The sequence below is a fragment of the Sphingomonas parapaucimobilis NBRC 15100 genome (assembly GCF_000787715.1).
In the GTDB taxonomy this organism is placed as follows: Bacteria; Pseudomonadota; Alphaproteobacteria; order Sphingomonadales; family Sphingomonadaceae; genus Sphingomonas; species Sphingomonas parapaucimobilis.
Genome location: NZ_BBPI01000017.1, coordinates 1 through 49,930, shown reverse-complemented (window position 1 = coordinate 49,930; position 49,930 = coordinate 1). Strand labels below are relative to the sequence as shown.

Here is a 49,930-nt window from a genome sequence, read left to right as displayed (position 1 = left end):
CTTCCGCAAGCGAAACGCTCATGGCGACGCCCCACCCCAACCCCTCCCCTAAAGGGGAGGGGCTAAAGCCGTGCAATGCTGATCGCTTTCAATTCAGGACGATCTTCGCGGCCCGCCCCCTCCACCACCGCTTCGCGGCGGTCCCCCTCCCCTTGCAGGGGAGGAATTACAGAGGCCCATAACAAAAGGGGCGAGCACCTCGCGATGCCCGCCTCCCTTCGTTCGTCCCATGCAGCCCGATCAGATGTGGATCGGCTTGCCCTGCACCGCCATGGCGGCTTCCTTGAGCGCCTCGGCATGGGTCGGGTGCGCGTGGCAGGTATAGGCGATGTCTTCCGACGTGGCGCCGAACTCCATCGCCTGCGCGGCCTGCGCGATCATCGTGCCCGCCAGGCTCGAGATGATCCACACGCCCAGCACGCGGTCGGTCTTGGCATCGGCGATGACCTTCACGAAGCCGTCGGTGTCGCGATTGGTCTTGGCGCGGCTGTTGGCCATGAAGGGGAACTTGCCGACCTTCACCTCGCCGCGCTCCTTGGCGGCCTCTTCCGACAGGCCGACACCGGCGATCTCGGGCATGGTGTAGACGACGCTGGGGATGACGTCGTGGTTCACGATGCCGGTCTGGCCAGCGATGTTCTCGGCGACCGCGACGCCTTCGTCCTCGGCCTTGTGCGCGAGCATCAGGCCCGGCGCGACGTCGCCGATCGCCCAGACGCCGTCGACATTGGTCGCGAAGTCATGGTCGATCTCGACCTGGCCACGGCCGTTCAGCTTCACGCCGGCGGCTTCGAGGTTCAGCCCATCGGTGTTGGGCTTGCGGCCGATTGCGACCAGCACGGCGTCGGCCGACAGCGTTTCCGCCGCACCGCCCGCCGCCGGTTCGACCGACACGGTCGCGCGGTCGCCCTCGACGGTGACGCCGGTCACCTTGGTCGAGGTCTTCAGTTCCATGCCCTGCTTCTTGAACAGCTTGGCCGATTCCTTGCGGACCTCGCCATCGAAGCCGGGCAGGATCTGGTCGAGATATTCAACGACCGTGACCTTGGCCCCCAGGCGACGCCAGACCGAACCCAGCTCCAGGCCGATCACGCCGCCGCCGATGACGACGAGGTGCTCGGGCACCTTGGGCAGCGCCAGCGCGCCGGTCGAGTCGACGACGACCTTCTGGTCGATCTCAACACCCGGCAGCGGGGTCACGACCGAGCCGGTCGCGATCACGATGTCGCGCGCGGTGACAATCTGGTCGCCGACCTTGACCGTGCTCGAATCCTGGAACGCGGCCTTGCCCTTCAGCCAGGTGACCTTGTTCTTCTTGAACAGATATTCGATGCCGCCGGTCAGTTCGCCCACCGCCTTGGCCTTTTCGGCGTGCATCTGGTCGAGGTTGAGCTTGGCGCCTTCGATCTCGACACCGAACTTCGCCAGTGCGCCGTGGCTCGCTTCCTCGAACAGCTCGGAGGCGTGCAGCAGCGCCTTGGACGGGATGCAGCCGACATTGAGGCAGGTGCCGCCCAGCGTCTCGCGCGCTTCGGCGCACGCGGTCTTCAGGCCCAGCTGCGCCGCGCGGATCGCCGCGACATAGCCGCCGGGGCCAGCGCCGATCACCAGGACGTCATAGTCATACTCAGCCATTTGTCTCTCCCGTTCCCCGGCTCTCGGGGTCCAGCCTGCGGGCGCACCCGCCTGTCACAGCAAGGACGGACCCTCGTGGTTACGAGAATCCGTATAGATCACAAAGCGATCAAAGGTCGATCAGGATGCGGGTCGGATCCTGGATCGCGTTCTTCAGCGCGACCAGGAAAGTCACCGCCTCGCGGCCGTCGATGATCCGGTGGTCATAGGACAGCGCCAGATACATCATCGGGCGGATGACGATCTGGCCGTCGACGACCACGGGGCGCTCCTCGATACGGTGGAGGCCGAGCACCGCCGACTGGGGCGGGTTGATGATCGGGGTCGACATCAGCGAGCCGAACACGCCGCCGTTCGAGATGGTGAAGGTGCCGCCCTTCATCTCGTCCATCTTCAGCGTGCCGTCCTTGGCGCGCTTGCCGAAGTCGCCGATCGTCTTTTCGATGCCCGCGACCGTCAGGTCCTGCGCATCGCGGATGACCGGCACGACCAGGCCGTTCGGGGCCGAGACGGCGACCGAGATATCGGCATAATCGTGATAGACGATCTCATCGCCCTCGATCGAGGCGTTGACCGAAGGAATGTCCTTCAGCGCCATCGTCGCGGCCTTCACGAAGAAGCCCATGAAGCCCAGGCGGACGCCGTGCTTCTTCTCGAACAGGTCCTTATACTTGGCGCGCGCCTCGATTACCGCGGTCATGTCGACGTCGTTGAACGTCGTCAGCATCGCGGCGGTGTTCTGCGCTTCCTTCAAACGCTTGGCGATCGTCTGACGCAGGCGCGTCATCTTGACCCGCTCTTCCTTGCGCGCCGAACCGGCAGGCGCAGCGGCCGGAGCAGCGGCGGCCGGAGCCGGGGCGCTCGACTTGTTGGCGGCGGCGGCGGCGACATCCTCCTTGGTGATACGGCCGTCCTTGCCGGTGCCCTTGATCGTCGCGGGGTCGAGGCCATGCTCCAGGACCGCACGACGCACCGACGGCGACAGCGCGGCGGGCGAATCGCTCGAATCGTCGGCGGCCGGGGCGGCGGCGGGAGCCGGAGCAGCCGCCGGAGCCGCGGTCACCGCAGGCGTCGCCGCTTCGGTCTTGGCCGGGGCCGAACCACCGGCGTCGACGGTCGCCAGCAGCGCGCCGACCTGCACCGTGTCGCCGACCTTCACCGCATGGTCGCCCATGACACCCGCCACCGGCGAGGGCACTTCGACCGAGACCTTGTCGGTCTCCAGGCTCGCGATCGGCTCGTCGACCGCCACCGCATCACCCGGCTGCTTCAGCCATTCGCCGAGCGTCGCTTCGGAGATCGATTCGCCCAGTACCGGGACCAGAACTTCAGTCGCCATTTCCATTTCCTCCGCCCGGTCCATCGACCGGGGCTCTTACGCGGGCGGGCAAAACGCCCGCGCCAGATTTCATCCCTCCCCGGTCCCGCGAAGGACCGGGGCACTCGTCAGTCGTTCAGTCCGCCGCCGCCGTGGTCGGCTTGGCGGTCGTGTTGCTGCCTTCGGCGCGCGTCCGGCGGATTTCCTCGCGGACATTATGGCCCAGCGCATCGGCGACCAGCGCGCCCTGCTCGGCGGTGTGGCGCTTCATCAGGCCGGTGGCGGGCGAAGCCGCCGCCGCACGACCCGCATAACGGGCACGCTTCACCGAAGCCCCGGCCTCGGCCAGCGACTCCTCGATCAGCGGCTCGACGAAGAACCAGTAACCGTTGTTCTTCGGCTCTTCCTGCGCCCAGACCACATCCTGCAGGTTCGGCATCCGCGCGATCCGCTTGGCGAGCGCGTCGCTCGGGAACGGATAGAGCTGCTCGACGCGCACGATCTGGGTCGTGGTATCGCCTGCCGCGTCGCGTGCCTCGATCAGGTCATAGGCGACCTTGCCGGTGCACAGGACCAGCCGCGTCGTGGCCTCGTCGGCGGCACCGTTGGTGTCCGACAGCAGGCGGCGGAAGTGGCTCTCGCCCTGGAAATCCTCGGCCTTCGACACTGCCAGCTTGTGGCGCAGCAGCGACTTAGGCGTGAAGACGACCAGCGGCTTGCGGAAGTTACGATGCATCTGGCGGCGCAACAGGTGGAAATAGTTGGCCGGGGTGGTGCAGTTCGCAACCTGGATATTGTCGTTGGCGCAGGACTGGAGGAAGCGCTCCGGACGTGCCGACGAGTGCTCCGGCCCCTGCCCTTCATAACCATGCGGCAGCAGCATCACGAGGCCGTTGGCACGCAGCCACTTGGACTCGCCGCTCGTGATGAACTGGTCGATCATGATCTGCGCGCCGTTGACGAAGTCGCCGAACTGCGCCTCCCACAGCACCAGCGTCTTCGGATCGGCCAGCGCATAGCCATATTCGAAGCCCAGCACGCCATATTCGGACAGCGGGCTGTCCAGCACTTCGAAGCTGCCATGCTCGACGGTCTTGAGCGGCACGTACTTGTGCTCGTCGGTCTGGTCGACCCAGACCGCGTGACGCTGCGAGAAGGTGCCGCGACCCGAATCCTGGCCCGACAGACGCACGCCATAGCCTTCCGATAGCAGCGAACCGAAGGCCAGGGCCTCGCCGGTCGCCCAGTCGAAATTGTCGCCGGTGGCGAACATCTGGCGCTTGGCGTCGAGCACGCGGTTCAGCGTCTTGTGGACCTGAAGCCCTTCCGGGATCGTGGTCAGCGTGCGGCCGATCGCGTCGAACAGCTTCTTGTCGAGGCCGGTCTCCACGTTGCGGCGACCCTGATCGGTTTCCTTGGGCGCCGACAGACCCGACCAGCGACCGGCGAACCAGTCGGCCTTGTTGGGCTTGTAGCTCGCGCCCGCCTCGAACTCGCCTTCACAGCGGGTGGTGTACTGCTTGATATTCTCGTCGACCCAGGCCTGATCGACCACGCCCTCGGACACCAGACGCTTCGCATAGGTCTCGGCGACACCGGGGTGCTGGCGGATCTTGTTGTACATCAGCGGCTGGGTGAAGCCCGGCTCGTCGCCCTCGTTGTGACCGAAGCGGCGATAGCACCACATGTCGATCACGATGTCGCGGTGGAACTTCTGGCGGAATTCGATCGCCATCTTGGTGGCGAAGGTCACCGCCTCGGGATCGTCGCCATTGACGTGGAAGACCGGCGCCTGGACGCCCTTGGCCACATCCGACGGATAGGGCGAGGAGCGCGCGAACTGCGGGCTGGTGGTGAAACCCACCTGGTTGTTGATGATGAAGTGGATGCAGCCGCCAGTGTTGTAGCCGCGAATCCCTGAGAAGCCGAGGCATTCCCAGACGATGCCCTGGCCCGCAAACGCCGCGTCGCCATGGATCAGCACCGGCACCGAGGCCGAGTGATCCTCCAGATCGCCCGCGATCGTCTGGATCGCGCGGGTCTTGCCCAGCACGACCGGGTTCACCGCCTCGAGGTGCGAGGGGTTGGCGACCAGCGACATATGGACCTTGTGGCCGTCGAATTCACGGTCGGTCGAGGTGCCGAGGTGATACTTCACGTCGCCCGAACCGCCGATGTCATCGGGGTTGGCCGAACCACCGGCGAATTCGTGGAAGATCACGCGCAGCGGCTTGGCCATCACATTGGCCAGCACGTTCAGACGGCCGCGATGCGCCATGCCGAACACGATCTCGCGCACGCCCATCTGGCCGCCGTACTTGATGACCGATTCCAGCGCGGGGATCATCGACTCGCCGCCGTCCAGACCGAAGCGCTTGGTGCCGACATACTTCTTGCCGAGGAACTTTTCCCACTGCTCGGCCTCGATGACCTTGTTCAGGATGGCCTTCTTGCCATCGACGGTGAACTCGATCGCCTTGTTCTGACCTTCCATCCGGTCCTGGAGGAAACGGCGTTCCTCCACGTCCGCGATGTGCATGTACTCAAGGCCGACATTGCCGCAGTAGTTCTTGCGCAGCGTGTCGACCAGCTCGCGAACGGTCGCCCATTCGAAGCCCATCGTGCCGCCGAGGTAAACCTTGCGGTCGAGATCGGCGTCGGTGAAGCCGTGATATTCGGTCTTCAGATCTTCCGGAAGCTCACGCAGGCCCGACAGGCCCAGCGGGTCGAGGTTCGCCGCGAGGTGACCGCGCACCCGATAGGTGCGGATCAGCATCTGCGCGCGGATCGCGTCGCCCGCCGCCTTGACAATGTCGGCGGTCGAAGGTGCGGCGGCCGCAGCAGCAGGCGCAGGCTTGCCACCCTTGGCGGGCTTGGGGGCCGGTTCCATCTGGGTCGGGTCGAGGCCCGCCGTCAGGTCGTCGGTCGAGGTCAGCGGCCAGCGCTTGTTCTGCCAGCTGGGGGCGCCCACGCCCTGCTCCAAACCCTCGAAGAAGGTCCGCCAGCCCGCATCGACCGACGCCTGGTCGGCCTGATACTTGGCATAGAGCGTTTCGATGAAAGCGGGGCTGACGCCCGCCGCGATGTCGCTGAATTCCTGGCCTTCGTAGCCCATGAGACGCTTCCTCGACCGCCCGTCTTCTTCATGATCGCCACCCCGGCACATCCGCCTGGGGTCCGCAGCCGCGAGCGGCCCGCCTGCCGCCACGGACCCCGGCGGTTGTGCCGGGGTGACGCGATACGCCTTACTTGTTCAGCACCGACAGCAGGGTCGAGCCGAGCTCCGAGGGGCTGGCCGCGACCTTGATCCCGGCTGCTTCCATCGCCGCGATCTTGTCCTCGGCACCGCCCTGGCCGCCCGACACGATCGCACCGGCATGGCCCATGCGACGGCCCGGAGGCGCGGTGCGGCCCGCGATGAAGCCAGCCATCGGCTTCGAACGACCGCGCTTGGCTTCGTCACGCAGGAACTGCGCGGCTTCCTCTTCCGCCGAGCCGCCGATCTCGCCGATCATGATGATCGACTGGGTCTCGTCATCGGCCAGGAACAGCTCGAGTACGTCGATGAAGTTGGTGCCGTTGACGGGGTCGCCGCCGATGCCGACCGCGGTCGTCTGACCCAGGCCAGCGTTCGAGGTCTGGAACACCGCCTCATAGGTCAGCGTGCCCGAGCGCGAAACGACGCCGACCGAACCCTTCTTGAAGATCGAACCCGGCATGATGCCGATCTTGCACTCACCCGGCGTCAGCACGCCCGGGCAGTTCGGACCGATCAGGCGCGACTTCGAACCCGACAAAGCGCGCTTCACCTTGACCATGTCGAGAACCGGAATGCCTTCCGTGATCGCGACGATCAGCGGAATCTCCGCGTCGATCGCTTCCAGGATCGAGTCGGCCGCGAAGGGCGGCGGCACGTAGATGACCGACGCATCGGCGCCCGTCTTTGACTTGGCTTCGGCGACGGTGTTGAAGACCGGCAGGCCGATATGCTCGGTGCCGCCCTTGCCCGGCGTCACGCCGCCGACCATCTGCGTACCGTACGCCAGCGCCTGCTGGGTGTGGAACGTGCCGGTTTCACCCGTCATGCCCTGGGTGATGACCTTGGTGTTCTTGTTGACGAGGATGCTCATCTGCTTTTCGTCCTTACCGCCCCGGCGTACGCCGGGGTCCAGTTGGGAAGACGGTCATGGAAGCGCGATCCGATCGTAAAGATCATCCCAGTCGGGATTGAGTCCTTCGATTTCCTGCAACTTCCAGCCCCGTCTCCATTCTTTCATTTGCAGCTCGCGCTGCCGTGCAAATTCCAGGCTCTCATGCACCTCGTACCAGACGAGCAGATGACAGCCATATCGTTTCGTGAACCCCTCGACGACGCCGTTGCGATGCTCCCAGGCCCGTTTCGGCAGGTTGATCGTCGACCCCAGATAGAGCGTTCCGTTCCGGCGGTTGGCCATAATGTAAACATAGGCCGGACCATCCATGGGGGAGGACACTCCCAACTGGACCCCGGCTTTCGCCGGGGTGGGTGCTCACTCGCTGATTACGCCAGGCTCTCGTCGATCCCCTTGCAGGCGATGAGCAGTTCCTTGACCGCGTCGACCGAGACCTGAAGGTTGGCCTTCGCCTCGTCCGACAGCTTGACCTCGACGACCTTCTCGACACCACCGGCGCCAATCACGACGGGGACGCCGACATAGAGATTGTCGATGCCATACTCACCCGACAGGTGGGCGGCGGCAGGCAGGATGCGCTTCTGGTCGTAGAGATACGCCTCGGCCATCGCGATGCCGCTGGTGGCGGGGGCATAGTAAGCCGAGCCGGTCTTGAGCAGCGCGACGATCTCGCCGCCGCCGCCGCGGGTGCGCTTGATGATCTCGTCGACCTTTTCCTTGGTCGAGAAGCCCATCTCGATCAGGTCGCTGACCGGAATGCCGCTGACGGTCGAATATTCCAGGACCGGGACCATGGTGTCGCCGTGGCCGCCGAGCACGAAGGTGTTCACGTCCTTCACCGACACGCCGAACTCCTCGGCGAGGAAGTGCGAGAAGCGTGCCGAGTCGAGCACGCCCGCCATGCCGACGACCTTGTTCGCGGGCAGACCCGAGAATTCGCGCAGCGCCCAGACCATCGCGTCGAGCGGGTTGGTGATGCAGATCACGAACGCGTCGGGCGCGTTGTCGCGGATGCCCTCGCCGACCGCCTTCATCACCTTCAGGTTGATGCCGAGCAGGTCGTCGCGGCTCATGCCGGGCTTGCGTGCGACACCGGCGGTGACGATGATGACATCGGCGCCCGCGATGTCGGCATAGTCGTTGGAACCCTTGATATTCGCGTCGAAGCCTTCGACCGGGCCGCACTGCGACAGGTCGAGCGCCTTGCCCTGGGGTACGCCCTCGACAACGTCGAACAGGACGATATCGCCCAGCCCCTTGAGCGCGGCGAGGTGCGCCAGCGTGCCGCCGATGTTACCGGCGCCGATCAGCGCGATCTTCTTGCGAGCCATTCCAATCCTACTCCGTAGTGGACGTACGTGATTGGTCACGCGGCCTACGCCTATTGGGGCGTCGGGGCAACCGTTATTCCACAGAGTTTAAGATTTTAAACGATAATAGTTCGCAAATGCATTAAGGCGTCATCAGCCCTTCATCGGGACCATGACCCTGGGCCAGATACTCGTCCGATCGCATCTCTTCCAACCGGCTGATCGTGCGTTCAAACTCGAACCGGCCGTCCCCGGTTTCATAGAGTTCGGCGGGCTGCGCGTCGGCTGCGGCGAGCAGCTTGACCTTGTGTTCGTAGAGCGCGTCGATGAGCTGGACGAAGCGCGCCGCCTCGTTGCGATTCTCCGGCCCCAGCTTGGGAATGCCGACCAGGATGACGGTGTGGAAGCGTCGCGCCACCGCCAGATAGTCCGCCGCGCCCCGCGCCTCGCCGCACAGACGCTTGAACGAGAAGACCGCGACGCCTTTCAGCGCCTTGGGTACATGCAGCACGCGTCCACCGACCTTCAGGTCCTCGGAAGGCACATGCGCGGCATCCTCGACCGGATAGTCGGTCAGGCGGAAGAACGCCGCCGACAGCGTCATCGTCGCCTTCGGCCCATTGGGCACCAGCCAGGTGTCGAGCCGCCCCAGCCGGTCGCGCCGATAATCAGTCGGCCCGTTGAGCGCCAGCACGTCCAGCCGTTCCTCGATCAGCGCGATGAAGGGCAGGAAATGTTCGCGGTTGAGGCCGTTCTTGTAGAGGTCCTTGGGCGGCCGGTTGGAGGTGGTGACGATCGTCACCCCCGCCTCGATCAGCGCGGTGAACAGCCGCGACAGGATCATCGCGTCGGGGCTGTTCGTGACCATCATCTCGTCGAACGCCAGCAGCCTGACCTCCTCGGCCAGCGCAGCGGCGACGGGAGCGATCGGGTCGCCCGCCTGCTTGGCGCGCTCGGTGGCGATGCGGGCGTGGACCTCCAGCATGAACTCGGCGAAGTGGACCCGGCGCTTGGTCTCGACCGCGACGTGATCGAAGAACAGGTCCATCAGCATCGACTTGCCGCGCCCGACGTCACCCCAGAGATAGACCCCCTTGGGGGCAGGCGCACCCTTGCCGGTCAGGCGGGCGAGGAAGCCGGTCTTGCGCGGGGTTTCCAGCTCGGTCGCGAGCTGTTCGAGACGCGCGGCGGCGGCGGCCTGTTCGGGATCGGGGCGAAGCTCTTCGGCGGCGATCAGGCGATGATAGGCGTTGAGGATGTCGGGCATGTTGGGGGCGATGTCTGCCCTGCCCTGTCCGACGTCAACCCCATTCCTCCCCTGCAAGGGGAGGTGGCAGGCCGAAGGCCTGACGGAGGGGTGTCACCGCTTCGTTGGGGATACTGCCCCTCCACCATCCTTCGGATGGCCCCCTCCCCAAGCCAAGTTTGGGGAGGAATAAGAAAAGGGGGCCGTTTCCGACCCCCTTTCCCGTTTCCATCGAAAGCAGCCGGATCAGATGACCCGTTCGGCTTCCATCTTCTTGATCTCGGCGATCGCCTTGGCGGGGTTCAGGCCCTTGGGGCAGACATTCGCGCAGTTCATGATGGTGTGACAGCGGTACAGGCGGAAGGGATCTTCCAGCTCGTCGAGACGCTCGCCGGTCATCTCGTCACGGCTGTCGGCCAGCCAGCGATAGGCCTGGAGCAGGATCGCTGGACCCAGGAACTTGTCGCTGTTCCACCAATAGCTGGGGCAGGAGGTCGAGCAGCAGGCGCACAGGATGCACTCGTACAGACCGTCCAGCTTGGCGCGGTCATCCGGCGACTGCAGCCGCTCCTTGCCCGAGGGGGCGGGCGACACGGTCTGCAGCCACGGCTTGATCGACGCGTACTGCGCATAGAAATGCGTGAAGTCGGGGACCAGGTCCTTGACCACGTCCATGTGCGGCAGGGGCGTGATCTGGACCGTGCCCTTCACATCCTCGATCGCGGTGGTGCAGGCCAGGCCGTTGCGACCGTCGATGTTCATCGCGCATGATCCGCAAATGCCCTCTCGGCACGAACGGCGGAAGGTCAGCGAGCTGTCCTGCTCGGCCTTCATCTTGATGAGCGCATCGAGCACCATCGGGCCGCATTCGTCCAGATCGACCTCGAACGTGTCGTAGCGCGGGTTCTGGCCCGAATCGGGATCGTAGCGGTACACCTTGAACTTCTTCAGGCGGCCACCGGTGGTCGCCTGATGCGTTTCGCCCTTCTTGATGACGCTGTTCTTCGGCAGGGCAAATTCGGCCATGGTCTCTAACCCGCTGGATGGGCCGGTCCCGGGACCGGCAAAGGATTAGCAGAGCCGATACATGACAGGGCCGGTTGTCGCAAATGTCTTCGCGCGATTTAGGCGGTGGCTCAGATCACATCAAGGACCAGCCCCAGGTCGCGTGCTTCCTCGGCGTCGATATACCAGTTGCTCGTTGCTTTTTCGCGCAAGCTCTCGAACGACACCTGCGACCCGTTGACGATGGCGCGGAAGCCCTCCTCCTGGATCAGGACCGACTGCTCGATCTCATGCAGCTTGGCCTTCAGGATCGCGGGCAGGCTGGTGAGCGGGCCGGTCAGGTCGATCGAGCCCGACATCTGCCGCTCATGGAGCATCAGCCGGGTGCCCCGCGTCAGGAACCGCGTCTCGACCGGGAAGGCCGACATGAAGGTCGCCCCCGCCGAATAGACCGCGACCTTGCCCAGGAACAGCGTCTCGCGGCCGGTATAGTCGCGCAGCAAGCGGATCGAGTCGCCCATCGCCCGCGCCATTTCGGGGTCCCCGCCCAAGGTGGTCATCGACACGACCAGCGGACCGTCCGTGGGCGCGGCGGCCAGCTGGTCCTTGAACCCGGCATACATCACCTCGTCCACCGTGCCGTAGAGCTGGATATGGGGCTGGGCGAGCAGCGGGTATTTCACCGCTCTGTTGGGCTGGTCATGCATGACATGGCGAACCGGGGGTGCGGGATAAGGTTCCGTTTCGGGGGTTGGGGGTGAGGTTGGGGCGTGGCCTTCGATGTCGCTCGGGCTGAACGGAGCTGGGGCGTCATACCAAATTCCGTTCAGGCTGAGCGAAGTCGAAGCCCCAGGGAAACCCTATCCCAGCTTCGCCTTCGCATAATCCTGCGTCCCCCGCGTCACCACCTCATCCCCCGGCACGATCTCCGCGACCGGAATGTCCGGCAACGCCTTGATCTCCTCGTAAAGCGGCGCGAAATCGGTCTCCAGCGTGGTGCGCAACAACTCCTCGTAGCTTGGGATCACGAAGTAATTCTGCTGGAAATCGTCGATCCGATACTCCGTCCGCATCACGCGGGCGAGGTCGAAGCCGATCCGGTTGGGGCTCGGGTCCTCCAGCGCGAAGCGGCTTTCCGAATAGCTCGACACGATGCCCGCGCCGTAAATGCGCAGGTCGCCGTCCTCACGCACCAGCCCGAACTCGACCGTGTACCAGTAGAGCCGCCCCAGATATTTCAGCGCATCCATGCCCAGCGCCCGCTGTCCGCCGCGCCCATAGGCGGCGAGATAATCGGCGAAGACCGGATCGGCGAGCATCGGGACATGGCCGAACACGTCGTGAAAGACGTCCGGCTCCTGAAGATAATCGAGCTGGTCGGGCCGCCGGATGAAATTGCCCGCGACGAAGCGGCGATTGGCCATATGGTCGAAGAACACATCGTCGGGCACCAGCCCCGGCACCGCCACCACCTGCCACCCGGTCAGTTTCATCAGCCGGTCGGACAGTTCCTCGAAATCGGGAATGCCGGGTCGTGACAGCTTGAGCACATCGAGGCCGCGCAGATACGCCTCCGACGCGCGACCGGGCAACAACTTGGACTGGCGGGCGAACAGCGTATCCCAGGTCGCATGTTCTTCCGCCGTGTAACGATCCCACCCCTGCGGGATGGTCCAATCGGCTCCAGCCCCTTCGGGCGGGGCGGCGAGAACATGGGTATCCTGTGCCATTCGCGGAGCCTATCATGATGATGGTGACAAATGAAACCATATCGTGGCGACGGCTGGGGCGCGTTGCAAGGGGGGCGTTGGCCGCTATCGGGCTGATCCTGCTGGCCTATCTGGGCGCGGGGCTGGCGCTGGGGGCGATCCCGCGGGCGACGGTGCCGATGCCGGAGGCGGGCGCGGATGCCGTCACGATCTTCGTCGAGTCAAGCCCTGTCCACACCGCGATCATCGTGCCCAAACAGGCGGCAGGCATGGACTGGCGCGATTGGGCGAGGCCACAGGATCTGCGCGACCCGCGCTATGCCGGGTTTCCCTTCCTCGCCATCGGCTGGGGCGAGGCGGGTTTCTTTCGCGAGACGCCGCACTGGCGTGACGTGAAGCCGGGCACGATCCTGCACGCCGCGCTGGGCAGCGACCGGACGCTGATCCATGTCGACCATCTGCCCCTGCCCCGCGCGAATGGCGAGGATGTGCGGGCGATCCGCCTGTCGCGCGAGGCCTATCGCCACCTGATCGCCTTCATTCAGGCGAGCTGGCGGCGCGGAGGGCCGCATTATCCGGGCTATGGCGTGTATGACGCCTTTTATGACGCGAGCGGGCGGTACAGCGCCACGCATACCTGCAACAGCTGGACCGGCGACGCGCTGGCGGCGGCAGGGGTGCGGATGGGATGGTGGACGCCCTTCCCATGGACGGTGACATGGTGGCTGTGATCCCGCCGTCCTCGCCCCCTCGGCCGCGGTCTGGAACCGGACCGACGGGCTGGTCGCGGGCACGATCTGCCGCGACGATATGAGCCCGGCGGTCGAGGTCCGATCCAGCCCTTTATGGGTCCAGCACCGACCCGAGGTCCAGGCTGCCGTGGCGGCCATCCTCGCCGGATGGCCGCCGCCCGTCAGCGATCAGTAACCGGCGCGATAGCCGTCATAGCCCTGCTGGCTGGGCTGGCCCTGCCGACCCTGCTGACATTGCTCCGGGTGCTTGCGGCACTGCTTCTCATAGTCGCGGCGCTCGCGGCCTTCCTTGGCCTCCTGCTTGCGCATCTTGCGGCCGTAATTGCGGTCGGCCTCGGACTGGCTGGTCGTCGTCCAGTCGACCACCTGCCCCGCCGCCTGGAACGGCGCCTTCACCACGCTGGCCACCGTCTTGACGCAGCCCCCGGTCGCCAGCGGGAGAGTCAGGACGGCGAGTTTCAGGACGAGGTTACGCATGGATACGGGGTCTTTCAGCGGGCGCGCAAAAAAGCATTGCGCGTTTCTACCCCGATTTGCGGGAAATCGGTGAAGAAACCGTCGATGCCCTGGCCCAGTGCGGCGCGAATCTCGCCCGCGACATCGCCATGCGCCCTGGGATCGGCGCCCTTGCGAAAGGCCGCCCGCACGAACTGGTTTTCCGCGCGATAGGTCCAGGGGTGGACACGCAGGCCCGCCGCATGGGCGTCGGCGACCAAGGACGAAGGCGCATCGCCGTTCCACAGCATCGCCTTGTCCGGCCCGACCCCCCAGGCATAGGTCGCGACCTGCTTCATACCTTCGGGCGTCATCATCGCGGCATAGCTGGCCGCGGCCCTGTCGGCCGGGCCACCCTCGCCTGCGACCAGCTGGATCAGGCGGATGCCGGTCATGGTCTTCAGATGCTGGAGGTTCTTCACCTCGAACGACTGGATGAAGACCGGCGCGTCCGCTGTCTTCCAGCCCGCCTTGTCGAGCGCGGCGACCAGCGGCGCATCGGTGCCCTTGCCGATCGATGCGAAATAGGTCGGATGCTTGGTTTCGGGATAGATGGAGATGGTACGCCCGGTCTCCCTCGACCGGGTCTTTGCCAGCGCGATGATCTCCTCCAGCGTCGGGATCTGGAATTGCCCGTCATAGGCGGTCGAGCGCAGCTGGGGCAGGCGTTCGCGGGCGCGCAATGTCTTCAGCTCGGCCAGCGTGAAGTCCTCGGTGAACCAGCCGGTCTCGGTCTGGCCGTCGATCGTCTTGGTCGCCTTGCGATCGGCGAACTCCGGATGGGCGGCAACATCGGTGGTGCCCGAAATCTCGTTCTCGTGCCGCGCGACCAGATGGCCGTCCCTGGTCGGCACCAGGTCGGGCTCGATCACGTCCGCACCCTCGCGGATCGCGAGATCATAGGCGGCCAGCGTGTGTTCGGGACGCTCCCCGCTGGCCCCGCGATGCGCGATGACGATGGGCGAGGAGAGCGGCGTCTGGGGTTCGGCGGACATGGCCTCACCCTGCCCCAAGACCAGCGCGGCGGCAATGAGAGTGGTTCGCAACGGGAAACGCGGGGAATTCATGGCGTTTGTTCATCCAATCCTGTTCCCAAAGGGGATGCCGCATGCATTTCACAATCAATGGTCAATCGCATGACATCGAGGTCGATGTCCGAACCTCCCTTCTCGATCTGTGTCGCGAGCATCTGGGCCTGACCGGCTCCAAGAAGGGCTGCGACCATGGTCAGTGCGGTGCTTGCACGATGCTGGTCAACGGCCGCCGCGTGAACAGCTGCCTGACGCTGGCGGTGATGCATCAGAATGACGAGATCACCACCATCGAGGGGCTGGGCCAGCCGGGCAACCTCCACCCCTTGCAGGACGCCTTCGTCCGCCATGACGGCTTCCAGTGCGGATATTGCACGCCGGGGCAGATCTGCTCGGCGGTCGGCATGATGGACGAAGTGAAGAAGGGCTGGCCCAGCCATGTCACCGGGGATCTGGGCGCGGCCGAGCTGACGGTCGAGGAAATCTCCGAGCGGATGAGCGGCAATCTGTGTCGCTGCGCCGCCTATCCCAATATCGTCGATGCGATCCGCGATGCGGCGGGTCTGGGCGACCGCAATCCCAATGAGGATGTCGGCAAGGAGGTCGCGGCATGAAGCTGTTCGACTATGCGCGCGCCGATTCGGTCGCGACGGCAACCCGCGACGGGGCGGTCCCTGGCGCGCGCTTCATCGCAGGCGGCACGAACCTGCTCGACCTGATGAAATTGCAGGTCGAGGCGCCCGAGACTCTGATCGACATCAGCCGCCTGCCCCTGACCGACATCGAGGAGCGCGAGGATGGCGGGCTGACCATCGGTGCGCTGGTGCCCAATAGCGACCTTGCCGCCGACAAGCGCGTGATCGAGCGCTATCCGGTGCTGTCGCGCGCCTTGCTGGCGGGCGCCTCGGGGCAGCTGCGCAACAAGGCGTCGACCGGCGGCAACCTGCTCCAGCGGACGCGCTGCTATTATTTCTACGACCCCGCCACCCCCTGCAACAAGCGCGAGCCGGGCAGCGGATGTTCGGCGATCGGCGGCGAGAACCGCATCCTCGCGATCCTCGGCACCTCGGACCAGTGCATCGCGACTCACCCCAGCGACATGGCGGTCGCCATGCGCGCACTGGAGGCGGTGATCGTCACGCAAAAGCCCGATGGCGATCGCCGCCGGATCGCGATCGGCGAGTTCTATCGCCTGCCGGGTAATATGCCCGAGATCGAGAATGTGCTGGAGCCGGGCGAGCTGATCACCCATGTCGAGCTGCCCCCCGCCCCGGCGGGTCGCCAGACCTATCGCAAGGTTCGCGACCGGGCATCCTATGCCTTTGCGCTGGTTTCGGTCGCCGGGATCGTCGCCGTCGAGGGCGGCCGGATCACCTCGGCACGCCTCGCCTTTGGCGGGCTTGGCCCGATGCCATGGCGCAACGAGGCGGTGGAGGCCGCGCTGGTCGGACAGGAGCCGACCGATGCCAGCTTCCACGCCGCCGCCGATGCGCTGCTGGCGGACGCCAGGGGCTATGGCTCGAACGACTTCAAGATTCCGCTGACGCGCCGCATTCTGGTCGCGACGCTCCGTGAACTGACGCAGGAGGGCTGATCCCATGTTCGGATTCGGCAAGGACGACAAAAACGCGCTGACCATGAATCAGCCGCATCCCGACAGTCTGCTCGACACGGGCGTGCAGGGCGTGATTTCCAAACCGCTCGACCGGGTGGACGGCCCGAAAAAGGTGACGGGGACCGCCACCTACGCCGCCGAGTACGCCATCGAGAATGTGGCGCATGGCGTGCTGGTCAGTGCGACCAGGGGCCATGCGAAGATCAAGACGATCGACGCCGATGCGGTTAAGGCCATTCCCGGCGTCATCGACGTCATCACCGACTATGACACCTTCATCCGCAACTCGCAGCAGGGCGGTGAGACGAGCGCGCCGACGCAAGGCGTGCGCACGGTCGACTATTTCGGCGAGATCATCGCCATCGTCGTCGCCGAGAGCTTCGAGGTGGCACGCGACGCCGCCAAGCAGCTGAAGGTCGATTACGAACCGCTCGACGGCACCTTCGACTATGAGGCGAACAAGGGCGAGGCCGAGCCCGCGCCCGACGGCCTGATCAAGGGCCATTACGACCAGGGCGATTTCGACAAGGCGTTCGAGAATGCCGCCGTCAAGGTCGACGTCACCTACACCACCCCCAGCCAGAACTCGGCGGCGATGGAGCCCCACGCCTCGATCGCGGTGTGGGAAGACGGTGCGCTGACGCTGTACGGTGCCTACCAGATGCCGACCTCCGACGCGCAGCAGCTGGCCAAGGCGCTGGGCGTGTCGGCGTCCAAGGTGCGGATCATCTCGCGCTATATCGGTGGCGGGTTCGGGTCGAAGCTGGGCATCGCCCCCGAGAGCGTCGCCGCCGCCATCGCCGCCAAGCAGCTGGGTCGCCCGGTCAAGGCCGTGATGCTGCGCCAGCAGGTGTTCGAGGCGACCGTGCGCCGTTCCAACACCGAACAGCGGATGCGGCTGGGTGCCGAGGCGGGCGGCAGGATCGTCGCGCTGGGCCATGAATCGATCACCTCCAACCTGCCCGACGAAGACTTCTTCGAACCCGTCGGGATCGGTACGCACTTCCTCTATGGCGGTGAGAATCGGCGGATCAACCATGACGTGGTGCGGCTGAACTGGACGCTGTCGGGCTCGATGCGCGCGCCGGGCGAGGCGGTCGGCATGGTCGGCATGGAATGCGCCATGGACGAGCTGGCCGAGGCGATCGGCATGGACCCGATCGCCCTGCGCAAGGTCAACGATCCCGAGCAGGACCCGGAACTCAAGGTCCCCTATTCCACCCGCCAGCTGACCCGCTCGCTGGAGGAAGGCGCCAGGCATTTCGGCTGGGACCAGCGCCGGAAGCCGGGCCAGCGGCGCGAGGGCGACTGGCTGATCGGCATGGGCGTTGCCGCCGCCTGCCGCTCCAACCAGTTGCAGCAGTCGGCCGCCAAGGTCGAACTCCACCCCGATGGCAGCGCGACCGTTTCCTCGGCGATGACCGATATCGGCACGGGCAGCTACACGATCATGGCGCAGATCGCCGCCGAGATCCTGGGCCTGCCGGTCGAGCGCGTGACGATGGCGCTGGGCGACACCAACGATCCCCCCGCCGCCGGTTCGGGCGGGTCCTGGGGCGCCGCCTCGGCGGGCTCGGCGGTCTATCTGGCGGCCGAACGCGTGCGCGAGAAGCTCGCCAAGGCGATGGGTGTCGAACCCGATGCACTGACGCTCAAGGACGGCATGGCGATCGGCGACAACCGCTCGGTCCCGATCGGCGAGCTGGTCGGCGAAAAGGGCCTGTCCGCGATCGGCGAGATCAAGCCGGGCGCGCAGGAGAAGCAGTATAGCCAGGCCGGTTACGGCGCACATTTCGCCGAGGTCGGTGTGAACGTCATCACCGGCGAAGTACGGGTCCGGCGGATGCTGGGCGTGTTCGCGGCCGGGCGCGTGCTCAACGCCAAGACGGCGCGCTCGCAGTGCCTGGGCGGCATGACCTTCGGCATCGGCACCGCGCTGACCGAGGATCTGATCCACGATCCGCGCACGGGCAAGGTGGTGAACCACGACCTCGCCGAATATCATGTGCCGGTGAATGCCGACGTGCCCCAGCTGGAAGTCCATTTCCTCGACGAGCGTGACATCCACGCCAATCCGATCCATGCCAAGGGGATCGGCGAGCTGGGCATTTCCGGCGCGGCCCCGGCGGTGGTCAACGCCATCTACAATGCCACGGGTGTCCGGGTGCGCGAGATGCCGGTGACGCTCGACAAGCTGCTCGATCACCTCCCGGCGCTTTGATGAGCGACCATGACAGCGTCCTCGCCGCCGCCTGCGAATGGCGGGGCGAGCCGATGGCGATCGCGACCGTGGTGTCGACCTGGGGGTCGGCACCGCGTCCGCGCGGCAGCCATATGCTGGTCCATGCCGATGGCCGGTTCGAGGGGTCGGTGTCGGGCGGCTGTGTCGAGAACGACATCCTCCACACCGCCGCCGAAGTCATCGCGGGCGCGCCCTTCCAGGTGAAGCGCTATGGTGTCGCCGATGCCTCCGCCTGGGAAGTCGGCCTGCCCTGCGGCGGCGAGATCGCGGTGATGGTCCAGCCCGTATCGGCGGACGGCTTCGATCCCGAAATCTTCGACCGGATCGCCGAGGCCCGCGAGGCCGGCCGCGCCCTGACCGTCACGACCGACCTGGCCACCGGCCATTCGGACCTGCGGCCCGTGGAGACCGGCGAGGTCTTCGCCAATCGCTACGACCCGCCGCGCCGGTTGCTGATCGTCGGCGCGGTGCAGATCGCGCAGAGCCTGGCGCAACTGGCGCAGACGCTCGGCATCGCGACGGTCGTCATCGATCCGCGCGCGCGCTTCCTGACCGAGGAGCGCTTTCCGGGCGTCACGCTCGACGATCGCTGGCCGGACGAGGCGGTGGCGGCCTATGCGCCCGGCCCCGCCACCGCCGTCGTGACGCTGAGCCACGACACCAAGATCGACGACCCCGCGCTGGTCGCCGCGCTGGCGAGCGACACCGCCTATGTCGGCGCGCTGGGCAGTCGGCGCAGCCATGCCGCGCGGCGGGAGCGTCTGGCGGCGATGGGCGTTTCTCCGTCAGCGATCGACCGGATCGATGGCCCTGTCGGCCTCGACATCGGTGCGATCGGCCCCTCCGAGATCGCGCTGTCGATCGCGGCGGCGATGATAGGAGCCTTTCATGATCGACCCTAAGGATGTGGTGCTCGTCCTGCTCGCGGCGGGACAGTCGAGCCGCTTTGGGATGGCAAACAAGCTGGAGGCCGAATTTCTCGGCAAGCCGGTCGGTTTTCACGTCACCACCGCATTGGAGAGCATTCCCTTTGCCGACCGGATCGTGGTGACGGACGGTTGCCAGCTCGACTTCGGGGCACGCGGATACCGGGTGATCCATAATGACGATGTCGGACAGGGCATGTCCCACTCCATGCATCTGGGCGTGCGCGAGGCCATGGCGACCTCACCCCAGGCGATCCTGATCGCGCTGGCCGATATGCCGCGCGTGACGGCGGCGCATATCTATCGCCTGTTCGATGCCTTTGACGGGCCGGACTCGGTCGTGGTGTCGAGCAATGGCGAACACCCCACCCCGCCGGGCGTCTTCGGCTCAGGCCAGTTCGAGGCGCTGCTCAAGCTGGAAGGCGACGAAGGCGGCCGCAGGCTGGTGGCGGGCGGGCGGCATGTCGTGACCGCCCCGGCGGAGCTGATCGATATCGATACGCCCGAGGATCTGGAAAAGCTCCGGCAGCTCGTCCACGCGCCCGAGCGGACGATCACTCGTGCCGTAGCGCGTCAATCGGATTGAGCGCCGCGGCCCGCCGCGCCGGGAAATAGCCGAAGACGACCCCGATCACCGCCGAGATCGCAAAGGCGATGATGTTGATCTGGGGGTCGAAGGTCCAGGGCACCTGCATCAGCGGAACCAGCAGGGCGATGATCGCCTGCGCCAGGATCAGGCCGATGATCCCGCCCAGGCAGGACAGCACCACCGCCTCGACCAGGAACTGCATCAGCACCTCGCGCGCGACCGCGCCGATCGCCAGGCGGATGCCGATTTCGCGCGTGCGCTCGGTCACCGACACCAGCATGATGTTCATGATGCCGATGCCGCCGACCACCAGGCTGATCGCCGCCACCGCCGCGACGATCCGGGTCAGCATCGTCGTCGTGCTGGTCAGCGTGTCGCTGATCTGCTTGGTGTCGAAGATGTTGAAGTCATCGTCCTTGCCGCCGGTGATGCTACGCCGCTCGCGCAGCAGGTCGGTCAGGGACGATTGCACCGCCGAGGTCGAATAGGCCTGATCGACGCCGACCAGCATCAGGCGGATATCGCGGCTGCCGGTGAAGCGCCGCTGCACTGCCTTGATCGGCATCAGCACCACGTCATCCTGATCGCCGAAGCCCCCCTGCCCGCGCGTCGTCAGCACGCCCACCACGTCGCAGCTGATCGCCCCGATACGGAAGCGCTTGCCCACCGCATCGGTGCTGCGGAACAGATTCTGGCGCACGGTATTGCCGATGACGCACACCGCCTTGCCCGCCGCCTGCTCCGCGCCCGTCCAGTATCGCCCGGAGGCCAGCGGCCAGGGCTGTACGGTGAAATAGGCCAACGTCGTGCCGGTCACGGTCGTCGACCAGTTCGCGCCCTCATAGATGGCGGTCGCGGTCGTCTGCGCCTGCGGTGCCACCGCCGTGACGCCCGCGATCTGGTCGGCGATCGCCTCGACATCCTCGGGCTTGAAGTCGGGCGGACGCGGGCCGCCGCCGCCGCGGCCGAAGCCCTGACCGGGGCGGACCTGAAGGATGTTGGTGCCCAGCGACGAGATGGACTGCTGCACGGCGGCCGTCGTCGCCTTGCCCAGCGTCACCATGGTCACGACCGCGCCGACGCCGATGATGATGCCCAAAGTCGTCAGGAACGATCGCAGCACATGCCGCCGGATCGAGCGGATGGCGAGGATGAGCGTGGTGCCGAACATCAATACATATCCATGGCGGGCACGACACCCGGCCGGTGCTGCGCCTCGACCCGATCGACCAGCCCGTCCTTGAAGTGGATCACGGTGCGCGCGAAGGCCGCCATGTCCGGCTCGTGCGTGACCATCAGCACGGTGATGTTGCTGTCGCGGTTGAGGCCGGTCAGCAATTCCATGATCTCGACCGAGCGTTCGGAATCGAGATTGCCGGTCGGTTCGTCGGCCAGAAGGACGTCGGGGCTGGTGACGATGGCGCGGGCGATCGCCACACGCTGCTGCTGCCCGCCCGACAGCTCGGCGGGGGTATGGTCCCACCATTTGTCGAGGCCGACCTTCTCCAGCGCCGCCATGCCCAGGTCGCGCCGGGTCCTTTTGTCCTCGCCGCGATAGAGCAGCGGCAGCTCGACATTCTCCAGCGCGGTGGTGCGCGACAACAGGTTGAAGCCCTGGAACACGAAGCCCAGATAACGCCGCCGCAGCATCGCCCGCTGGTCGCGGTCCAGCGTCTCGACATGATGGCTGCGAAACAGGAAATTGCCGCCGCTCGGCACGTCGAGGCAGCCCAATATGTTCATCGTGGTCGATTTGCCCGACCCAGACGGCCCCATCACCGCGACGAAATCCCCCGCCGCAATGTCAAGGTCGACACCCTTCAGCGCCTGGAACTGGGTCGCGCCCATCCCATAGGTCTTGGTGACGCCGCGAAGCTGGATGAGCGGGGCGTCAGCGGCCACCGCCGCCCCCGCCCTGCTGGCCGCCGCCCTGACGCCGCTGGCCACCGCCACGGGGCGCTGCGCTGTCGCCGCCCGCCAGCTGGCCGGTGATGACCTGCATGTCGGGTTTCAGGCCACCCGACAGAACCTCGGTCATCGATCCGTTGGTGTCGCCGGTGACGATCTGGATCGGCTGCGGCTTGCCGTCCTGTCCACGGACATAGACGGTCTGGGTCGCGCCGCGCTGGACGGTCGCGGTGCGCGCGGCCCGGTCGCGGCGTGGTCTGAAGGTCAGCGATCCGGCGATGCCGCCGCCGCCCTGTCCCGCGCCGTCCGACGGCTTGAAGCGCAATGCGGCATTGGGGATCAGCAGCACGTTCTTCTTGTCCGACGTCACGATATCGGCGGTCGCGGTCATGCCGGGGCGCAGTTGCAGGTCCGGGTTCGCCACCGTCAGATCGGCGGCATAGCTGACCACCTGCCCCGTCGTCGAGGTGGCGCTGGCCGAGGACGAGGTGGACGAGGTCGCCGCGCTGACCGTCAGGTTCGACCCCAGATCGACGCGGGTGATCGTCGCCGGGAAGGTCCGCCCCGGAAAGGCGTCGACGGTGAAACTGGCCTTTTGCCCGACCTTGACCTCGCCTACGTCCGCTTCGTCGATCGCGACCTCCAGCTTCATCTTGGTCAGGTCTTCGGCGATCACGAACAGGGTCGGCGTGTTGAACGAGGCGGCGACCGTCTGGCCCGGATCGACCTGCCGCGCCAGCACCACGCCGGAGACGGGCGAGCGGATGATCGCACGCTGGCGCTGGGTCTGCGACTGCGCCAGCTGCGCGCGGGCGGCCGTCACATTGGCCTCCGCCACGCGCAGCGCCGCGACCGCACGCTGGGCATCGGCACGCCCCGCCTGGAGTTCGGTGGCCGAGGGCACGCGGCCGTTCGACAGCTTGTAGACCTGTTCCAGCCGCGCGAGCTGTGCCTGCGATTCCGACACGGTCGCGCGCGCCTGCGCCACCTGCGCGACATTGGCGGCCAGCGTCGCCTGCGCAGCGCGGATCTGGTCATCGATCTGTTCGGGATCGATCAGCGCCAGCGCCTCGCCCGCCTTCACCCGGTCGTTCACATCGACCACCACCTTGGTGACCAGACCCGACAGCTGCGAGCCGACCGTCACCTGGTTGGTCGGCGCGAGCTTGCCGGTGGCCGAGACGGTCACGGTCAGGTCGCCGCGCGTCACGGGCGCGGTGGAGAAGCCCGCCTCCTTCGATCCGCCGAAACAGCTTTTGAGCAGCAGCGCCAGCAGGACGACGCCGACGATCACCACGCCCCACTGCACCCATTTGCGCCAGCGCGGCTGTGGCTTCACGCCCAGGAAATCGTCGAGAGTCTGGTCGGCCATCAGCGGTTGTCCGGGGTTGTGGCGAGGCGCGGCGGCGCTTCGGGGGTGGTCGTGTCGTCCCATCCGCCGCCCAGCGCGGCGAACAGCGCGACTTGCGCGGTCGCGGCGTCGGAGCGAGCCTGAACCAGCCCGTTCTGCGCGTTCAGGAACGCCGCCTCCTGTTGCGACAGGGTGGTGAAGTCGGTGAGGCCCGAGCGGTACTGGCTACGCGCCAGGATCGCCGAGTTGCGCGCGGCATCGAGTTGGATGGAGAATTGCCGCTCCCGCTCGCGCGCCGTGTTGAGCGCGACGATGGCGTTCTCGACATCCTCCAGCGCCAGCAGCACGGTGCCCTGATAGGCGGCATAGCTCTGATCGGCGAGCGCCTGCGCGTTACGCACCTGGCTGCGCAGCCGCCCGCCGTTGAAAATCGCCTGGGTCAGCCCCGCAAACAGGCTGCCGGTGATCGCATCGCCCAACGAGCCGATGCTGGTCGCCGCCGTGTTGATGTTCCCGGAAATGGCGAGCGCCGGATAGAGCGCCGCCTGCGCCACGCCGATCCGCGCGGTGGCGGCGGCCAGATTGCGCTCGGCGGCGCGGACATCGGGGCGGCGGCGCAGGATATCGGCGGGGATGCCGGTGCCGATCACGGCCGGGCCGGTGGGGATCGGCCTGACCGCCGCGAGCCGCGCCTTGACCGCGCCGGGCGCCTGGCCGGTCAGCACGCCCAGCCGCGAGACGGCGGCATTATATTGCTGCTCGATCGAGGGGATGGTGGCGGCGGTCTGTGCCCGCTGGCCCCGCGCCTGTTCGGCATCGAGCGAGGAGACGAGGCCCGCCTGTACGCGGAAGCCCGCAATCTCCAGATTGTCGTCCTGCAGCGACAGGCTGGCCCGCGCATTGGCAAGCTGCGCCTGATAGGCACGCGCCAGCATATAGTTGCGCGCCAGCTCGCTCTCGACGGTCAGCAGCGTCGCGGCATAGTTGAACCCCGCGCCCTCATAGGTCGCCCGCGTGGCCTCGACCGTGCGGCGTACCTCGCCGAACAGGCCGACTTGGTAACTGGCCGACAGTCCCACGGTGAAGCTGTTGCTGCCGCCCCCGCCGGTGTCGACCACGGTGCCGTCGGGCAACGTGAAGCTGCGCCCCCCGCCGCGCAGATTCTCGTTGCGCTGATAGCCGGTCGAGCCGGAGACATTGGGCAGCAGCGAGGCGCGGCTCTGGATCAGGCTTTCGCGCGCCTGTCGCAGCCGGGCGATCGCCTGGACGACATCGGTATTGGCGACCACCGCCTGCTCGACCAGTTCGGCGAGCAGCGGATCGTCAAACGACCGCCACCAATGGCCGAGGTCCTGCGCCTGCGCCGTGGCGGCGGGCACCGACCAGGCATCGGGCACCCCCAGCGCTTGCGGCGCGGCGGGGCGGTAATCGGGGCCGACCGTACAGCCGGACAAGGCGGCGGTGACGAGAAGAAGGACGCGGGTGCGAGGCCTCATGGGGCGGGAACGTGCCGTGCCGTTACGGCCCCGTCCAGTGTGTTTCTGTCGCAAATTGTGACGGCTGCGGCATATTTCCGTCATCCGGCAGCACACGTTTCGGGAGGGCGAAGGTTCCCCGTCGATCCAAAAATCCTCCCCGGCACGGGGAGGTGGCAGGGCGCAAGCCCTGACGGAGGGGGGCTTCCACAAAGGTCATGCCTTGCGGCGATCCCCCCTCCACCAGCTTCGCTGGTCCCCCTCCCCGCGAGCGGGGAGGATTGACGCTTACCGCCCCACCCAGTCGGCAACCTGCTGGGCGACCTGGTTCGCCGCCTGGTTCAGCGCCGGGCCGACGCTCTCATTGTCGATCTTGCCGACCGGCACGCGCGCCTCGAAACGACGCTTTTCGATGGTCGTCTGGCCGTCGCGTTGCAGCGTGGCGTCGAACACCACCGCCGCATCGCGACGGGTGGCGTCCATGCCGAACTGGCGCAGCTCGCCGCCCAGACGGGCGCCCGGATCGCCGATCGAATCCCGCGACGACAGCACGATACGCCCCGCCCGCGCGGTCAGCGTGTCGGCCATCAGCCGGGCGAACAGCCGCGTCGGCGGCTCGGCCCATTGCGCATCCTTCACATAGGCGATGCTGGTAGCATTCTCCTGCACCGGCACGCGCGCGGTCGCCAGCTCCTGCGGCGAGGATGGCACCTGGATGGTGATCGACTTGCCCGGCCCGGAATCCTGCGTCTGCCCCACGCTCGGTGCCGACTGCGCCTGAAGCGTCAGCAGCGAGGGCGGCGGCTTGGCGCCGAAGCTGATGCAGCCAGCCAGCGGAAGCGATGCGAGCATCACGATCAGCGGAGTCTTCATGACGGTCCTCATCGGCATCCTCACTTGCCCTTATAGTCCGGCAGCTTCTGCTGCCCGATCAGCGACCCTGCACCCTGCTGGTCGACCTTTTCGGCGACCGCCGAAAGCGACTGGGTCATCACCCGCAGATCCTTCACCAGACGATCGACCTCGGGCACGGTCTGCTTCGAGAAGGTCTGCAGGCCCGGCCGTGCATCGCCGATCGCGGCGTTCAGCGTGTCCGCGCTCTTCTGCGCCGAGGCGATGGTGCGGTTCAGATTGGCGATGGTCGGCTTTACATCCTCGGCCAGGATGCCGTTGGTGGTCGCCGCCAGCTGGCCGATCGACTGCGCCGCGTCACCCGCCTGCTGGATCGCCACGCGGGTCTGGGCTAGCGTCGCGGCGATCTCCGGCCCGCGATCGGCGAGCGCGTCGGTCAGGCGGTTGGTATTGTCCAATATGCCCGCGATCGACGCCTGGTTGCGATCCGACAGCAAGCCGGTCAGCCGCTCGGTCAGCGTCGACAGTCGCTCCAGCAGCTGCGGCGCGGAGTTCAGGATCGCGCCGATACCGCCCTGCTTGGTCGGGATGACCGGCACGCCGTACGGACACACGGTCTTGTTCTCCGGCACCGGACAGGCGATCGGCGGCGCGCCTTTGCGCGCGCCATCCAGCGAGATGGTGCTGGTGCCGGTGAAGCTGGCCGAGATCGACGCGGTGGTCCCTTGCAGGATCGGCGTCTGTTCGTTGACCGCCACGCGGACCCGCACGAACTGCGGATCGGGACGCCACAGCGCGATTTCCTTCACTTGGCCCGAGGGCACGCCCGAATAGGTGACCGCCGAGCCCTTGGCCAGGCCGTCCACCGACTGGCGGAAGAAGATGTCATATTCCTTCTCCGACGTGCCGCCCAACCGGGCGATCCAGACGGTGAAGATGGCCAGCACTGCGAGCAGGATCAGCACGACAGAGCCGACAAGGACGTGGTTCGAACGGGTTTCCATCAGCGTGTCCCTGCTTCGCCTCTCGCATGGGCATCGGCCGCATTGCCCTGGGAATGCTGTCCCATGGCATCGGCATCGACTTCGGTGGGGTGGCGCGCGGCGTCCGCGTCCGCCGAACGGGGGCGGATGTCCGCCACCTCGTCCTTGGCGGCGACGGCGGCACGGCCGCGCGGCCCCTTGAAATATTCCTCGATCCACGGATGGTCGAGCGCGATCAGCTCGTCGATCGTGCCGACGGCGATCACCTTCTTGTCCGCCAGCACCGCCACCCGGTCGCAGATCGCATAGAGCGTATCGAGGTCGTGGGTGATCAGGAAAACCGTCAGCCCCAGCGTCTTCTGGAGCGACGCGATCAGCTGGTCGAACGCCGCCGCGCCGATCGGGTCGAGACCCGCGGTCGGTTCGTCGAGGAACAGGAGTTCGGGGTCGAGCGCCAGCGCCCGCGCCAGCCCGGCCCGCTTCTTCATGCCGCCCGACAGCTCGGCCGGATATTTCGGCCCGGCATCCGCGGGCAGGCCGGTCATCACGACCTTGCAGGACGCGATCTCGTCCATCAGCGCCGGGGGCAGGTCGCGATAGAATTCGCGCAACGGCACCGCGACATTCTCCGCGACGGTCAGCGTCGAGAACAGCGCGCCGCCCTGGAACAACACGCCCCAGCGCTTGCGCACGTCGATCGCCTCGGTCGCCTCACGGCCGATGGTCGGCTCGCCGAACACGGTGATCTCGCCCGCATCGGGGGTCTGGAGGCCGATGATCGTGCGCATCAGCACCGACTTGCCGGTGCCCGACCCGCCGACCACGCCCAGGATCTCGCCCTTGCGCACGTCGAGGTCTAGCCCGTCATGAATGACCTGCTCGCCGAAGCTGTTGCGTAGGCCCCGGACCTGGATGAGATGTTCGTCCTGCTCGGCCATCAATCCCATCCGATCCAGGTGAAGAAGACCGCGAAAAAGGCGTCGAGCACGATCACCAGGAAGATCGCCTGCACCACCGCCGCCGTGGTGCGCAGGCCGACCTGCTCGGCGTCCGACTTGACCTGCATCCCCTGGAAACAGCCCGCGATCGCGATGATCGCGCCAAAGACGGGGGCCTTGATCAGGCCGACATACAGGTCGGTGATCGGCACCACTTCGCGGATGCGCGCGATGAAGGTGACGGGCGGGATGCCCAGCGACACCGCCGCCAGGAAACACCCGCCGATCATCGCGATCAGCGAGGAATAGAAACCGAGCAGCGGCATCAGCGTGACCGCCGCGATGGTGCGCGGCACGACCAGCGCCTCCATCGGCGAGACGCCGATGACGCGCATCGCGTCGATTTCTTCCGTAAGCTTCATCGTGCCGAGTTGCGCGGCAAAGGCCGAGCCGGAACGCCCGGCGACCATGATCGCAGTCATCAGCACGCCCAGTTCGCGCAGCGTCAGGCGGCCGACCAGGTTGATCGTGAACACCTCCGCACCGAACTGGCGAAGCTGCACCGCGCCCTGCTGGGCGATGACGATGCCGATCAGGAAGCTCATCAGGCCGATGATCGCGAGTGCGGAAACGCCGACCGTCTCGAACTCGTGGACCACCGCGTTAAAGCGGAAGCGGCGCGGATGACGGATCACCGCCAGCCCGGCCAGAACCGTCGCGCCCATGAAGCCGAGCAGGCCGTACAGCGTCTGGAGCGTCGCGACGACCGCATCGCCGACCTCGCCCGCCACGCGCGCGAAGGGGCTGACGGGCTTGGGACGCATCGCGACCGGCTGATCCGCTTCGGTGACCTTGGCGAACAGGTGGCGCTGGTCTTCGTCCAGGCCATCGATGGCGGCATCGTTGCGCGCGGCGAAACGGTGGATCAGCCAGGCGCCGACCGTGTCGATCCGGTCGACCTGCGACAGGTCGATCCGTCGGACGCCTCCATCCTCACGGTCCAGCCGCTCGGGCAGGTCGCCCAGGGTCGCCAGCGAAAGGCTGCCGGTGAAGCGCAGGGCTCCCCCGTCGGCCGGGTCATGTTGATAATCGGCCTTGGCGTTCATCAACTGCCTCTTTGCGGGAAAGCGGGTGTATCGACAAGGCGCTTCGTTCCCACGACGAATCGACCGGCGGCAGTAATTATACGAGCGCGTGACGTTTTCATAGCAGGCGATCCAGCAGATGCAGGATCAGGCCGACACTGCCGCCCACCAGGGTCCCGTTGATGCGGATATATTGCAGGTCGCGGCCCACCGCATTCTCGAGCCGCGAGGTGACGGTATCCGCATCCCAGCCGCGTACCGTCTCCGACACCAGCCGGACGATGCCGTCGCCATAATCGGCGGCGATGCCCGCGACCGCGCGGCGGACGAAGCGGTTGATCGTCGCCGCCAGCCGGGGATTGTCCTGCAGCGTCTGGCCCAGTTGCCGCATCGCATCGCCCAGCCGCCCGGCGGTCACCGCCTGCGGATCGCGCGCCATGCGCAGCAAGGCCTCGCGCGCCTGTTCCCACAGGCCGTCCAGCCAGCGCTGCATCGCCGGATTGGCGATCAGCTCGGCCTTCATCGCCTCCACCCTGGCGCGCATGTCGGGATCATATTGCAGGTCCCAGGCGAGGCGATCCAGCCCTTCCTCGATCTTCTGGCGCAGCGGATGCTCGCGATCCTCGGCGACGTCGTGGAGCAGCTTGTGCAGCCCGTCGATCAGCTTGTCGGCCAGCGTCTCGTCCAGCCCGGTCCAGCGCAGGATCGCCCCCGCCCGTTCATGCACCATCGCCCGGACGATCGCTTCGTTGGCGTCGAGCGCGGAGGCCGCCCAGCGCAGCACCGAATCGAGCAACGGCAGATGCCGCCCCTCGGCGATGCTGGCCTTCAGCAACTGGCCCAGGATCGGTGCGACCTCGGTGGCGCGCAACCGTGCGCCGATGCCCGCCTTCACCATGCCGCCCAGCCGCTGCGGGTCGAAGGCGGTCAGCATCTCGGCGAACAGCCGCGATGCCCCGCGCCGGATGCGCCCGCCTTCCTGCGGCGGTTGCGCCAGCCAGCGCCCGGCCGCGCCCGCGACGTCGAGCCGGACCATGCGCCGCGCGACGACGCGCGGGATCAGGAAATTGGTGCGCAGGAAATTGGCGAGCGTGTCGCCGATCCGGTCCTTGTTGCGCGGCACGATCGCGGTGTGCGGGATCGGCAGGCCCAGCGGATGGCGGAACAGCGCGGTGACGGCGAACCAGTCGGCCAGTCCGCCGACCATCGCGGCCTCGGCAAAGGCGCGGACATAGCCCCAGGCGGGATGCATGGGCTGCATCGCCCGCGACACCAGATACAGCGCCGCCATGCCGACCAGCAGCCCCGTGGCCACGACCCGCATCTTCCGCAGGGCGGCTGGAACGGTCTGGCTACCCCCCGATCGCATTGCGAGTTCCATCAATCAGGACAATTCGCGAAGGACGGCTTTGTTCAAGAGGAATCTTTCCCCAGCGTAACGAAACGGGGCGGATACGATCCTCCCCGGCTCGGGGAGGTGGCAGGGCGTCAGCCCTGACGGAGGGGGGCTGCCACACTGGTTGCCCTTCGTGGCGCTCCCCCTCCACCATCCTTCGGATGGTCCCCCTCCCCGTGCCGGGGAGGATTCACTCCGCCGGATCGTAGCCCAGCTTGCCCGTCGCGGGCGGCAGCGCGGGACCACCGGCAGGCCCCTCGATCACCGGCCCGCTGCCCAGCTCGTCGCCGGGCCTGTAGGTCAGCAGGCGTCGGCCCAGGCGCGATCCGATCCAGCGCTCGACGCCGACCGACAGGCTGAAGGCGGCAGGGACGATCAGCAGGGTCAGGACGGTCGACAGGGCAAGCCCGCCGATCACCGTCACGCCCATCGGGCTGCGCCACGATCCGTCACCGCCCAGCGACAGCGCGGTCGGGATCATGCCCGCGACCATGGCGACCGTCGTCATCACGATCGGCTGGGCGCGCTTGTGCCCGGCATCCAGCACCGCCTCGCGGATCGGCACGCCCTTGGCGATCTCCTCCAGCGCGAAGTCGATCAGCAGGATCGAGTTCTTCGCGACGATGCCCAGCAGCATCAGCAACCCGATATAGACCGGCAGCGACAGCGGATTGCCGCTGAAATACAGCGCCAGCAGGCCGCCCAGCGGGGCCAGCAGCAGCGACGCCATGTTGACGAAGGGCGGCAGGAAGCGGCGATAGAGCAGCACCAGCACCGCGAAGACCAGGAACACCGCCGAGATGATGGCGGTGAAGAAGTTGGCCATCATCTCCGCCTGCATCTTGGCCTGGCCCAGCACCATCTCGCTGACCCCCATGGGCAGGTTCTTCATGATGGGCAGATCGTGGACCCTCTTCATCGCGTCGCCGCTGATGACGCCCTTGGCCAGGTCGGCGCCGACCGTCACCTGACGCCGCTGGTTCACGCGGTCGATCTGGGTAGGCCCTGCGCCCAGGCCGATCTCGGCGACGACGCTCAGGGGCACCGAGCCGCCGGTCTGGGTCTGCACCGGCAGGTTCTGGATGGTGGACAGGCGCGCGCGGGCATTCTGGTCCAGCGCGACGCGGATCGGCACCTGACGATCGGACAGCGAGAAGCGGGCCGAGTTCTGGTCGATATCGCCCAGCGTCGCGATGCGGATCGCGCTCGACAGCGCCTGCGTCGTCACGCCCAGATTGGCCGCCAGGTCGAGGCGCGGGCGGATGATGATTTCCGGCCGGTCGAGATTGCCGACGATGCGCGGCGCGACGAGGCCGGGCAGCGTGCCCATCTGCGCCACGATCTTGTTGGCGGTGTCGCGCAGCACGGCGGGATCGTCGCCGCCCAGCGTGATGGTCAGGTCGCGCCCGCTCGAACCCCAGCCGAATTGCGACTGGAACGATACGCGCGCATCGGGGATCGCCGCCAGTTCGGGGGCCAGCGATCGTTCGAAGTCGGTGCTCTTCATCGAACGATCCTCCTTCAGCGTCGCGACGACGCGGCCATTGCCGACGCCGGTGCGCGAATAGACGGACTCGACGTCCGGCTGCTTCTTGAGGAAGGACGCGACCTGCTTCACGACCCTGTCGGTCTGGGCCAGCGTCGTGCCGGGCACCATCTCGATCTTGGCGACCGCCTGGTCGTTATCCTGGGGCGGCTGGAAGGTCTTGGGGATGATCGCGAACATCGCGATGGTCAGCGCGAAGGCGCCGAAGCCGATGCCGATCACCCACAGGCGGTGATCGCGGAACCGCCCGAAGAAGCGCCGCACGACACCGCGCCGTACGCCATCGGTCGGCCGGTCATAACGCAGCGACCAGCGCAGCGTCGCCATATAGGCGTCCATCAACCTGCCCTCGCCATGGCTGGCATGCCCGGCGGACTTCAGGAAATAGGCCGCGATCATCGGCGTGATCAGGCGCGCGACGGCCAGGCTCATCAGCACCGAGACGACGACGGTCAGGCCGAAATTCTTGAAATACTGGCCCGGAACGCCGGGCATCAGCGCGACGGGCAGGAACACCGCGACGATCGCCATGGTGGTCGCCAGCACGGCGAGGCCGATCTCGTCCGCCGCGTCGATCGACGCCTGATAGGCGGATTTGCCCATGCGCATATGGCGCACGATATTCTCGATCTCCACGATCGCATCGTCGACCAGCACGCCCGCCACCAGGCTGAGCGCCAGCAGCGTCATCTGGTTCAGCGTGAAGCCCAGCAGGTCCATGAACCAGAAGGCCGGGATCGCCGACAGCGGGATGGCCAGCGCCGAGATCACCGTCGCGCGCCAGTCGCGCAGGAAGATGAAGACGACGATGACGGCCAGCACGGCGCCCTCGATCATCGCGTGGATGGCGCTTTCATATTGCGCCTCGGTATATTTCACGCTGTTCGAGCGGAGGACGAACTTCACCTCAGGGTTGCGCTTTTCCAGCGCCTTCAGCTTCTCGACCGCGCCGTTGAAGACGCTGACGTCCGACGCGCCCTTGGCGCGCTGGAAGTCGAAGCTGATGACCTGCCGCCCGTCGACCGCCGCCTGCGAACGCTGTTCGGCATAAAGATCGCGCACGGTGGCGATGTCGGCCAGCCGGACGGTGCGGCCGCCGCGCACGTTGATCTGGGTCTGGCCCAGGTCATAGGCGTTGCGCGCATTGCCGAGCACGCGGACCGCCTGTTCGGTGCCCGCGATCTCCGCGCGGCCGCCCGCCGCGTTCAAATTGGTCATGCGCAGCTGCGCATTGACCTCGCTGGCGGTCAGGCCCTGCGCCTGGAGCTTCAGCGGATCGAGGATCACGCGGATCTCGCGCGTCACGCCGCCGTTGCGGATGACCTTGGAGAGACCCGGAACCGACAACAGCTCCTTGGTGACGTTGTTGTCGATATACCAGCTGAGCTGCTCGGGCGTCATGTTGGACGCGACTGCCGAATAGCTGGCGAGATCATTGTCGGTCGAATCGACGCGGATGACCTGCGGCTCAAGGATGCCGTCGGGCAGCATCGAGCGGATCTGGGTGATCGCATCGCGCGCGTCGCTCACCGCGCGGTCGATCGGCGTGCCGATGTCGAGCTGGACCAGCGTCTGCGACGTGCCCTCGGTCACGGTCGAGGTGATCTGGTCGACACCCTGCAAGTTCCGCAACGCCGCCTCGACCCGCTGGGTGACCTGCGTCTCCAGTTCGGTCGGGGCCGCACCCGGCTGGTTCACGACGACCACGACGATCGGGAAATCGATATCGGGGTCGTTGTTCACGTCCATCCGCATGAAGCTGACTATGCCAGCCAGGGTCAGCGCGACGAACAGGACGATCGGCGGAACGGGGTTCCGGATCGCCCAGGCCGAGATGTTGCGGAAACTCATCTTACTTGGCCTCCTGGCCGCCAAGGATCGGGCGGACCAGCTGCCCGGCCGCCAGGAAGCCACCCGCCGACCGCACCACCCGCTCGTCGCCCTTCAGGCCCGAGGCGATGGTCACGCCGTCGTCGGACACCTGACCGATCTTCACGTCACGGCGCGCGACCTTGTTGTCGGCCCCGACGATATACACGAAGCTGCCCTTGTCGTCGCTCTGGATCGCCGAGTCCGGCAGGACCGGGGCATGGCCCGCGCCGCCACGGATCGTCGCCGCGGCGAAACCGCCGGGGCGCAGCGCCGGGTCATAGGACAGGGCGATGCGGGCGATACCCTGACGCGTCTGCGGGTCGATGACGGGCGACACCTGCCACACCTCACCCTTGAAGCTCTTGTCGCCGCCGACCGGGGTGACGGTCGCGGGCGCACCGACCGACAGGCCGACCAGGTCCGCCTCGGCCAGCTGCGCGCGCAGCTCCATCTGGCCGCCCATCGCCATGCGGAACAGCACGCCCGAGCCCGAGCTGACGATCTGGCCCGGCTCGGCGGCGCGGGTCAGGATCAGCCCTTCGGCGGGCGCGCGGATGTCGAGGCGGCCGTTGCGCGCCAGGGCTTCCTTGTAAGAGGCCTGCGCCTGCCGGACGCGCGCGGCGGCGGCATCGCGGGTCGCGGCGCGGCGCTGGAGGTCCGCCTTGGAGATGAAACCGCGATCGACCAACTGCTGGGCGCGGTCGAGTTCGGCCTGCGCGATCTTCTGATCCGACTGGGCCACCGCGATCTGCGCATTCAAGGCCGAGGCGGTCTGGGTCTGCACCGAGCGGTCGACGGTCGCCAGAACCTGCCCCGCGCGGACCCACTGGCCGGGTTCGACCAGGACACGGGTGATCATGCCCCCCTCGCCCGCGACGCCGACCGGCATTTCGCGGCGCGCAGCCAGCGTGCCGGTGGCCGAGATCACGCGGCTGACCGCCTGCTGGCCGGGAACGACGACGGTGATGTTGGGCACCTGCGTGCCTGCACCGGCACCTTGCGCCGCCTCATGCTTCTTGGGCGCGAACAGCAGCCAGCTCGCCAGCGCCAGCACGACCACCACCGCGACGATCCAGATCCAGCGCCGGCGTGGCGTGGATACCGGCCCCTCCAGCTCCAGATGCCGGCCGCCACCGATCGCCCCCGTCTCGTAATTCATGCTCGTCATCGATCCCCGAACCGCATCCATCGTGCGCCCATTGCCATGCAGGATGCGCCCATGGCCGCTGTGTTATAGAAATATAGCACACCACTCAAGTGTCTTTTGGTACGCGGCAATTACGGCGGCTCCAAGGTCGGCGCGGTGCGTTCATCATGTGTTTTGCCATCAGGCGTCAAAGCCATGGGCAATCATCATACGGGAGATGTCGATGACCAAATATCTGCTTCTGGCCGCTCTGGCCCCCGCGGCGCTGGCGCCGATGACGGCGACCGCCCAGACCGCGCCCACCACGGTCGAGCCGCTGGTGCCCGCCGCCGGGACCGTGCTGGACGTGTCGGCCGAGGGGCGCACGACGCGCGTGCCTGACCTAGCGACGATTCGGGCGGGCGTGGTCAGCCAGGGTGCGACCGCCGCCGCCGCGCTGTCCGACAATGCGCAGCGCATGGCGCGGGTGCTCGCCGCCGTGAAACGCGCCGGGATCGCCGACCGCGATATCCAGACCGCGACGGTGCAGCTCCAGCCGCAATATCGCTATGGCGAGAATGTCCCGCCCGCCATCACCGGCTATCAGGCGACCAACACGATCAGCGTCCGTTTCCGCGATGTCGCCAAGTCGGGCAGCGTCCTCGACGCACTGGTCGCGCAGGGGGCGAACCAGATCGACGGCCCCAATCTGTCGATCGACAAGCCCGACGCCGCGCTGGACGAAGCGCGGGCCGATGCCATCCAGCGCGCCCGCGCCCGGGCCGAGCTTTACGCCAGGGCGGCGGGTATGCGCGTGGCGCGGATCGTGTCGATCACCGAAAATGGCGCGGATGCGGGCGGCCCCCAGCCGCCGATGATGCTCCGCGCCTCGGCGATGCGTTCGGACACCATGGAAAAGACCAGCATCGCGCCGGGTGAGCGCGACGTGACCGTCAATGTCTCGGTCCGCTTCCTGCTGAACTGAACGTCACCGCCCCCAATGCCTTTACCGGCATGGGGGCGGCCCTTCCGGCGGGCGGATCGAGAACCACGCCATACCGGACCCACGAAAAAGGGCCGCCCGGTTTCCCGGACGGCCCTTTTCGGCTCAACGAGCGAGTGCGTTTATTAACGCACCCGACCGCGACGAACCAGGTTCACGATCGCCAGCAGGACGACGGCGCCCAGCAGCGAAACGAGGAACGAGGTCAGCGTCAGACCGGCATTGTTGATCGAACCGCCTGCGAAGATCAGGCCGCCGATGAACGCGCCGACGACACCGACGACGATATTCAGAAAGATGCCCTGCTGAGCATCGGTACGCATGATGATGCTGGCCAGCCAGCCAATGACACCACCGACGATAAGCCACAGGATAATACCCATTGTCTTTCCCTCCGTTGGGCCCGCGAGCGGGACACGGGGAAAAGACGTGCGAATGTGGCTATTGTTCCGTGGCCGTACCGGCAATTCGACGAAGCGTTTTCGGGAATGTCAACGATGCGATCGTTTTTATTCGGGCCTTTGCGTGGGGCTCAGTATTTCTGCTGGCGCTCGTAGAGCGAGCGATAATGCTGGATGCGGGTGACGCGCAGGCCCGGCATTCCCGAACGGTCGATGGCACGCTGCCACCCGGCGAATTCCTCGACGGTCAGGCCATAACGGTCGCAGACCTCGTCGACCGAAAGCAGCCCGCCATTGACGGCCGCGACCACCTCCGCCTTGCGACGGACGACCCAGCGCGTCGTGCTGGGCGGCGGCAGGGTATCGAGCGTCAGCGGTTCGCCGAGCGGCCCGATTACCTTGGCAGGGCGGATCTTCTGGTTCTCGATCATCATCAAACCTCGTCGGGGCTCCCTACCCCATGTCGTCTATCGGGCCGCTCTACCATGTGCCCTTGAACATCGCCTAAAATCGAAAGGTTAACGGATCATTCATTCCTGGTCCATCCGACGATGGCCCGCGCCATCGGCCCGTTGAACGCCCCGTCGAGCGGCGCGAACAGCATCGGATCGGGGGACACGCGGGCGAAACCGGCCTGCACCGCGGCGGTCGGGCTGGCCGCCTGCCGCGCCGTCGCACCGACCATCAGCACGGCCAGGTCCGGCGGCAGCACCGTCAGTTCGGTATCCCGATCGAAACGGTTGAAACTCAGGTCCAAAAGCGCGGTCCAATCCCGGTGGGTGAGTGCCCTTGTTATCGACGGGATATGAAAGTCGGGTAAAGGCCGAAAACTATTTTCACTTTTTCAAAAGGCCCGGCCCTTCTTCGTTCGAAAGGGCGCTTCGCTATTTTGCATGACGCGCGCGAAAGGCGTATGGGGGCGACCATGGAGCAGATGGTGGACTTTCAGCTTGGGGGCGATCCCCGGGCCAAGCGGATCGTGGTCGCGATGTCGGGCGGTGTCGACAGCTCGGTCGTGGCCGCGCTCGCCCATGCCACGGGGGCCGAGACGATCGGCGTCACCCTGCAACTCTACGACCATGGCGAGGCGGTGGGCCGCGCGGGTGCCTGCTGCGCGGGCCGCGACATCCGCGACGCCCGCGCCGTGTGCGACCGGCTGGGCATCGCGCATTATGTCTTCGACCATGAAGACAGTTTCCGCACCCAGGTGGTCGATCGCTTCGCCGACGAATATCTGGCCGGGCGCACGCCGATCCCCTGCGTCCAGTGCAATATGGGGCCGAAATTCACCGACCTGCTGAAACTGGCCCGCGACCTGGGCGCGGACTGTCTGGCGACCGGTCATTATGTCCAGCGGGTCGAAGGCGCGAACGGCGCGGAACTGCATCGCGGCGCCGATCCGGCGCGCGACCAGAGCTATTTCCTGTTCGCGACGACGCAGGAGCAGCTGGACTTCCTGCGCTTCCCGCTCGGCGCTCTCCCTAAGTCGCGGGTGCGCGAGATCGCCGCCGAACTGGGTCTGGGCGTCGCCGCCAAGCCGGACAGCCAGGATATCTGTTTCGTGCCCGATGGCGACTATGCGGGGCTGGTCAAGAAATTGCGTCCGGAAGCGGATACGCGCGGCGATATCGTCGACCTGACGGGCGCCAAGCTGGGCGAGCATCGCGGCCTGATCCACTATACGGTCGGCCAGCGGCGCGGGCTGGAGATCGGCGGCAGCCCCGAGCCGCTCTATGTCGTCCGGCTGGAGCCCGATACCAAGCGCGTCGTCGTCGGCCCGCGCGTCGCGCTGGCGGTGGAGGCGGCGCGGCTGACGGCCATGAACATCCTCGGCCCGCTCGACGGCCCGGTGTTCGCCAAGGTCCGCTCCATGGCCAAGCCGGTGCCCGCGCGCATGGTCGGCGACCGGCTGGTCTTCGATACGCCCGAATATGGCGTGTCGCCGGGCCAGGCGGCGGTGCTCTATGACGGCGACCGGGTGCTGGGCGGCGGCTGGATCGCCGAGACCGAGGCGGCACGCATCGCCGCCTGAGGCGTTGATCCGGGCATGACCGCCCCGACCCTCGAAGACCTGCGCCGCCAGATGGAGGCCGCCGCCGAACGCCTCGACTTCGAGGAGGCGCGAGCCTTGCGCGACCGCATCAACCTGCTTCGCGGCGGCGCGGAGGATGTCGCCGTCGACACCAGCGGCCTGACCCGCCAGCAGCCCGGCGCCATGGGCCTCGGCACCAGCCAGTCGCGCCCGGAACGCCCCGAAGGCTGGGTGCCGCCGAAAAAGCCCGATCCGATGACCAAGGGACGCGGGCGGCGTCAGGGTTAGGGCGCAGGCCCTATGCCGTCAGATCGAGACGAAAGAATTGATTATGCGGACTTGGGGCATAGTTTCCAAACGCCTCGCAAGGCGTAAAACCCGCGCTGCGATATAGGCGGACGGCAGGCGCGTGCAGCGATGCCGTGCCAGTTTCCAGGCTCAGGCGCTGATACCCCCTGTTTCGTGCTTCCATGATGATATGGTCGAGCAATCCCCGCCCCACACCCTGCCCGCGAGCCTCGGGAGCCGCGCGCATCGACTTCACCTCGCCATGATCGGGTGCAAGTTGCTTCAGGGCCGCGAAGCCGAGCAGCTTTTCGCCGTCCCATGCTGTCCAGAAGCTGATGTCCGAGGAGGACAAACCCGACGCGTCGAGCGCGAAGGAATATTCCGCCATTTCACCCCGAAGCTCCCGCAAATGCAGCTCGAGCAGATCTGCGATATACGCCGCACCGGGATCGTCGCGCCTGATCTCCACCATGCCCCCCTTCTTGCCGTTGGATCGATCCTAATCCACCCGGCCTAGGGGACCAAGGCCCTCTCATCCCCCCACGGCAAACGCCCCGCGATATTCCGGCTTCACCGTACCGATGATCGCCCGCGTCACCGGCAGCGTGACCTCATACGCCCCCTCGGCATAGGAACCCGCGACATAGGGGTCGGCGATCAGCCCGATCCGGTCGATCGCGCGGCCGTTGGTCGAACCCAGCAGCACGGTCAGGTCCTTGAGCGACGGGCAGGCATTCATCGACGACAATTCGCCCTGGATGCGCCGCCGCTGCTCAACCTTCAGCCTGGCGCAATAGTCGGTGCGGATCGCGGTCTGGAGCGCGGGCAGCGACACGAAAACGGCCTTGGGGTCCAGCCGCCGCCCCGCCGCCTTGTCCCAGACCAACCCATAGGAAGCGGGCGAGCCATGCGCGCCGCCCGTGAAATTATAGCTGTCGCCCGACAGGCTCAGGAAGCGCGGCGTGTCGGTCACGACCTTCCATGTCTTGTCGAAGGAATAGGCGTGGTAGGGATAGCCCGATGCCTTGGCCTCGCGGCGTGCGACGGCACCGTCACGCGCGGTCTTCGCCTGGATACGCGCACGCTCGGCGTCGAGCCACGCCTTCAACCCCGCGATCCGCGTCGCAGCGGCCGGATAGGCGTAGCTGAACTCATAATCGGCGGTCTTGGCGTTGCGCTCCACGATCTGCGCCATCGCCGGACCAGCCGCACCGATCAAAGCCAGCGCGATCATCATCTTACGCATCATCCATCTCCCCTCGACACCGCCAATCTGGACCAGACGGGCTGTACGGCCGATGACTGGCGGAGTTCCGCTTGCCCCGCCGCCCACGCGAACATATATCGAACAGATGGCGCAACTCGACACCCGTGAGAAGCTGGCGATCCTGGCGGATGCCGCCAAATATGACGCGTCCTGCGCGTCGTCGGGCACGTCCAAGCGTAACAGCCGCGACGGCAAGGGGATCGGGTCGACCGAGGGCATGGGCATCTGCCACGCCTATGCGCCCGATGGCCGCTGTATCTCGCTGTTGAAGATCCTGCTGACGAACAGCTGCATCTTCGACTGCCACTATTGCATCAACCGCAAATCCTCGAACGTCCGCCGCGCGCGCTTCACCGCGCAGGAGGTGGTGAACCTCACCCTCGCCTTCTATCGACGCAATTATATCGAGGGGCTGTTCCTGTCCTCGGGCATCATCAAGTCGTCCAACTATACGATGGAGCAGATTGTCGAGGTCGCGCGCAGCCTGCGCGAGGATCATGGCTTTCGCGGCTATATCCACCTCAAGACCATTCCCGATGCCGATCCCGGGCTGGTGCGGCTGGCGGGGGTCCATGCCGACCGCGTGTCGATCAATGTCGAGCTGCCCACGGTGGGTGGCCTGCGCCGCCTCGCGCCCGAAAAGGATGCGGGCCGGATCGAAGGCGCGATGGCCGATGTGAAGACCGCCATCGAGGACCGGACGGACGCCGCCAAGAAGTATAAGTCGGCCCCCGGCTTCGCGCCCGCGGGCCAGTCGACCCAGATGATCGTCGGTGCCGACGCCGCGACCGATCGCGACATCGTGGGGCGCGCGGCGACGCTCTATGACCGTTTCCGCCTGCGCCGTGTCTATTATTCGGCGTTCAGCCCGATCCCGGACGCATCCGCCGTGCTGCCGCTGCAACGGCCGCCCCTGATGCGCGAGCATAGGCTCTACCAGTCCGACTGGCTGATGCGCTTCTATGACTATCAGCCGGGCGAGGTGGCGGCGGCGGCGGACGAGGCGACGGGGATGCTGCCGCTCGATATCGATCCCAAACTCGCCTGGGCACTGAAATTCCGCCAGAATTTTCCCGTCGACGTCAATCGTGCCCCGCGCGAGATGCTGCTGCGGGTGCCCGGCCTGGGCGTGAAGGCGGTGGACCGGATCATCGCCACCCGCAAATGGCGCAAGCTGCGGCTGGAGGATGTCGGGCGGCTGACCGTGTCGATCACCAAGCTGCGCCCCTTCCTGATCGCGGAGGACTGGCGCCCCGTCGCGCTGGCCGAGCGGGCGGACCTGAAACCGCTGATAAGGCCCAAGGGCAAGCAGTTGGAACTGTTTGGCTGAGTGAGAGTGATTCGCGGGTGAAACGGGCGTCATCCTGCGCCGTTTGATGCGCGAAGGAGACACGCCATGGCCACGGCCGACATCTATGCCGATCTGAAGCGCGACCACGACAAGCAGCGCGACATGCTGAAGGAACTTGCCGGGCTGAAGGGCGACGGGGCGAAGCGCAAGAAGCTGTTCGAGGCGTTCCGTATCGAGGTGCAGAGCCACGCCGCTGCCGAGGAAGAGTCGCTTTATGCCACCATGCTGGGCGAACCCGAGCTGCGCGACGATGCGCGCCATTCGGTCTCCGAGCATAAGGAGATCGACGATCTGCTGGGCGAGATGATGGACCTCGACTTCGCATCGGACGAGTGGGAATCCAAATTCTTCCACATGCGCCATCGCTATGAGCATCATATCGACGAGGAAGAGGAAGAGATGTTCCCCGCCGCTGAGAAGGAACTCGACGACGCGACCGAGCAGAAGCTCGCGGACATCTATGAGGAGCGCAAGCCGATCGAGGCAAAGGAAGCCAAGGCCAACCCGCCCGGCGGAGACGAGCGGGATTGATTTCTGGGAGCCCTAATCCTCCCCTGCAAGGGGAGGGGGACCATGCGAAGCATGGGGGAGGGGGAGCGCCACAAGGGATGACCTGTACGGCACGCCCCCTCCGTCAGGCCTGCGACCTGCCACCTCCCCGTACCGGGGAGGATTGAGTAGCCATGCGCATCATCACCCTCCCCGCCCCCGACGACTTCGACGCCTGGCGCGACGCCGCGCGCGGGTTGATCGCCGACAATGTGCCGCCCGATCAGGTGGTGTGGCAGGTTGGCGACCAACCCGCCGACCTGTTCGGTGCGGTCGCCGCCGACACGCCGACCACCGCCACCCCCCGCTTCAACGTATCCCGCGCATTCATCGACCTCGCGCGCAGCGTCATCCTGTCCAATGATCCGGAACGTTTCGCGCTGCTCCACACCGCGCTCGACAGATTGCGGCACCAGCCCCGGCTGATCGAGGATCAGGCCGATCCGCTGATCCGCCGTCTCGACCGGCTGGCCAAGGCGGTGCGGCGCGACATCCACAAGATGCGGGCCTTCCTGCGCTTCCGCGAGACCGAGGACGCCGAAGGCCCGCGCTATGTCGCATGGTTCGAGCCCGAGCATCACATCGTGCGCGCCAATGCGGCGTTCTTCGTCAACCGCTTCACCACGATGCGCTGGTCGATCCTGACGCCCGAGGTCTCCCTCCACTGGGACGGCAAGACGCTCAGCGAAGGTCCGGGCGCCAGCAAGGCGGACGCGCCGGAGGGCGATCCGACCGAGGCGGTGTGGAAGACCTATTATGCCAGCATCTTCAATCCCGCCCGCGTGAAGATCGGCGCGATGCTGAAGGAGATGCCGCGCAAATACTGGAAAAACATGCCGGAAACCGCGTTGGTGTCCGAATTGATCGCGGGCGCGCAGGCGCGGGAGAGCGGTATGATCGACACGGCCAAGGTGGATGTGCGTTCCGGGCGCGGCGGCAATGCGCAAGCGGCCTGGGCGGCGCTAAGGGAGGAAGCGATGGGCTGCACCCGCTGCCCGCTCCACGCGCCTGCGACGCAGACGGTGTTCGGCGAGGGGCCGGTCGATGCCGCGCTGATGTTCGTCGGCGAACAGCCGGGCGACCAGGAGGATCTGGCGGGTCATCCCTTTGTCGGCCCCGCAGGCCAGGTCTTCGACCGCGCGGTGGCGGAAGCCGGAATCGACCGGGCGACGGCCTATGTCACGAATGCGGTCAAGCATTTCAAATTCGAGCCGCGCGGCAAGCGCCGTATCCACAGCTCGCCCAATGCCGGGGAAATTCAGGCGTGCCGCTGGTGGGTCGAACAGGAACGCCTGCTGATCCAGCCGCAGGTGACGGTGGCGCTGGGCGCGACGGCGGCGCGCTCGCTGTTCGGCAGGGTCATGACCATCGGGCGCGAACGCGGCAAGGCGCTGACCCTGCCCGATGGCGGCATGGCCTTCATCACCGTCCATCCGAGCTATCTGCTCCGCCTGCCCGATCCGGCGGCGAAGGAGGCGGAATATGCGCGGTTCGTGGCGGATTTGAAGCTGGCGGCGGGAGCCTTGGGTTAGCGATCTTTCCCGTCGCTTGACTTTCGAACCCGCTCCCCCGACCCATGCCTGAGGGGTACGGATCGGGGGGAGCGGGCATGAAGGGGGCTGATTTCTTTGCCGTGGCATGGGCTGCGATGGGCGGATTTGCCTTGGCGGGGGCGGCCCCCGCACCTGTGACCGTCGCGCCGCCCCTCGCGCCGCCCCTCGTGCCGACGTCGGTGGTCGATAGTGACATCGCCCGCTTCTGGGTCGCTGTCGACGCGATCAACGCAGAGGGCGATCCTGCCGCGCGACTGCGCCTGATCCGCAGCCTCTATATCGAGCCGGGCACGCCGGGCCTGCACGCGCTCATGGCCGCGCGGCGCTATACCGACCAGCAATATGTCGATGCCATCGTTCGCTGGCCCAAATTCTGGGCCTCGGTCCGTCCGCTGACCCGGCGGTCCCCGGCGGCGGTGGCGACGTTGAATGACGATGTCGCGCATTTTCGCCGACTCTACCCCGAACTGCGCCCCGCCTCGATCACCTACGCCATCGGGGTCCTGCGGACAGGCGGAACGACCGTGGCCGACAAGGTCCTGATCGGGGCCGAACTCGCCCTGGGCGATGAGACGGTCGACGTGTCCGAACTGCCCGAACCGATGCGATCGCGGCTGGCCACCTTTTTCCGGTCGCGGCCCTTCGCCAACAACGCGCAGAACAATATTCACGAATATGTCCATACCCAGCAGCAGGAAACGCAGGGCAATCTGCTGCAACAATCGCTGCGCGAGGGCGTCGCCGAGCTGGTGGCGGAGCTGATTACCGGCCGCAAGCCCGCCCTGCCGCTCTATGCCTATGGCCCCGCCCATGAGGCGGACATCAAGGCACGGTTCGTCACCGAGATGACGGGCGACAATTACGACAACTGGCTGTGGAACAGCGCCGCCAATCCCTTCGGCGTCAGCGATCTGGGCTATTTCGTCGGCTATCGGATCGCCCGGCGCCATTACGATGCCGCACATGACAAACGAGCGGCGATCAAGCGACTGATCGAACTCCCCTATGACGACGCGACGGCCATCCGCGGCTTCGTGGATCAGACAGGGTATTTTCAGGCGACCTGACCGCCCCTCACATTTCGCGAGGGTCCGGCCCGATTCGCCCGTCCGCATCGTCCAGTGCGTCGATCGCCGCCATGTCCTCGTCGTCCAGCACCAGCTCGGCGGCGGCGAAATTATCGGCCATATGCGCCGCATCCGCCGCCTTGGGGACCACCGACAGGCCATGCGCCAGGTGCCAGGCGAGCACGACCTGCGCGGTCGAGCGACCATGTTTGTCCGCGATGCCCGCGATCTCGGGCATTTTCAGGAGTTCGCCACCCTGACCCAGCGGGCTCCAGCTCTGGGTCACGATGCCCTTGGCCTCATGATAGGCCCGCGCCTCACGCTGCTGGAAACGGGGGTGGAGTTCGATCTGGTTGACCGCCGGCACGACGCCGGTGGCCTCGATGATCCGGTCGAGATGCTCGGGCAGGAAGTTGGACACGCCGATCGACCTCGCCTTGCCCGCGTCGCGCAGCGCGATCAGGCTCTGCCATGCCTCGACATAGGCATCCTCGGCGGGAACCGGCCAGTGGATCAGGTATAGGTCGACCGCCTCGACACCCAACAGCGCCAGGCTTTCATCCAGCGCCGCCTCGGCATCGCGGTGGCGGTCGTTCCACAGCTTGGTGGTCAGGAAGGCATCGGCGTCACGGAATCCGTCGCCCACGCCCCGCTCATTGCCATAGATGGCGGCGGTGTCGATCAGGCCGTATCCGGTATCGAGGCCACGCCGCACGACGAGCGCCGCCTGCGAATCCGGGATCTGATAGGTGCCGAGCCCCAGCTGGGGCATGGAGCGGCCGTCGTTCAGGGTCAGTGTCTTCATGCCGTCCCAAACCGGCCGCCACCTCATGCGGTTCCGATTGACCCCCGCCCCCCCGATCGCGCAAGTCGCTGCCCCCATGGTCGAGCATATTCTTTCCGCGCTGGCGAGCTTCGCCATCTGGGTCATTTCCACCGGTGGCTATCTGGGCATCATGCTGCTGATGGCGATCGAGAGCGCTTGCATCCCGCTGCCTTCCGAGATCATCATGCCGTTCGCGGGCTATCTGGTGTCGACCGGCCAGTTCAACCTGTATCTCGCCGCGACCGCAGGAGCACTGGGCTGCAATCTGGGCTCGATCGTCGCCTATGAGATCGGCAAGCGCGGCGGGCGGCCAGTCGCCGAGCGCTGGGGCAAATACCTCCTGATCGGGCCGGGCGAACTGGACGCCGCCGACCGCTTCTTCGCCCGCTATGGCTCGATCGCGGTGCTGATCGGGCGGCTTCTGCCGGTGATCCGCACCTTCATCGCCTTTCCGGCGGGGGTGGCCCGGATGAAGCTTGTTCCCTTCCACCTCTACACGTTTCTGGGCAGCTGGCCCTTCTGCCTCGTCCTCGCCATCGTCGGGCGCGAGCTGGGCGAGAAGTGGGACTCCGATCCCCGCGTAAAGGCGTTCTTCCACCGTGCCGACCTGGCGATCGGGATCGTGCTGGTCGTGCTGATCGGCCTTTATGTCTGGCACCGGGTACGCGGGCTGAAGCGCGCGCAGGACTGAACCAGCCACAAAGCGAGCGGGACCGCCACCGCCGCCCACAGGTACAGGCCGTTCCATGTCGTCCATCCCCACCAGTCGGAGGGGATGGTGCGCAGGTCGCCCACCAGGAAGCGCTGCTGCATCACCGCCTGCCACCAGGCCCGGCGGAAGGTCGGCGGCGCGAAGATCTCGGCCGCGGCGATGGTCAGGTTGATAGCGATGGAACCCGCCAGCACCAGCGCGAGCAAGCCGCGCATCCAGAAGGGCCGCGCCATGACCCAGAGCGGCGCCAGCCCCAGCGCCATCACCCCCGCCAGCGGCATGGCATGACGCGGGCCGGTGGCGTTGCCGCCATCCCAATAGACATAGGCCGCGTTGACCAGCAACGCGACGATCGCGACCCCGGCGGCGGTCAGCGCCAGCCCGCGCGTCGCCCGCTCCTCGCCCAGCCGCCACAGCCCGATCGGGGCCAGCACCAGCACCGGCGCGACCCAGACGATCCCACGCGTCGGACCGATCAGGATTTCGCGAAGCACCGCGATCCGGGGAAAGGTCAGTCCGAACAGCCCCTGGTTCATCCCCTCGAACCCGACCACCCCCGAATAGCCGATGCGGAACGGCGTCCCGAAGGCAAAGAGATTATAGGCGACCAACGGGATCAGGCCGACCAGCCCCGCCGCCAGGAACGGCACCAGCGTCTTCGGGTTCGCGCGATTTCGCCACAGCGCCCAGAGCCCGATGACCGACCCCGCCAGAACCGCCTGATATTCGACCACCACCGCCCAGCCGAGCGCCAGCCCCGCCACCGCCAGCCAGCGTCCACCGCCCCGCGCCACGCCGACCAGCGCGATGACGAACAGCGCCGCCACGCTCGCATGGCCCAGCAGGGTCGTGGAATAGCCCCAGATCGGCGTCCCCAGCGCATAGCCGAGCGCGGCGAACAGCGCCGCCCCAGCGCGCCCGCTCAGGCCCAGCGCCAGGTCGAACAGCATCACCGCCGCGATCGCGGTCAGCAGCGCCGAGCCCGTGGCGGCGGCGACGCGGGTGCGCAGCTTCAGATAATCGACGAAACCGGGATCGACCGTCGACAGGACATGGCGCTCGGCCCGGTCGCCGGTGACCAGGTCGGCCAGCGCCACGGCGGGCAGCGCCATCAGCGTCATGCCAGGCGCCTTGTCGAGATAGGCGTGCGCGCCGAACTGCGCCTTGTCGATGGTCAGCAGCGCGAACGGGTCGATGGTCGCGGTGCCGTTCTCGACCATGCGGATCGCGGCGAACAGGCGGGTCGCGTTGTTGGGATTGAACTCCCACGAACCGAACCAGGCGCAGGAGAACCAGACCAGCAGGAACAGCCCCGCCCGAATGCCGCCCAAGCCCTGCCACCGCGTCATCGGATCGTCTCCCGCTTCACGGGTTCCGGCGCTACCCGCACCGCCGGTCACGGACAAGCGCACCTTGGCAAGGATTGAGTCGGCCCCCTCTCCTTTTGTTCATCACCAGCCCCTATGAAGGCCGGATGCACAGCCGTTTCGAATCCCTGCCCAACCGCCGCGCCATCGTCGATCGCCGCGCGCTCGCCGAACAGGTCGCGGCGCTGGGCATCACAGGGCCGGAAGGCCGCACGCTCGTCACCCCCGTCCTGCGCGCCGCGCTCGATGCCGGACGGCAGGAAGTGGCGCGACGGCTGTCGCTCCATCCTTCGCGCGGGCTGGAGGCGGCGGCGGCGCAGGCGTATCTGACCGATCAGGTGCTGAAGGTGCTGTTCGATTTCACCACCGACACGCTCTACCCCTTGAGCAACCCCACGGCGGGCGAGCGGCTGACCCTGATCGCGGTCGGCGGCTATGGCCGGGGCGAGATGGCGCCCTATTCGGACGTCGATATCGGGTTCCTCACCCCCTTCAAGCAGACGCCCCATGCCGAGCAGGTCATCGAATCGATGCTCTATTCGCTCTGGGACCTGGGGCTGAAGGTCGGCCATTCCAGCCGCTCGGTCGACGAGATGATTCGGCAGGCCAAGGGCGATGTCACCGTGCGCACCGCCCTTTTGGAAGGGCGGTTCCTGTGCGGCGACCAGGCGCTGTATGACGAGGCGGCGCGGCGCTTCAAGATAGAGATCCAGACCGATTCGCACCGCCAGTTCATCGCCGACAAGCTGGCCGAGCGCGACCTGCGCCATCGCAAGATGGGCGACACCCGCTATGTCGTCGAACCCAATGTCAAGGAGGGCAAGGGCGGCCTGCGCGACCTGCACGCGCTCTTCTGGATCGGCAAGTACGTCTATGACGTCGACCGCGCCGCCGACCTGATCGACCGTGGCCTGTTCACCCGCGAGGAATATCGCCAGTTCCACCGCGCCGACAATTTCCTGTGGGCGGTCCGCTGTCACCTGCACACCATCACCGGCCGCGCCGAGGATCGCCTCACCTTCGACGTGCAGCGCCAGATCGCCGAGCGGATGCGCTTCTCCGACCGGCCCGGCAAGGCCAAGGTCGAGCGGTTCATGCAGCTCTATTTCCTGCAGGTGAAGACGGTCGGCGCGCTGACCGGCGCGTTCCTGGCGCATCTGGACGAGCGGTTCGCGGCGCGCGGCCATCGCTTCGGCCTGCCCACCATCCGCCGGCGCCCGCGCCGGTTGAACGGCTTCGTGCTGGATCGCGGACGGCTCGCCTTGCCGCGCGACGACTTTTTCCAAGAAGACCCGGTCCGCCTGATCGAGATCTTCCAGCTCGCCGACCGTTATGAGTTGGAGGTCCATCCGCTGGCGGTGCGCGCCGCCTCACGCGATGCCAAGCTGGCCGACGACATCCGTAACGATCCGCGCGCCAATGCGCTGTTCCTCGACGTGCTGACCAGCCACCATGACCCCGAACTGGTGCTACGCTGGATGAACGAGGCGGGCGTCTTCGGCCGCTTCATGCCCGATTTCGGGCGCGTCGTGGCACAGATGCAGTTCGACATGTACCATCATTACACCGTCGACGAGCACACCATCCGCGCGCTCGGCCTGCTCGCCCGGATCGAGCGGCAGGAACTGGTCGAGGAGCATCCGGTCGCCTCGGCGATCATCGGCCAGATCGTGTCGCGGCGCGTCCTCTATGTCGCCGTCCTTCTCCACGACATCGCCAAGGGGCGCGGCGGCGACCATTCGATCCTGGGTGCCGAAGTGGCCGAGCGGCTTTGCCCGCGCCTGGGCCTGAGCGAGGCCGAGACCGAGACGGTCGCGTGGCTGGTCCGCTGGCACCTGTTGATGTCCGCCACCGCGTTCAAGCGCGACCTGTCGGACTTCAAGACCATCCTCGACTTCTGCGAGACGGTGCAGAGCCCCGAGCGGCTTCGCCTGCTCCTGCTGCTGACCATCGTCGATATCCGCGCGGTCGGGCCGGGGACGTGGAACGGCTGGAAGCGCCAGCTGCTCGCCGACCTGTACGACGCCGCCGAGGAGGTGCTGCGCCTGGGTCACAAGCAGCGCGGCCGCACCGAACGCATCGCCGCCAAGCAGGCGCGGCTGGCGGAGATACTGGGCTGGCCGGAGGCGCAGTTCGCCGCGCTGGTCCGTCGGCTGCCCGAAGCCTATTGGATCGCCGAGCCCGAGGATGTGCTGGCCCATAATGCCCGCCAGATGGCGGCGGCGGGCGATGCGCAGCTGTCGATCGACGCGCAGGTTTACGGCGAGCGCGGCGCGACTTTGGTGTCCATCTATGCCGCCGACCATCCGGGCCTGTTCTATCGCATCGCGGGCGCGATCCATGTCGCGGGCGGCAACATCATCGATGCGCGCATCCACACCACGCGCGACGGCATGGCGATCGACAATTTCCTGGTGCAGGACCCGCTGGGCCGCCCCTTTGACGATCCCGGCCAGCTGTCCCGCCTGCGCCGCGCGATCGAGGATGCGCTCGCCAATCGCAGCAAGCTGGCCGACCGGCTGGTCGCCAAGCCCAATGCGCGACCGCGCGCCGATGCCTTCCACATCGCGCCCAATGTCCTGATCGACAACCGCGCCTCGAACCGATTCACGGTGGTCGAGGTCCATGCCCGCGACCGACCCGCGCTGTTGAATCAGCTGGCCCATGCGCTGTTCCAGTCGAAGGTGACGATCCACTCCGCGCATGTCGCGACCTATGGCGAGCGCGCGGTCGACGTCTTCTACCTGACCGACCTGACCGGGGATCAGATCACCAATAGCGGCCGGTTGAAGACGCTGGAGAAAAGGCTGCTGGGCGCGGCGGCGGGCGAAGCGCTGGAGATCGCGGCGTAGATTGGGATGGGATCGGCTTGCCCACCTCCCCTTCAGGGGAGGGGCCAGGGGTGGGGCGCCTCCGCAAGCGTGAGGTATGTGGCGA

At 66.8% G+C, this 49,930-nt stretch carries 45 protein-coding genes; 15 read left to right on the top strand and 30 right to left on the bottom strand.

All coding sequences use genetic code 11. The annotated features are described in order from the left end of the window. Positions 1-240: 240 nt before the first annotated feature. The 10 genes from lpdA to phhA all read right to left on the bottom strand — a co-directional run bounded on the left by lpdA (position 241) and on the right by phhA (position 12,416). The gene (lpdA, locus tag SP5_RS03325) at positions 241-1,635 is read right to left on the bottom strand and encodes a dihydrolipoyl dehydrogenase (protein ID WP_042484038.1); all 1,395 of its coding nucleotides are present in this window, start codon (positions 1,633-1,635) and stop codon (positions 241-243) included. Positions 1,636-1,744: 109 nt separating this feature from the next. Next, entirely contained in the window at positions 1,745-2,974 is a 1,230-nt protein-coding gene (odhB, locus tag SP5_RS03320) for a 2-oxoglutarate dehydrogenase complex dihydrolipoyllysine-residue succinyltransferase (RefSeq protein ID WP_042484068.1), read from the bottom strand. 115 nt (positions 2,975-3,089) lie between these two features. Continuing rightward, on the bottom strand, positions 3,090-6,068 hold the full coding sequence (locus tag SP5_RS03315) for a 2-oxoglutarate dehydrogenase E1 component (protein WP_042484036.1): 2,979 nt from the start codon (positions 6,066-6,068) through the stop codon (positions 3,090-3,092). Between the two features lie 130 nt (positions 6,069-6,198). Then, the gene (gene sucD / locus SP5_RS03310) at positions 6,199-7,083 is read right to left on the bottom strand and encodes a succinate--CoA ligase subunit alpha (RefSeq protein ID WP_042484035.1); all 885 of its coding nucleotides are present in this window, start codon (positions 7,081-7,083) and stop codon (positions 6,199-6,201) included. A gap of 54 nt (positions 7,084-7,137) precedes the next feature. Then, complete coding sequence (locus SP5_RS03305; RefSeq protein WP_042484031.1) at positions 7,138-7,434, bottom strand: GIY-YIG nuclease family protein; 297 nt, start codon at positions 7,432-7,434, stop codon at positions 7,138-7,140. A 59-nt stretch (positions 7,435-7,493) separates the two neighbouring features. Next, positions 7,494-8,456, bottom strand: a complete 963-nt coding sequence (gene mdh / locus SP5_RS03300) for a malate dehydrogenase (RefSeq protein ID WP_042484028.1) — start codon at positions 8,454-8,456, stop codon at positions 7,494-7,496. A gap of 121 nt (positions 8,457-8,577) precedes the next feature. Further along, the gene (gene zapE / locus SP5_RS03295) at positions 8,578-9,702 is read right to left on the bottom strand and encodes a cell division protein ZapE (protein WP_042484027.1); all 1,125 of its coding nucleotides are present in this window, start codon (positions 9,700-9,702) and stop codon (positions 8,578-8,580) included. 225 nt (positions 9,703-9,927) lie between these two features. Next, positions 9,928-10,707 carry a succinate dehydrogenase iron-sulfur subunit gene (locus tag SP5_RS03290; RefSeq protein WP_042484025.1) on the bottom strand — a complete coding sequence of 260 codons (780 nt, stop codon included), beginning with the start codon at positions 10,705-10,707 and terminating at the stop codon, positions 9,928-9,930. A 110-nt stretch (positions 10,708-10,817) separates the two neighbouring features. Next, positions 10,818-11,393: an ATP-dependent Clp protease proteolytic subunit gene (locus SP5_RS03285; protein ID WP_042484024.1), complete on the bottom strand. Its 576-nt coding sequence runs from the start codon at positions 11,391-11,393 to the stop codon at positions 10,818-10,820. Positions 11,394-11,546: 153 nt separating this feature from the next. Next, positions 11,547-12,416 (bottom strand): phenylalanine 4-monooxygenase, encoded by an 870-nt coding sequence (gene phhA / locus SP5_RS03280; RefSeq protein ID WP_042484022.1) that lies wholly within the window; start codon positions 12,414-12,416, stop codon positions 11,547-11,549. A gap of 14 nt (positions 12,417-12,430) precedes the next feature. On the opposite strand from phhA, the gene SP5_RS03275 reads away from it, so the two are divergent. Continuing rightward, positions 12,431-13,126 (top strand): TIGR02117 family protein, encoded by a 696-nt coding sequence (locus SP5_RS03275; RefSeq protein ID WP_083748145.1) that lies wholly within the window; start codon positions 12,431-12,433, stop codon positions 13,124-13,126. Between the two features lie 189 nt (positions 13,127-13,315). On the opposite strand, the gene SP5_RS03270 is transcribed toward SP5_RS03275, so the two are convergent. Further along, entirely contained in the window at positions 13,316-13,624 is a 309-nt protein-coding gene (locus SP5_RS03270; protein ID WP_042484021.1) for a hypothetical protein, read from the bottom strand. A 14-nt stretch (positions 13,625-13,638) separates the two neighbouring features. Further along, positions 13,639-14,637, bottom strand: coding sequence for a glycerophosphodiester phosphodiesterase (locus SP5_RS03265; protein ID WP_042484019.1), 999 nt, complete (start codon positions 14,635-14,637; stop codon positions 13,639-13,641). Positions 14,638-14,750: 113 nt separating this feature from the next. Between SP5_RS03265 and SP5_RS03260 the strand changes: the two genes are divergently transcribed. The 5 genes from SP5_RS03260 to SP5_RS03240 are packed head-to-tail and all read left to right on the top strand — an operon-like array spanning position 14,751 to position 20,042. Beyond that, positions 14,751-15,287, top strand: coding sequence for a 2Fe-2S iron-sulfur cluster-binding protein (locus SP5_RS03260; protein ID WP_084220546.1), 537 nt, complete (start codon positions 14,751-14,753; stop codon positions 15,285-15,287). Further along, positions 15,284-16,267: an FAD binding domain-containing protein gene (locus tag SP5_RS03255; RefSeq protein WP_042484015.1), complete on the top strand. Its 984-nt coding sequence runs from the start codon at positions 15,284-15,286 to the stop codon at positions 16,265-16,267. Before SP5_RS03260 ends, SP5_RS03255 begins: the two co-directional genes overlap by 4 nt. Before the next feature lie 4 nt (positions 16,268-16,271). Continuing rightward, positions 16,272-18,509, top strand: coding sequence for a xanthine dehydrogenase family protein molybdopterin-binding subunit (locus tag SP5_RS03250; RefSeq protein WP_042484013.1), 2,238 nt, complete (start codon positions 16,272-16,274; stop codon positions 18,507-18,509). Continuing rightward, entirely contained in the window at positions 18,509-19,432 is a 924-nt protein-coding gene (locus SP5_RS03245; protein ID WP_042484011.1) for an XdhC family protein, read from the top strand. The genes SP5_RS03250 and SP5_RS03245 overlap by 1 nt, the downstream gene beginning before the upstream one ends. Then, entirely contained in the window at positions 19,419-20,042 is a 624-nt protein-coding gene (locus SP5_RS03240) for a nucleotidyltransferase family protein (RefSeq protein WP_042484009.1), read from the top strand. The genes SP5_RS03245 and SP5_RS03240 overlap by 14 nt, the downstream gene beginning before the upstream one ends. Here SP5_RS03240 and SP5_RS03235 read toward each other — a convergent pair. From SP5_RS03235 to SP5_RS03185, 11 genes are all read right to left on the bottom strand, one after another. Continuing rightward, on the bottom strand, positions 20,011-21,216 hold the full coding sequence (locus SP5_RS03235; RefSeq protein ID WP_042484007.1) for an ABC transporter permease: 1,206 nt from the start codon (positions 21,214-21,216) through the stop codon (positions 20,011-20,013). The genes SP5_RS03240 and SP5_RS03235 overlap by 32 nt on opposite strands. Beyond that, the gene (locus SP5_RS03230) at positions 21,216-21,947 is read right to left on the bottom strand and encodes an ABC transporter ATP-binding protein (protein WP_042484064.1); all 732 of its coding nucleotides are present in this window, start codon (positions 21,945-21,947) and stop codon (positions 21,216-21,218) included. Before SP5_RS03230 ends, SP5_RS03235 begins: the two co-directional genes overlap by 1 nt. Then, entirely contained in the window at positions 21,937-23,325 is a 1,389-nt protein-coding gene (locus SP5_RS03225) for an efflux RND transporter periplasmic adaptor subunit (protein ID WP_042484005.1), read from the bottom strand. Before SP5_RS03225 ends, SP5_RS03230 begins: the two co-directional genes overlap by 11 nt. Continuing rightward, complete coding sequence (locus tag SP5_RS03220; RefSeq protein WP_042484002.1) at positions 23,325-24,800, bottom strand: efflux transporter outer membrane subunit; 1,476 nt, start codon at positions 24,798-24,800, stop codon at positions 23,325-23,327. Before SP5_RS03220 ends, SP5_RS03225 begins: the two co-directional genes overlap by 1 nt. Positions 24,801-25,067: 267 nt before the next feature. Then, entirely contained in the window at positions 25,068-25,652 is a 585-nt protein-coding gene (locus SP5_RS03215; protein ID WP_083748150.1) for an ABC-type transport auxiliary lipoprotein family protein, read from the bottom strand. A gap of 20 nt (positions 25,653-25,672) precedes the next feature. Then, on the bottom strand, positions 25,673-26,635 hold the full coding sequence (locus tag SP5_RS03210; protein WP_042484001.1) for an MlaD family protein: 963 nt from the start codon (positions 26,633-26,635) through the stop codon (positions 25,673-25,675). After that, positions 26,635-27,552, bottom strand: coding sequence for an ABC transporter ATP-binding protein (locus SP5_RS03205; protein ID WP_042483999.1), 918 nt, complete (start codon positions 27,550-27,552; stop codon positions 26,635-26,637). Before SP5_RS03205 ends, SP5_RS03210 begins: the two co-directional genes overlap by 1 nt. Next, complete coding sequence (locus tag SP5_RS03200) at positions 27,552-28,658, bottom strand: ABC transporter permease (protein WP_042483997.1); 1,107 nt, start codon at positions 28,656-28,658, stop codon at positions 27,552-27,554. Before SP5_RS03200 ends, SP5_RS03205 begins: the two co-directional genes overlap by 1 nt. 97 nt (positions 28,659-28,755) lie before the next feature. Beyond that, complete coding sequence (locus SP5_RS03195; protein ID WP_042483996.1) at positions 28,756-29,961, bottom strand: DUF445 domain-containing protein; 1,206 nt, start codon at positions 29,959-29,961, stop codon at positions 28,756-28,758. Between the two features lie 262 nt (positions 29,962-30,223). Further along, on the bottom strand, positions 30,224-33,430 hold the full coding sequence (locus SP5_RS03190) for an efflux RND transporter permease subunit (RefSeq protein ID WP_042483994.1): 3,207 nt from the start codon (positions 33,428-33,430) through the stop codon (positions 30,224-30,226). 1 nt (position 33,431) lies between these two features. Then, complete coding sequence (locus SP5_RS03185; protein ID WP_042484059.1) at positions 33,432-34,610, bottom strand: efflux RND transporter periplasmic adaptor subunit; 1,179 nt, start codon at positions 34,608-34,610, stop codon at positions 33,432-33,434. A 205-nt stretch (positions 34,611-34,815) separates the two neighbouring features. Between SP5_RS03185 and SP5_RS03180 the strand changes: the two genes are divergently transcribed. Beyond that, entirely contained in the window at positions 34,816-35,562 is a 747-nt protein-coding gene (locus SP5_RS03180; RefSeq protein WP_042483993.1) for an SIMPL domain-containing protein, read from the top strand. A 143-nt stretch (positions 35,563-35,705) separates the two neighbouring features. Here SP5_RS03180 and SP5_RS03175 read toward each other — a convergent pair whose 3' ends face one another. The 3 genes from SP5_RS03175 to SP5_RS03165 all read right to left on the bottom strand — a co-directional run bounded on the left by SP5_RS03175 (position 35,706) and on the right by SP5_RS03165 (position 36,738). Continuing rightward, entirely contained in the window at positions 35,706-35,963 is a 258-nt protein-coding gene (locus SP5_RS03175; protein ID WP_042483991.1) for a GlsB/YeaQ/YmgE family stress response membrane protein, read from the bottom strand. A 149-nt stretch (positions 35,964-36,112) separates the two neighbouring features. After that, positions 36,113-36,412, bottom strand: coding sequence for a CtrA inhibitor SciP (sciP, locus tag SP5_RS03170; protein WP_042484057.1), 300 nt, complete (start codon positions 36,410-36,412; stop codon positions 36,113-36,115). Positions 36,413-36,507: 95 nt separating this feature from the next. After that, positions 36,508-36,738 (bottom strand): hypothetical protein, encoded by a 231-nt coding sequence (locus tag SP5_RS03165; protein ID WP_042483990.1) that lies wholly within the window; start codon positions 36,736-36,738, stop codon positions 36,508-36,510. 168 nt (positions 36,739-36,906) lie between these two features. Between SP5_RS03165 and mnmA the strand changes: the two genes are divergently transcribed. After that, the gene (mnmA, locus tag SP5_RS03160; RefSeq protein ID WP_042484054.1) at positions 36,907-38,013 is read left to right on the top strand and encodes a tRNA 2-thiouridine(34) synthase MnmA; all 1,107 of its coding nucleotides are present in this window, start codon (positions 36,907-36,909) and stop codon (positions 38,011-38,013) included. A gap of 15 nt (positions 38,014-38,028) precedes the next feature. Then, a complete protein-coding gene (locus SP5_RS03155; protein WP_042483987.1) occupies positions 38,029-38,301 on the top strand; it encodes a UvrB/UvrC motif-containing protein in 273 nt (90 codons plus the stop codon). Positions 38,302-38,311: 10 nt separating this feature from the next. On the opposite strand, the gene SP5_RS03150 is transcribed toward SP5_RS03155, so the two are convergent. Beyond that, positions 38,312-38,773 carry a GNAT family N-acetyltransferase gene (locus SP5_RS03150; RefSeq protein ID WP_245613385.1) on the bottom strand — a complete coding sequence of 154 codons (462 nt, stop codon included), beginning with the start codon at positions 38,771-38,773 and terminating at the stop codon, positions 38,312-38,314. Between the two features lie 60 nt (positions 38,774-38,833). Then, positions 38,834-39,550, bottom strand: coding sequence for a DUF4163 domain-containing protein (locus SP5_RS03145; protein WP_245613384.1), 717 nt, complete (start codon positions 39,548-39,550; stop codon positions 38,834-38,836). A 103-nt stretch (positions 39,551-39,653) separates the two neighbouring features. Here SP5_RS03145 and SP5_RS03140 point away from each other — a divergent pair, with 103 nt between their 5' ends. From SP5_RS03140 to SP5_RS03125, 4 genes are all read left to right on the top strand, one after another. Continuing rightward, positions 39,654-40,898 carry a putative DNA modification/repair radical SAM protein gene (locus SP5_RS03140; RefSeq protein WP_042483985.1) on the top strand — a complete coding sequence of 415 codons (1,245 nt, stop codon included), beginning with the start codon at positions 39,654-39,656 and terminating at the stop codon, positions 40,896-40,898. Positions 40,899-40,964: 66 nt separating this feature from the next. Then, positions 40,965-41,450 (top strand): hemerythrin domain-containing protein, encoded by a 486-nt coding sequence (locus SP5_RS03135; protein WP_042483982.1) that lies wholly within the window; start codon positions 40,965-40,967, stop codon positions 41,448-41,450. 152 nt (positions 41,451-41,602) lie between these two features. Next, a complete protein-coding gene (locus tag SP5_RS03130) occupies positions 41,603-43,000 on the top strand; it encodes a UdgX family uracil-DNA binding protein (protein WP_042483979.1) in 1,398 nt (465 codons plus the stop codon). A gap of 77 nt (positions 43,001-43,077) precedes the next feature. After that, a complete protein-coding gene (locus tag SP5_RS03125) occupies positions 43,078-44,088 on the top strand; it encodes a DUF2268 domain-containing putative Zn-dependent protease (protein WP_245613383.1) in 1,011 nt (336 codons plus the stop codon). A gap of 7 nt (positions 44,089-44,095) precedes the next feature. Here SP5_RS03125 and SP5_RS03120 read toward each other — a convergent pair whose 3' ends face one another. Continuing rightward, a complete protein-coding gene (locus SP5_RS03120) occupies positions 44,096-44,893 on the bottom strand; it encodes an aldo/keto reductase (RefSeq protein WP_042483976.1) in 798 nt (265 codons plus the stop codon). A gap of 76 nt (positions 44,894-44,969) precedes the next feature. Between SP5_RS03120 and SP5_RS03115 the strand changes: the two genes are divergently transcribed. Beyond that, positions 44,970-45,605: a DedA family protein gene (locus SP5_RS03115; RefSeq protein WP_042483974.1), complete on the top strand. Its 636-nt coding sequence runs from the start codon at positions 44,970-44,972 to the stop codon at positions 45,603-45,605. Here the strand turns inward: SP5_RS03115 and SP5_RS03110 are convergent. Then, the gene (locus tag SP5_RS03110; RefSeq protein ID WP_157013561.1) at positions 45,560-46,975 is read right to left on the bottom strand and encodes a hypothetical protein; all 1,416 of its coding nucleotides are present in this window, start codon (positions 46,973-46,975) and stop codon (positions 45,560-45,562) included. The two genes, SP5_RS03115 and SP5_RS03110, sit on opposite strands and share 46 nt — an antisense overlap. 125 nt (positions 46,976-47,100) lie before the next feature. On the opposite strand from SP5_RS03110, the gene SP5_RS03105 reads away from it, so the two are divergent. Next, on the top strand, positions 47,101-49,845 hold the full coding sequence (locus SP5_RS03105) for a [protein-PII] uridylyltransferase (RefSeq protein WP_042484041.1): 2,745 nt from the start codon (positions 47,101-47,103) through the stop codon (positions 49,843-49,845). The last annotated feature ends 85 nt before the right edge of the window (positions 49,846-49,930 follow it).

Bases quoted from the DNA above. Each gene is read 5' to 3' on its own strand.
- lpdA (WP_042484038.1), bottom strand. From the start codon at position 1,635: ATGGCTGAGTATGACTATGACGTCCTGGTGATCGGCGCTGGCCCCGGC.
- odhB (WP_042484068.1), bottom strand. From the start codon at position 2,974: ATGGCGACTGAAGTTCTGGTCCCGGTACTGGGCGAATCGATCTCCGAA.
- SP5_RS03315 (WP_042484036.1), bottom strand. From the start codon at position 6,068: ATGGGCTACGAAGGCCAGGAATTCAGCGACATCGCGGCGGGCGTCAGC.
- sucD (WP_042484035.1), bottom strand. From the start codon at position 7,083: ATGAGCATCCTCGTCAACAAGAACACCAAGGTCATCACCCAGGGCATG.
- SP5_RS03305 (WP_042484031.1), bottom strand. From the start codon at position 7,434: ATGGATGGTCCGGCCTATGTTTACATTATGGCCAACCGCCGGAACGGA.
- mdh (WP_042484028.1), bottom strand. From the start codon at position 8,456: ATGGCTCGCAAGAAGATCGCGCTGATCGGCGCCGGTAACATCGGCGGC.
- zapE (WP_042484027.1), bottom strand. From the start codon at position 9,702: ATGCCCGACATCCTCAACGCCTATCATCGCCTGATCGCCGCCGAAGAG.
- SP5_RS03290 (WP_042484025.1), bottom strand. From the start codon at position 10,707: ATGGCCGAATTTGCCCTGCCGAAGAACAGCGTCATCAAGAAGGGCGAA.
- SP5_RS03285 (WP_042484024.1), bottom strand. From the start codon at position 11,393: ATGCATGACCAGCCCAACAGAGCGGTGAAATACCCGCTGCTCGCCCAG.
- phhA (WP_042484022.1), bottom strand. From the start codon at position 12,416: ATGGCACAGGATACCCATGTTCTCGCCGCCCCGCCCGAAGGGGCTGGA.
- SP5_RS03275 (WP_083748145.1), top strand. From the start codon at position 12,431: ATGATGATGGTGACAAATGAAACCATATCGTGGCGACGGCTGGGGCGC.
- SP5_RS03270 (WP_042484021.1), bottom strand. From the start codon at position 13,624: ATGCGTAACCTCGTCCTGAAACTCGCCGTCCTGACTCTCCCGCTGGCG.
- SP5_RS03265 (WP_042484019.1), bottom strand. From the start codon at position 14,637: ATGTCCGCCGAACCCCAGACGCCGCTCTCCTCGCCCATCGTCATCGCG.
- SP5_RS03260 (WP_084220546.1), top strand. From the start codon at position 14,751: ATGCATTTCACAATCAATGGTCAATCGCATGACATCGAGGTCGATGTC.
- SP5_RS03255 (WP_042484015.1), top strand. From the start codon at position 15,284: ATGAAGCTGTTCGACTATGCGCGCGCCGATTCGGTCGCGACGGCAACC.
- SP5_RS03250 (WP_042484013.1), top strand. From the start codon at position 16,272: ATGTTCGGATTCGGCAAGGACGACAAAAACGCGCTGACCATGAATCAG.
- SP5_RS03245 (WP_042484011.1), top strand. From the start codon at position 18,509: ATGAGCGACCATGACAGCGTCCTCGCCGCCGCCTGCGAATGGCGGGGC.
- SP5_RS03240 (WP_042484009.1), top strand. From the start codon at position 19,419: ATGATCGACCCTAAGGATGTGGTGCTCGTCCTGCTCGCGGCGGGACAG.
- SP5_RS03235 (WP_042484007.1), bottom strand. From the start codon at position 21,216: ATGTTCGGCACCACGCTCATCCTCGCCATCCGCTCGATCCGGCGGCAT.
- SP5_RS03225 (WP_042484005.1), bottom strand. From the start codon at position 23,325: ATGGCCGACCAGACTCTCGACGATTTCCTGGGCGTGAAGCCACAGCCG.
- SP5_RS03220 (WP_042484002.1), bottom strand. From the start codon at position 24,800: ATGAGGCCTCGCACCCGCGTCCTTCTTCTCGTCACCGCCGCCTTGTCC.
- SP5_RS03215 (WP_083748150.1), bottom strand. From the start codon at position 25,652: ATGAAGACTCCGCTGATCGTGATGCTCGCATCGCTTCCGCTGGCTGGC.
- SP5_RS03210 (WP_042484001.1), bottom strand. From the start codon at position 26,635: ATGGAAACCCGTTCGAACCACGTCCTTGTCGGCTCTGTCGTGCTGATC.
- SP5_RS03205 (WP_042483999.1), bottom strand. From the start codon at position 27,552: ATGGCCGAGCAGGACGAACATCTCATCCAGGTCCGGGGCCTACGCAAC.
- SP5_RS03200 (WP_042483997.1), bottom strand. From the start codon at position 28,658: ATGAACGCCAAGGCCGATTATCAACATGACCCGGCCGACGGGGGAGCC.
- SP5_RS03195 (WP_042483996.1), bottom strand. From the start codon at position 29,961: ATGCGGGTCGTGGCCACGGGGCTGCTGGTCGGCATGGCGGCGCTGTAT.
- SP5_RS03190 (WP_042483994.1), bottom strand. From the start codon at position 33,430: ATGAGTTTCCGCAACATCTCGGCCTGGGCGATCCGGAACCCCGTTCCG.
- SP5_RS03185 (WP_042484059.1), bottom strand. From the start codon at position 34,610: ATGAATTACGAGACGGGGGCGATCGGTGGCGGCCGGCATCTGGAGCTG.
- SP5_RS03180 (WP_042483993.1), top strand. From the start codon at position 34,816: ATGTCGATGACCAAATATCTGCTTCTGGCCGCTCTGGCCCCCGCGGCG.
- SP5_RS03175 (WP_042483991.1), bottom strand. From the start codon at position 35,963: ATGGGTATTATCCTGTGGCTTATCGTCGGTGGTGTCATTGGCTGGCTG.
- sciP (WP_042484057.1), bottom strand. From the start codon at position 36,412: ATGATCGAGAACCAGAAGATCCGCCCTGCCAAGGTAATCGGGCCGCTC.
- mnmA (WP_042484054.1), top strand. From the start codon at position 36,907: ATGGAGCAGATGGTGGACTTTCAGCTTGGGGGCGATCCCCGGGCCAAG.
- SP5_RS03155 (WP_042483987.1), top strand. From the start codon at position 38,029: ATGACCGCCCCGACCCTCGAAGACCTGCGCCGCCAGATGGAGGCCGCC.
- SP5_RS03150 (WP_245613385.1), bottom strand. From the start codon at position 38,773: ATGGTGGAGATCAGGCGCGACGATCCCGGTGCGGCGTATATCGCAGAT.
- SP5_RS03145 (WP_245613384.1), bottom strand. From the start codon at position 39,550: ATGATGCGTAAGATGATGATCGCGCTGGCTTTGATCGGTGCGGCTGGT.
- SP5_RS03140 (WP_042483985.1), top strand. From the start codon at position 39,654: ATGGCGCAACTCGACACCCGTGAGAAGCTGGCGATCCTGGCGGATGCC.
- SP5_RS03135 (WP_042483982.1), top strand. From the start codon at position 40,965: ATGGCCACGGCCGACATCTATGCCGATCTGAAGCGCGACCACGACAAG.
- SP5_RS03130 (WP_042483979.1), top strand. From the start codon at position 41,603: ATGCGCATCATCACCCTCCCCGCCCCCGACGACTTCGACGCCTGGCGC.
- SP5_RS03125 (WP_245613383.1), top strand. From the start codon at position 43,078: ATGAAGGGGGCTGATTTCTTTGCCGTGGCATGGGCTGCGATGGGCGGA.
- SP5_RS03120 (WP_042483976.1), bottom strand. From the start codon at position 44,893: ATGAAGACACTGACCCTGAACGACGGCCGCTCCATGCCCCAGCTGGGG.
- SP5_RS03115 (WP_042483974.1), top strand. From the start codon at position 44,970: ATGGTCGAGCATATTCTTTCCGCGCTGGCGAGCTTCGCCATCTGGGTC.
- SP5_RS03110 (WP_157013561.1), bottom strand. From the start codon at position 46,975: ATGACGCGGTGGCAGGGCTTGGGCGGCATTCGGGCGGGGCTGTTCCTG.
- SP5_RS03105 (WP_042484041.1), top strand. From the start codon at position 47,101: ATGCACAGCCGTTTCGAATCCCTGCCCAACCGCCGCGCCATCGTCGAT.